At 72.8% G+C, this 56,513-nt stretch carries 53 protein-coding genes and 1 pseudogene (1 of these 54 running past the window's edge); 30 read left to right on the forward strand and 24 right to left on the reverse strand.

Annotation, left to right across the window (positions count from 1 at the left end; genetic code table 11):
- The 3 genes from F1721_RS34810 to F1721_RS21660 all read left to right on the forward strand — a co-directional run.
- A partial coding sequence (locus F1721_RS34810) for a hypothetical protein (RefSeq protein ID WP_211840560.1) occupies positions 1-194 on the forward strand: 194 nt, incomplete at its 5' end.
- A gap of 251 nt (positions 195-445) precedes the next feature.
- On the forward strand, positions 446-1,378 hold the full coding sequence (locus F1721_RS21655) for a sporulation protein (protein ID WP_150068589.1): 933 nt from the start codon (positions 446-448) through the stop codon (positions 1,376-1,378).
- A 148-nt stretch (positions 1,379-1,526) separates the two neighbouring features.
- Entirely contained in the window at positions 1,527-2,327 is an 801-nt protein-coding gene (locus F1721_RS21660) for an ion transporter (RefSeq protein WP_150068590.1), read from the forward strand.
- Positions 2,328-2,337: 10 nt separating this feature from the next.
- Here the strand turns inward: F1721_RS21660 and F1721_RS21665 are convergent, their stop codons facing one another.
- The 5 genes from F1721_RS21665 to F1721_RS21685 form a co-directional block, all read right to left on the reverse strand.
- Positions 2,338-3,993: a bifunctional metallophosphatase/5'-nucleotidase gene (locus F1721_RS21665; RefSeq protein ID WP_246155254.1), complete on the reverse strand. Its 1,656-nt coding sequence runs from the start codon at positions 3,991-3,993 to the stop codon at positions 2,338-2,340.
- Positions 3,994-4,141: 148 nt separating this feature from the next.
- Positions 4,142-5,998 (reverse strand): S9 family peptidase, encoded by a 1,857-nt coding sequence (locus F1721_RS21670; RefSeq protein WP_150068592.1) that lies wholly within the window; start codon positions 5,996-5,998, stop codon positions 4,142-4,144.
- A gap of 91 nt (positions 5,999-6,089) precedes the next feature.
- The gene (locus F1721_RS21675; RefSeq protein ID WP_170301563.1) at positions 6,090-7,367 is read right to left on the reverse strand and encodes a glycoside hydrolase family 183 protein; all 1,278 of its coding nucleotides are present in this window, start codon (positions 7,365-7,367) and stop codon (positions 6,090-6,092) included.
- A 150-nt stretch (positions 7,368-7,517) separates the two neighbouring features.
- Positions 7,518-8,561, reverse strand: a complete 1,044-nt coding sequence (locus F1721_RS21680; RefSeq protein ID WP_150068594.1) for an NAD(P)/FAD-dependent oxidoreductase — start codon at positions 8,559-8,561, stop codon at positions 7,518-7,520.
- A 585-nt stretch (positions 8,562-9,146) separates the two neighbouring features.
- On the reverse strand, positions 9,147-10,661 hold the full coding sequence (locus tag F1721_RS21685; RefSeq protein WP_170301564.1) for a UDP-N-acetylmuramoyl-L-alanyl-D-glutamate--2,6-diaminopimelate ligase: 1,515 nt from the start codon (positions 10,659-10,661) through the stop codon (positions 9,147-9,149).
- Between the two features lie 177 nt (positions 10,662-10,838).
- On the opposite strand from F1721_RS21685, the gene argG reads away from it, so the two are divergent.
- The 3 genes from argG to F1721_RS21705 all read left to right on the forward strand — a co-directional run bounded on the left by argG (position 10,839) and on the right by F1721_RS21705 (position 14,830).
- Positions 10,839-12,257, forward strand: coding sequence for an argininosuccinate synthase (gene argG, locus F1721_RS21690; RefSeq protein WP_150068596.1), 1,419 nt, complete (start codon positions 10,839-10,841; stop codon positions 12,255-12,257).
- A 137-nt stretch (positions 12,258-12,394) separates the two neighbouring features.
- Positions 12,395-12,862, forward strand: coding sequence for a PPOX class F420-dependent oxidoreductase (locus F1721_RS21695; RefSeq protein ID WP_150068597.1), 468 nt, complete (start codon positions 12,395-12,397; stop codon positions 12,860-12,862).
- 261 nt (positions 12,863-13,123) lie between these two features.
- Complete coding sequence (locus tag F1721_RS21705) at positions 13,124-14,830, forward strand: hypothetical protein (protein WP_150068598.1); 1,707 nt, start codon at positions 13,124-13,126, stop codon at positions 14,828-14,830.
- On the opposite strand, the gene F1721_RS21710 is transcribed toward F1721_RS21705, so the two are convergent.
- From F1721_RS21710 to F1721_RS21720, 3 genes are all read right to left on the reverse strand, one after another.
- Entirely contained in the window at positions 14,827-16,953 is a 2,127-nt protein-coding gene (locus F1721_RS21710; protein ID WP_150068599.1) for a tetratricopeptide repeat protein, read from the reverse strand. The two genes, F1721_RS21705 and F1721_RS21710, sit on opposite strands and share 4 nt — an antisense overlap.
- A gap of 80 nt (positions 16,954-17,033) precedes the next feature.
- A complete protein-coding gene (locus F1721_RS21715) occupies positions 17,034-17,321 on the reverse strand; it encodes a DUF1540 domain-containing protein (RefSeq protein WP_342782939.1) in 288 nt (95 codons plus the stop codon).
- Positions 17,322-17,456: 135 nt separating this feature from the next.
- Positions 17,457-17,681 carry a LapA family protein gene (locus tag F1721_RS21720; RefSeq protein WP_150068600.1) on the reverse strand — a complete coding sequence of 75 codons (225 nt, stop codon included), beginning with the start codon at positions 17,679-17,681 and terminating at the stop codon, positions 17,457-17,459.
- Positions 17,682-17,843: 162 nt separating this feature from the next.
- On the opposite strand from F1721_RS21720, the gene F1721_RS21725 reads away from it, so the two are divergent.
- Positions 17,844-18,548 carry a hypothetical protein gene (locus F1721_RS21725; protein WP_150068601.1) on the forward strand — a complete coding sequence of 235 codons (705 nt, stop codon included), beginning with the start codon at positions 17,844-17,846 and terminating at the stop codon, positions 18,546-18,548.
- Here F1721_RS21725 and F1721_RS21730 read toward each other — a convergent pair.
- The 3 genes from F1721_RS21730 to F1721_RS21740 form a co-directional block, all read right to left on the reverse strand.
- On the reverse strand, positions 18,511-20,016 hold the full coding sequence (locus tag F1721_RS21730) for an AMP-binding protein (RefSeq protein WP_150068602.1): 1,506 nt from the start codon (positions 20,014-20,016) through the stop codon (positions 18,511-18,513). The two genes, F1721_RS21725 and F1721_RS21730, sit on opposite strands and share 38 nt — an antisense overlap.
- A 306-nt stretch (positions 20,017-20,322) precedes the next feature.
- Positions 20,323-21,612 carry a DUF3100 domain-containing protein gene (locus F1721_RS21735; RefSeq protein ID WP_150068603.1) on the reverse strand — a complete coding sequence of 430 codons (1,290 nt, stop codon included), beginning with the start codon at positions 21,610-21,612 and terminating at the stop codon, positions 20,323-20,325.
- A gap of 32 nt (positions 21,613-21,644) precedes the next feature.
- The gene (locus tag F1721_RS21740) at positions 21,645-22,856 is read right to left on the reverse strand and encodes a M20 family metallopeptidase (RefSeq protein ID WP_150068604.1); all 1,212 of its coding nucleotides are present in this window, start codon (positions 22,854-22,856) and stop codon (positions 21,645-21,647) included.
- Between the two features lie 95 nt (positions 22,857-22,951).
- Between F1721_RS21740 and F1721_RS21745 the strand changes: the two genes are divergently transcribed.
- Positions 22,952-23,974, forward strand: a complete 1,023-nt coding sequence (locus tag F1721_RS21745) for an Lrp/AsnC family transcriptional regulator (RefSeq protein ID WP_170301565.1) — start codon at positions 22,952-22,954, stop codon at positions 23,972-23,974.
- Here the strand turns inward: F1721_RS21745 and F1721_RS21750 are convergent.
- Positions 23,963-24,454: a nucleotidyltransferase domain-containing protein gene (locus F1721_RS21750; protein ID WP_211840561.1), complete on the reverse strand. Its 492-nt coding sequence runs from the start codon at positions 24,452-24,454 to the stop codon at positions 23,963-23,965. The two genes, F1721_RS21745 and F1721_RS21750, sit on opposite strands and share 12 nt — an antisense overlap.
- Positions 24,455-24,487: 33 nt before the next feature.
- Here F1721_RS21750 and F1721_RS21755 point away from each other — a divergent pair, with 33 nt between their 5' ends.
- Genes F1721_RS21755 through F1721_RS21780 form a run of 6 tightly spaced genes read left to right on the forward strand, consistent with a single transcriptional unit; the run spans position 24,488 to position 29,691 of the window.
- A complete protein-coding gene (locus F1721_RS21755; protein ID WP_246155235.1) occupies positions 24,488-24,742 on the forward strand; it encodes a hypothetical protein in 255 nt (84 codons plus the stop codon).
- Positions 24,743-24,793: 51 nt separating this feature from the next.
- Positions 24,794-26,302, forward strand: coding sequence for an ABC transporter substrate-binding protein (locus tag F1721_RS21760; RefSeq protein WP_150068606.1), 1,509 nt, complete (start codon positions 24,794-24,796; stop codon positions 26,300-26,302).
- Positions 26,299-26,973, forward strand: a complete 675-nt coding sequence (locus F1721_RS21765; protein ID WP_150068607.1) for a class I SAM-dependent methyltransferase — start codon at positions 26,299-26,301, stop codon at positions 26,971-26,973. The genes F1721_RS21760 and F1721_RS21765 overlap by 4 nt, the downstream gene beginning before the upstream one ends.
- Positions 26,970-27,911, forward strand: coding sequence for an ABC transporter permease (locus F1721_RS21770; RefSeq protein ID WP_150068608.1), 942 nt, complete (start codon positions 26,970-26,972; stop codon positions 27,909-27,911). The genes F1721_RS21765 and F1721_RS21770 overlap by 4 nt, the downstream gene beginning before the upstream one ends.
- Positions 27,908-28,714, forward strand: a complete 807-nt coding sequence (locus F1721_RS21775; RefSeq protein WP_150068609.1) for an ABC transporter permease — start codon at positions 27,908-27,910, stop codon at positions 28,712-28,714. The genes F1721_RS21770 and F1721_RS21775 overlap by 4 nt, the downstream gene beginning before the upstream one ends.
- Positions 28,711-29,691: a M14 family metallopeptidase gene (locus tag F1721_RS21780; protein WP_150068610.1), complete on the forward strand. Its 981-nt coding sequence runs from the start codon at positions 28,711-28,713 to the stop codon at positions 29,689-29,691. Before F1721_RS21775 ends, F1721_RS21780 begins: the two co-directional genes overlap by 4 nt.
- 270 nt (positions 29,692-29,961) lie before the next feature.
- On the opposite strand, the gene F1721_RS21785 is transcribed toward F1721_RS21780, so the two are convergent.
- Positions 29,962-30,615 (reverse strand): GntR family transcriptional regulator, encoded by a 654-nt coding sequence (locus F1721_RS21785; protein ID WP_150068611.1) that lies wholly within the window; start codon positions 30,613-30,615, stop codon positions 29,962-29,964.
- Positions 30,616-30,725: 110 nt separating this feature from the next.
- Here F1721_RS21785 and F1721_RS21790 point away from each other — a divergent pair, with 110 nt between their 5' ends.
- The 5 genes and pseudogenes from F1721_RS21790 to F1721_RS21810 all read left to right on the forward strand — a co-directional run bounded on the left by F1721_RS21790 (position 30,726) and on the right by F1721_RS21810 (position 34,507).
- The gene (locus F1721_RS21790) at positions 30,726-31,862 is read left to right on the forward strand and encodes a mandelate racemase/muconate lactonizing enzyme family protein (RefSeq protein WP_150068612.1); all 1,137 of its coding nucleotides are present in this window, start codon (positions 30,726-30,728) and stop codon (positions 31,860-31,862) included.
- Positions 31,859-32,626 (forward strand): SDR family NAD(P)-dependent oxidoreductase, encoded by a 768-nt coding sequence (locus F1721_RS21795; RefSeq protein ID WP_150068613.1) that lies wholly within the window; start codon positions 31,859-31,861, stop codon positions 32,624-32,626. Before F1721_RS21790 ends, F1721_RS21795 begins: the two co-directional genes overlap by 4 nt.
- Before the next feature lie 82 nt (positions 32,627-32,708).
- Positions 32,709-32,849, forward strand: a pseudogene (locus F1721_RS35660) (alpha-amylase family glycosyl hydrolase); the annotation flags it as partial.
- Positions 32,850-32,971: 122 nt separating this feature from the next.
- Complete coding sequence (locus tag F1721_RS21805; RefSeq protein ID WP_246155236.1) at positions 32,972-33,550, forward strand: dienelactone hydrolase family protein; 579 nt, start codon at positions 32,972-32,974, stop codon at positions 33,548-33,550.
- 90 nt (positions 33,551-33,640) lie between these two features.
- Complete coding sequence (locus F1721_RS21810; RefSeq protein WP_150068614.1) at positions 33,641-34,507, forward strand: 3-hydroxyacyl-CoA dehydrogenase family protein; 867 nt, start codon at positions 33,641-33,643, stop codon at positions 34,505-34,507.
- 43 nt (positions 34,508-34,550) lie between these two features.
- On the opposite strand, the gene cynR is transcribed toward F1721_RS21810, so the two are convergent.
- Positions 34,551-35,444: a transcriptional regulator CynR gene (gene cynR / locus F1721_RS21815; protein ID WP_150068615.1), complete on the reverse strand. Its 894-nt coding sequence runs from the start codon at positions 35,442-35,444 to the stop codon at positions 34,551-34,553.
- Positions 35,445-35,558: 114 nt separating this feature from the next.
- On the opposite strand from cynR, the gene F1721_RS21820 reads away from it, so the two are divergent.
- The 4 genes from F1721_RS21820 (at position 35,559) to F1721_RS21835 (ending at position 37,886) form a co-directional block, all read left to right on the forward strand.
- Positions 35,559-36,158, forward strand: coding sequence for a carbonic anhydrase (locus F1721_RS21820; RefSeq protein ID WP_150068616.1), 600 nt, complete (start codon positions 35,559-35,561; stop codon positions 36,156-36,158).
- A gap of 43 nt (positions 36,159-36,201) precedes the next feature.
- On the forward strand, positions 36,202-36,672 hold the full coding sequence (gene cynS / locus F1721_RS21825; protein ID WP_150068617.1) for a cyanase: 471 nt from the start codon (positions 36,202-36,204) through the stop codon (positions 36,670-36,672).
- Between the two features lie 9 nt (positions 36,673-36,681).
- A complete protein-coding gene (locus tag F1721_RS21830; protein ID WP_150068618.1) occupies positions 36,682-37,179 on the forward strand; it encodes a nucleoside deaminase in 498 nt (165 codons plus the stop codon).
- Between the two features lie 119 nt (positions 37,180-37,298).
- A complete protein-coding gene (locus tag F1721_RS21835; RefSeq protein WP_170301566.1) occupies positions 37,299-37,886 on the forward strand; it encodes an ankyrin repeat domain-containing protein in 588 nt (195 codons plus the stop codon).
- 15 nt (positions 37,887-37,901) lie between these two features.
- Here F1721_RS21835 and F1721_RS21840 read toward each other — a convergent pair whose 3' ends face one another.
- Positions 37,902-38,732, reverse strand: a complete 831-nt coding sequence (locus F1721_RS21840) for a VOC family protein (protein WP_150068619.1) — start codon at positions 38,730-38,732, stop codon at positions 37,902-37,904.
- 747 nt (positions 38,733-39,479) lie between these two features.
- On the opposite strand from F1721_RS21840, the gene F1721_RS21850 reads away from it, so the two are divergent.
- Entirely contained in the window at positions 39,480-40,130 is a 651-nt protein-coding gene (locus F1721_RS21850) for a DedA family protein (protein ID WP_150068620.1), read from the forward strand.
- A gap of 7 nt (positions 40,131-40,137) precedes the next feature.
- Here the strand turns inward: F1721_RS21850 and F1721_RS21855 are convergent, their stop codons facing one another.
- Complete coding sequence (locus tag F1721_RS21855) at positions 40,138-41,412, reverse strand: amidohydrolase family protein (RefSeq protein WP_150068621.1); 1,275 nt, start codon at positions 41,410-41,412, stop codon at positions 40,138-40,140.
- Positions 41,413-42,015: 603 nt separating this feature from the next.
- Between F1721_RS21855 and F1721_RS21860 the strand changes: the two genes are divergently transcribed.
- From F1721_RS21860 to F1721_RS21870, 3 genes are all read left to right on the forward strand, one after another.
- Entirely contained in the window at positions 42,016-43,497 is a 1,482-nt protein-coding gene (locus F1721_RS21860) for an NCS1 family nucleobase:cation symporter-1 (protein WP_150068622.1), read from the forward strand.
- Positions 43,498-43,600: 103 nt separating this feature from the next.
- Positions 43,601-44,326 carry an aspartate/glutamate racemase family protein gene (locus F1721_RS21865; protein WP_150068623.1) on the forward strand — a complete coding sequence of 242 codons (726 nt, stop codon included), beginning with the start codon at positions 43,601-43,603 and terminating at the stop codon, positions 44,324-44,326.
- Positions 44,327-44,404: 78 nt separating this feature from the next.
- On the forward strand, positions 44,405-44,905 hold the full coding sequence (locus F1721_RS21870; protein WP_150068624.1) for a nucleoside deaminase: 501 nt from the start codon (positions 44,405-44,407) through the stop codon (positions 44,903-44,905).
- On the opposite strand, the gene F1721_RS21875 is transcribed toward F1721_RS21870, so the two are convergent.
- Positions 44,902-45,552: a GntR family transcriptional regulator gene (locus F1721_RS21875; RefSeq protein WP_150068625.1), complete on the reverse strand. Its 651-nt coding sequence runs from the start codon at positions 45,550-45,552 to the stop codon at positions 44,902-44,904. The two genes, F1721_RS21870 and F1721_RS21875, sit on opposite strands and share 4 nt — an antisense overlap.
- A 152-nt stretch (positions 45,553-45,704) precedes the next feature.
- Here F1721_RS21875 and F1721_RS21880 point away from each other — a divergent pair, with 152 nt between their 5' ends.
- Positions 45,705-47,498 (forward strand): thiamine pyrophosphate-requiring protein, encoded by a 1,794-nt coding sequence (locus F1721_RS21880; protein WP_150068804.1) that lies wholly within the window; start codon positions 45,705-45,707, stop codon positions 47,496-47,498.
- A gap of 385 nt (positions 47,499-47,883) precedes the next feature.
- Here F1721_RS21880 and F1721_RS21885 read toward each other — a convergent pair whose 3' ends face one another.
- The 4 genes from F1721_RS21885 to F1721_RS21900 all read right to left on the reverse strand — a co-directional run bounded on the left by F1721_RS21885 (position 47,884) and on the right by F1721_RS21900 (position 50,750).
- Entirely contained in the window at positions 47,884-48,075 is a 192-nt protein-coding gene (locus F1721_RS21885; protein WP_150068626.1) for a ubiquitin-like protein Pup, read from the reverse strand.
- Positions 48,076-48,268: 193 nt separating this feature from the next.
- Positions 48,269-48,604 carry a plasmid stabilization protein gene (locus tag F1721_RS21890; RefSeq protein WP_150068805.1) on the reverse strand — a complete coding sequence of 112 codons (336 nt, stop codon included), beginning with the start codon at positions 48,602-48,604 and terminating at the stop codon, positions 48,269-48,271.
- A gap of 69 nt (positions 48,605-48,673) precedes the next feature.
- Positions 48,674-50,086 carry an MFS transporter gene (locus tag F1721_RS21895; RefSeq protein WP_150068627.1) on the reverse strand — a complete coding sequence of 471 codons (1,413 nt, stop codon included), beginning with the start codon at positions 50,084-50,086 and terminating at the stop codon, positions 48,674-48,676.
- Positions 50,087-50,399: 313 nt separating this feature from the next.
- On the reverse strand, positions 50,400-50,750 hold the full coding sequence (locus F1721_RS21900) for a DUF8129 domain-containing protein (protein WP_150068628.1): 351 nt from the start codon (positions 50,748-50,750) through the stop codon (positions 50,400-50,402).
- 110 nt (positions 50,751-50,860) lie between these two features.
- Between F1721_RS21900 and F1721_RS21905 the strand changes: the two genes are divergently transcribed.
- Positions 50,861-51,838: a TIGR03557 family F420-dependent LLM class oxidoreductase gene (locus F1721_RS21905; RefSeq protein WP_150068629.1), complete on the forward strand. Its 978-nt coding sequence runs from the start codon at positions 50,861-50,863 to the stop codon at positions 51,836-51,838.
- 7 nt (positions 51,839-51,845) lie between these two features.
- On the opposite strand, the gene F1721_RS21910 is transcribed toward F1721_RS21905, so the two are convergent.
- The 3 genes from F1721_RS21910 to F1721_RS21920 all read right to left on the reverse strand — a co-directional run bounded on the left by F1721_RS21910 (position 51,846) and on the right by F1721_RS21920 (position 54,413).
- A complete protein-coding gene (locus tag F1721_RS21910; protein ID WP_150068630.1) occupies positions 51,846-52,712 on the reverse strand; it encodes an SAM-dependent methyltransferase in 867 nt (288 codons plus the stop codon).
- 385 nt (positions 52,713-53,097) lie between these two features.
- Positions 53,098-53,352, reverse strand: coding sequence for a PLD nuclease N-terminal domain-containing protein (locus tag F1721_RS21915; RefSeq protein WP_150068631.1), 255 nt, complete (start codon positions 53,350-53,352; stop codon positions 53,098-53,100).
- Positions 53,353-53,540: 188 nt separating this feature from the next.
- A complete protein-coding gene (locus tag F1721_RS21920; RefSeq protein WP_150068632.1) occupies positions 53,541-54,413 on the reverse strand; it encodes an alpha/beta fold hydrolase in 873 nt (290 codons plus the stop codon).
- Positions 54,414-54,567: 154 nt separating this feature from the next.
- Here F1721_RS21920 and F1721_RS21925 point away from each other — a divergent pair, with 154 nt between their 5' ends.
- A protein-coding gene (locus tag F1721_RS21925; protein WP_246155237.1) for an ATP-binding protein crosses the window boundary here: on the forward strand, positions 54,568-56,513 show its 5' portion. 1,282 nt of this gene lie beyond the right edge of the window; the window shows 1,946 of its 3,228 coding nt (coding positions 1-1,946); its start codon is at positions 54,568-54,570; the stop codon falls past the right edge of the window.

Raw genomic sequence — 56,513 nt, forward strand, 5'->3', positions numbered from 1 at the left:
CAACATCCATCACCGGCCACCCCACCGGCGACCGCACACCAACTCAAAAACGCCGGGAAAACACCCCGGCCCGGTACTTCCCCCATCAGGGGATGGTGCCGCAGGCACTGAAGCCGTCACTCCTCGAGACGAAATGGAGAAAAGGGACACGCAGTATAGCCCGGACGGGAGATCTCGGAGTCGAGCGAAGTTGATCCAGATCACACTTTCGGGCTATTCGGGCCCGCTCGGAACTGAACAGGCCCGTCGCGACGAGGCCCCAGATCGCCCCGATGGGTGATGTTGCGCTGATCACGATCTTCGTCGGGTTCGTCCGGAACTTGTCGATCGGGTGATCCGTTCCAGTGGTCACGGAGGTCCTGGCGCTGATCACCATCCGCTGTGGACCGTCCAATCCTTCCCACCGCACCGCACGACCACGAACCGCGAGAAAGGGACCGCAGGAATGGTCTTCAAGAAGCTCTTGGGCGCGCTCGGGATCGGCGCCCCGTCCGTCGACACCGTGCTCCAGCAGCCCTACGTGCACCCCGGCCAGAACCTCGCCGGGGAGGTCCGCATCGCCGCGGGCAAGCAGGACATCGCCGTCGAGCACGTCGCGCTGAGCTTCGCCGCGCACGTCGAGACCGGCTACGAGGATCCGGTCGCCGTCGAGCTCCACCGCGCCGAGATAGCCGGGGCCTTCCAGCTGCGCGGGGGCGAGCAGAAGGTCATCCCGTTCGAACTGCCCGTGCCGTGGGACGTGCCGATCACCAACGTGCGGGGGATGGTGCTGGACGGCATCGGTCTCGGCGTGCACACCGAGCTGCGCATCGCGGAGGTCGCCAGCAAGAGCGACCTCGACCCGATCGCGATCGAGCCGCTGCCCGCGCAGGCAGTGGTCCTGGACGCGATCGGACAGCTCGGCCTCCAGTTCCACGGCACCGGCCTGGGGCACGGCCGGGTTCCCGGCGTGCCGCGTGAGCTGCCGTTCGTCCAGGAGATCGAGTTCTTCCCACCGCCGCAGTACGCCGGGCGCCTCCACGACGTCTGGCTGACCTTCGTCGCGGACGCCGACGGCCTGACCGTGTGCCTCGACGCGGGCAAGCGCAGCGGGATCCCGACCCCGGGGGTCGAGGAGGACTTCGGCCGCTTCCGGGTCGGCCACGAGGAGGCGCTGACCACCGACTGGACCGGGCGGATCCAGACCTGGCTGGAGCAGGTCTCCCAGGCACGTGCCGGTCTGGCCGACCACGAGCACGGCCACCTCCAGCAACGGCGGGGTTCCGGGATCGGCGGCGCGGTCGCCGGTGCCGCGCTCGGCGCGGGTGCGGGCATCGTCGGCGGGATGGTCATCGGCGAGGTGCTGGACGAGGCCTTCGAGGACGACGAGGAGTTCTGATCCCGGGCTGCGGCGGGGCGCCGACCGCAGGTCCGGCGCCCCGCTGTGCGCTGCGCGACATTCCGGTCATCGCGCGCAACGGGCGTCGGGCCCGGCCGCTAAGTTGATCAACACCTTCCGTCGAGCACAGCCCTGCCAGGAGTTTCCGGTGAACACGCGTGAACGCGTCCGCACGCTGGTCGACGCACCGGCGTTCCAGCGAGTCATCATCGCGGTCATCCTCGTCAACGCCTTCACCCTCGGCTGCGAGACCTCGGCGGGGCTGATGGCCAGCTACGGCTGGCTGCTGCACGCGGTGGACCGGATCGCGCTCGCGGTGTTCACAGTGGAGCTCGCCGCCCGGCTCTACGCCCACGGCTGGCGGTTCTTCCGGGACCCGTGGAACTGCTTCGACGCCGTCGTCGTCGGCATCTCGCTGCTGCCCACGACGGGGACCTTCGGCGTCCTGCGGGCGCTGCGCGTCCTGCGCGTGCTGCGGTTGATCTCGGCGGTCCCGAACATGCGGCGGGTGGTCGGCGCCCTGCTGACGGCCGTGCCCGGGATGGCCTCGATCGCCGCGCTGCTCGTGCTGATCCTCTACGTGGGCTCGGTGATCGCCACCAAGCTGTTCAGCGCCATCGCCCCGGAGTACTTCGGCGACCTCGGCGACTCGCTGTTCACCCTGTTCCAGGTGATGACCGGCGAGGCCTGGTCGGAGGTGGCGCGCAGCGTCATGGAGGCCGAACCGCTGGCCTGGATCTTCTTCATCGGCTACATCGCGGTCACCACGTTCACCGTGCTCAACCTGTTCATCGCGGTCGCGGTGTCGGCGATGGAGTCGCAGGTCGGCAAGGAGCGGGACGACGACGGGGAGACCGTCCGCCAGCTGCTCGGCGAGGTGCGCGAGCTGCGGTCCGAGCTCCGCGAACTCCGCGCCGAGGCCGGGGGCGCGCCGACGGCGCGCCCCTGACCCGCGGGGACTACGGCACTGCGGTGATCCGGTCGGCCGGGGGCGGCGCGATGTCCGGGTGCGCGCCCAGGTAGTCGACGAGCGCGTCCAGGTCGACCGGGCCGCCGGTGAGGTCGGTGCCCTCGGTGAACCCGGTGAAGCCGTCCCCACCCGCGGCGAGGAAGTTGTTCACCGAGACCCGGTAGCTCGCGCCCGGGTCGACCGGTTGCCCGGCGACGGTGAGGTCGGAGACCTTCGACCCGACCGGCGCCGATGCCGAGTAGGTGTAGTGCAACGTGGACGACACCTGCAGGATGCGCGTGGCTTCCGGCTGCCACTGCTGCTCGAGCACGTTCTTCAGCTGCGCGCCGGTCAGCGTCAGGGTCTGCATGACGTTGCCGAACGGCTGGACCGCGTAGGCCTCGCCGTAGGTGACCACGCCGTCGCCCTCGCCCGCCGGTGAGGAGGCGTGCACCAGGTCGGTCCGGATGCCGCCGGGGTTGGTCATCGCGATCTGCGCGCCGTTGCCCTGGGTGGCCGCCAGCTGCGCGTCGGCGAGCACGTCGCCGAGCGGGGATTCACCGGACGGGGCGCCCGCGCGGAGCAGGTCGCCGGTGATCGTGCCGACCTTGCGGTTGGCGATCGGCGCGGCCTTGCCGGTGGCCTCGTCGATCAGCGCCTGCGCGGCGGGATCCGCGGGCACGTCGCGGGTGACGATCCGGTTGTGCGCCTTCGTCGCCGGGCGCACCACGTCGTTGCTGCGCCGGTCGATCGTCAGGTCGGCCACCGACAGCAGGCGGCCGAAGGACGCACCCTGCAGCACGGTCCGCGGGTTGCCCGCCGGGTCGTCGATCACGCAGTTGTACTGCTGGTGGCTGTGCCCGGTGAAGATGACGTCGACCGCGGGCGAGGCGTGCGCGGCGATCTCCGAGGCCGGGCCCGGTGTCACGCGGCAGTCGTCGGGTCCGCCGCCCTCGGTGTTGTCGCCCTGGTGCAGCAGCACGACCTGCGCGTTGACGCCGAGCCGCGTCAGCAGGTCGGCGGTGCGGTCGATGGCCTCGACCTCGTCGCCGAACTTCAGGCCCCGCACCGCTTCCGGGGTGACCATCGCGGGCAGGTCTTCCAGCGTCACGCCGATGATGCCGATCGGCACGCCTTGGACGCGCTCGACGCTGAACGGCATCAGCGCGGGGCGGCCGTCGTCGAAGGTGACGTTGGCGCCCAGCTGCGGAAAGTCCGCGCCGCCGTAGGACTCGCGGAACTGGCAGCCGTCCTCGGGGTGGCACCCGCCGGACTGCATGCGCCGCAGCTCGGCGTAGCCCTCGTCGAACTCGTGGTTGCCGACGACGGAGGCGGCGACGCCGAGCTGGTTGAGGAACTCGACGGTCGGCTCGTCGTGGAACAGCGCCGAGTTCACCGGCGAGGCACCGATGTTGTCCCCGGCGGACAGCACCAGCGAGTTGCGCACCTGACCGCGCAGGTCGGCCACGTGCGCGGCCAGGTAGGCCGCGCCACCGGCGTCGACCGTCCCGCCGTCGGGCAGCGTCACCCGCCCCGACGAGCCCGCGGGCGGGTCCAGGTTGCCGTGCAGATCGTTGAACGTGATCAGCCGGACGTCCACGGTGGCGGGTGCCGCGCTCACCGGTGCTCCCGACAGCGCGGCGGTGGCCAGCACCGCTGTCCCCAACGCCGCCGCGCGGCGGCCGAACCGACCTGGTCTCACAGCCTCTCCTCCCAAGGTCCTTTCCCGGTGGACGACAGCAGATCTTGCCCGCTGCGCGCGGCGGAGGCCAGGACTTCGGGCCGAATCGGACGCGGCGGTCCACCGAGGACGGTCAGCCGAGGTGCTCGGCCAGGTGCTTCTCGATCGCGCGGTGCAGCAGGACCTGGTGCTCGGGGCCGTCCTCGCCGAAGGCGACGACGTGCTCCACGGGCGCACCGCGTTCCCGCAACGGCCCGACGATGTCGTCGGACTCGTCCTGGACCGCGCGGACGTCGTCGGCGCTCTGGACGACCAGCAGCGGGGTGCGGATCCGGTCGACCATGGTGCTGGGCGAGCGCGCCAGCAGGTCCGCTTCCCGCGCGGGGTCCTCCGGGTCGCCGACGTAGCGGTACCAGCTGTTGGCCAGGGCGGGTCTGGCGAACGGCGGCAGCGTGCGCACGAAGTTCGCCAGGTTCGCGATGCCCGCGTGGTCCACCGCCGCGGCGAAGCGGTCCGGGGTGACCGCAGCACCGACGAGCGCCGCGTAGCCGCCGTAGGCGCTGCCGACGACGGCGATGCGGTCCGGGTCGGCGTAGCCCTGGGCCACCGCCCAGTCGGCGGCGTCGACGAGGTCGTCGTGCATCTTCCCGGCGAACTCGCCGACCGCCGCGGTGAGGTGCCGCTTGCCGTGTCCCGTGGAGCCGCGGAAGTTCACCTGCAGCACCGCGTACCCGCGGTTGGCCAGGAACTGCACCGTCGGGTGGTAGGTCCACGAGTCGTGGTACCACGGCCCGTCGTGCACGAGCAGCACCATCGGCAGCTTCTCGGCCGCGGCCCCGACCGGCAGCGTCAGGAACGCGTGCAGCGGAAGACCGTCGCGGGCCGGGAAGCGCACGGCGGTCATCGGGGCCAGATCGGTCGGATCCAGCTGGGGGTGCGCGCGGAACAGCAGTCGGCTCTCCCCCGTGCTGTGGTCGTAGAACCAGGTCGCACCGGGTTCGCGGTCGCCGACGAAGGTGGCGGTCCAGCGCTGCTCGGTCTCGTCCGACGACACCGAGTGCAGCACGCCGTCGGAGAGCTCCGACAGCGCGGCGTGCACCTCGGCGAAGTGCGGGTCCAGGACCTCGATCCGCGGGCGGTCGCCGGTGAAGCGGGCCGCGATGACCTCCCCGGTCCACCTGCTGGTGAGCACGGTCGGGCCCGCGGTGCACAGGCTGCGGCCGTCCACGGCGGCGACCGCGGTCTCCGCGCCGGTCTCCCGGTCGATGCGGACGAGGCGCAGGTCGTCGGAATCCTGGTAGCTGCCGACCAGCAGGCCGTTCCCGTCGGGCGTCACCTCCTGCAGCGGCGGCCCCAGCGGGTGCTCCGGCCCGCCCAGGCGGTGCAGGAGGCGCTTGCGCCCGGTGCGGCGGTCGATCGCGGAGAACTCGCAGGTGCCGTCGTCGGCCAGCACCGAGTGGAACGCCGCCTCGCCGTCCCGGTCGAGCAGGACGGTGACGCCCGGTTCGGGCTGCTCCAGGTGCAGGGCCGTCTCGCCGGTGGCGACGTCGACGCGGAACAGGTCGATGCTCGCCGGGCGCCGGTTCATCCAGACCAGCACGCTCCCCCGCGCCGGTTTGCCCGGATCGACGGCGAACACGCGCGAACCCGGCGGCAGCGGGGTCAGGTCGACCGCCGGGCAGCCCGGCGCGTCGAGGTCGACCCGGTGCAGGTGCCAGTCCTCGTTGCCGCCGGCGTCCTGCAGGTACAGCAGCCAGCGCGGATCGTCGGCCCACCAGTGGGACTTGATGCCGCGCCGGGCGTCGTTGGTCACGCAGACCGCGTCCTCGTGCTCCTCGTCGACGCGGCGCACCCACACGTTCATCCGGCCGTGCTTCGGCGCCGAGTAGGCGATCCGGGTGCCGTCCGGCGAGATCGACGCGTCGGCGAAGGCCGGATCGGCGAAGAACTCGGCGACCTCGATGGACCTCGGGCGGGCTCCGCCGCTCATCCGGCGCTCCTGGCGGGCGCCGACCGCGGGGCTGGTGCGGCCCGGTCGACTTTCGGCATGCCCGCTACACGGTCAGCAGGGCGGTCCGGGTTCACCGGCGTTCGCGGGGCCTCTCGGCCGGGAAGGCCTGGAACTGCCGCAGCGAGAAGCTGTAGTTCGGCAGCCCGCGGGCCACCCGCTGGAACCAGTTGGACTGCAACCACATCCGCGTCCCGTCGGGCGAGACGAACTTGGCGGGCACGGTGCAGGCGTAACCGCCGTTCTGCGGTTCCCCGGCCCCCGGCCGCGGGACGTCGTGGCCGCCGGGTGGTTCGAACCGGATCCGGCCGGGTCGGCCGGACCAGGGCTGGCACCCGAAGTCCTCGGACAGGAACAGCCGCCACGGTCCCCACGGTGCCGGTGCCTCGTAGAACTCGAAGGTGTACTCGGTCCAGGAGGTGTAGAGGAAGCGGCGCAGCGGGGCGTTGTAGAGCACGCCGCCCTGCGACAGCACGCTGAGGTCGCGCGGACCGGCCTCGGGCAGGTCCGAGTAGATCCGCCGCTCGTCGGTGAGCACCGGTGCCCGCTCCGCGACCCGATCAGTCCACTGAGGACCGTTCGGGCCGGTGCCCGCGTAGAACTGCCAGGTGTCGCGCTGCTGGATGCTGCCGCGCGGCACCCGCGCCAGGTGGAGGCTGGTCGGGGACGGGACGGTACCGCTGTAGGAGTCGCGCCAGTTGTGGTCCAGGCCGTAGGCGTAGACGTACCCGGCGTCCTGCGGGCCGAGCACGCGCGCGTGCTCCTGGCTGCGGCCGAAGTCCAGGAACATGATCGTGGTGAACACGTGGCCGGTGAACATCGGTTCGGCGGGCTGCCGCCAGGTGCGGCCGTAGTCCTCGGACTTGACGATGCTCGCGTTCGGGGCGTCGTCGGAGGCCGCTTCGACCGGTGCGCAGCGCAGGTCCTGAACGGCCAGGTACAGCTCGTCGCGGCCGTCGCCGTTGCCGTCGACGGCGACGATCCCGGTCGGTTTCGGGGCGTACCGCCCGGCGTCGGCGTGCACCTCGGCGATCGCCGCGCCCGCGGCGAGCCGTTCGCCGCGCAGAGCTGTCTCCGGTGTCCCGGCGATCCGGTTCGCCACGATCGGGGCCATCGGCCCGTCGCCGAAGCCCTGCCCGTCGCCGTTGGCCGTGTAGACGAAGTCGTCGTCCGCCCAGCACGTGGGCCACAGGTCGCCGGTGCTGCCGGTGCTGATCGTCGCGGCGCGGTCGGTGAACGCGGCGGCGAAGAAACCGTCCGGTTCGGCGGTCCGTTCCGCGCGCGGCACGTCGGCGAGCAGCACCGCCCCAGCACCGGAGAGGGCGAGCTTGCCGAACTGGCGCCGGGTCATGGCGCGCATCCGCCGAACCCCCGGCCCAGCCGCTCCGACCTCGCAGCAGGCATCGACCACCCCCAATGCGCCAACGGGCACGTCGAACGGGCGCCGCTCCTCCGGCGCCCGTCCCGCTCGTCATACCCCGCAGGTGGCTCCGCGATACCTTCACAAGCCGTGACGACGGTCCCCGGCGACCAGCTCGCAGAGCTTCGCCTCGGACGCCGCCGAGAACGGCTCGCGACGCGCGGCGACGGCCCGGTCGACCTCCTCGGCCACCAGTTCGGCGTTGATCTGGGCCGCGGCGGCGGCACCGGCCGCCGCCGCGTTGCCGACCTGGGCGGAAAGATCGGTGACGTTGCCCGCCACCCGCACACCGGGAACGGCGGTGCGGCCACCGGTGTCGGCCGGGATGTGCTCGCCCATCCCGCTGGGGTGCTCCTCCGGCAGCAGCCCGAGATCCGCCAGGAAACCGGCGCGCGCCACCATCCGGGGCGCCACCGCCAGCACCTGGCGCGCGACCGCGGTGCCGTCGGCCAGCCGCACACCGGTGATGCGGTCCTCGGCGACCTCCAGCCCGGCGACCTCGCCCGCCACCACCCGGATGCCCCGTGCGGCGAGCTTCTCCGCGTCCTCCGCGCCCAGCGGCGGAGCCGTGTGGGTGAAGAGCACGACGTCCTCGCTCCACTGGCGGAACAGCAGCGCCTGGTGCACCGACATCGGGCCGCTGGCCAGCACGCCGATGGCCCGGTCGCGGACCTCCCAGCCGTGGCAGTACGGGCAGTGCAGCACGTCGCGCCCCCACCGGTCGCGCAGTCCGGGAACGTCCGGCAGCTCGTCGACCAGCCCGGTGGTCACCAGCAGCCGCCGCGCGCGCGTCGAGCGGCCGTCGGCCAGCGCCACCGCGAACCCGCCGTCCGCACGGCCCACCTCGCGGACCTCGCCGGACACCACATCGGCGCCGTAGCCGCGCACTTCCGCCCGCCCGCGCGCCAGCAGCTCCGCCGGGCTGATCCCGTCGCGGCCCAGCAGACCGTGCGCCGCGCGCGCGGGTGCGTTGCGCGGCTCGCCCGCGTCGATCACCGCCACCGATCGCCGGGCCCTGGCCAGCACCAGCGCCCCGTTCAACCCGGCGGCACCACCGCCGACCACCACCACGTCGTAGTCCTCCGCCAACTGTTCGGCCACCTCGACCACCTCCGCGACCACCATGCGGACGCCTCGGCCGGTTCGGCAAATGTCTTTGCGGAAATCGCAAACAGGAGTCCGCAGTGGACACCCCGCGACAAGGGCATATGCACAGAGCAACCGGTTGCTACGCATCGTGTTCGGGGCGAAAGTCTCTCGTTTGTCGTGTTTGTCCGGCCCTACTGTGGTCAGTGCGCACGCACCAAGCGCATCCAGCTGGATCCAGAAGCACGCGATCTCGCTCTTCCGCCCGTCCAGCGGCGACGGCTCCGGGAGTGCACCGGTGCTGCAGGCTCCCATGCAGCACGCAACGTTCGACGGAATTCGACTGCACTGGACTCGTCCAGGATCGACGAGGGATCGAGATGAAAGTCAGCACAGTCTTCAGCAATCTGAGCCGACACGGTGATGGCGGCTGGGGTTGGGGCCACTGGGGTGGCTGGTGGGGCTGGGGCCACTGGGGTGGCTGGGGCTGGGGCCATTGGGGCCACTGGCACCGTCGCCACCACTGGTGATCCTCCACCGCGTTTCCCGACCTAGACCGGATCGCCTGCGCCGGCAGCGTTGACGAGGTGATCCTCCCGGGTAGCTCCCGCGTTCGCGCGGGAGCTACCCGCACGTCCGGCCGCGGCGCTGCACCGGCGGCCCCGCCCACCCGGCGGCGGCCAGCGCGGCCGTGACGACCTCGACGTCGTCGAACGGGCGCCGGACGCCGTTGATCGCCTGGTACCGCTCGTGCCCGCGGCCCGCGACCAGCACGACGTCCCCCGGCCCGGCCCGCTCGACGGCAGCGGCGATCGCCGCCCGCCGGTCGTGCTCCACCGCGAACTCCCCACCGCTGAACCCGATCGTGCCGGTGAGCACCTGCGCGGTGATCTCCGCCGGATCCTCCTCGCCCGGATCGTCGGCGGTGAAGACCGCGGTGTCGGCGGCCAGCGCGGCGCGGCCCACGTCCGGTCGGCTGAACCGGTCGCGGTGCCCGGCGCAGCCGACGACCAGGTGCACCCGCCCCCGGCTGATCCGGCGCGCGGTCGCGATCAGGTCGGCCACCGCCGTTGGCGTGTGCGCGAAGTCGACGACGGCCAGGAACGGCTGACCGACGTCCACGCGCTGGAACCGCCCGGGCGGCAGCGCGGCGCTCAGCCCGTCGACCGCCGCCGACTTGGGCGCACCCAGCACGCGAGCCGCCGCGTAGGCCGCGGCCAAGCCGGTGGCGTGGCGTCCGCCGATCGCCGCTGGCACGGTCAACGCCACCGGCGCACCGCCCTCGCGGAAGACCACGCGCAGCCCGTCGAACGTCGAACCGACCTCCTCGACGCGCACGTCCGCGCGCGGGCTGCGGCCGACCGTCACGGTGGGCACCCGCGCCTGGGCGGCCAGCCGCCGCCCCCACGGGTCGTCGATGTTGACCACGGCCCGGCGGCACCGCTCCGGGGTGAACAGCGCGGCCTTGGTCGCGAAGTACTGCTCCACGGTGCCGTGGTAGTCGAGGTGCTCCGGGCTGAGGTTGGTGAACACCGTGACCTCGGCGCGCACCGGGTCGATGCGGTGCTGGTCGATCGCGTGCGAGGACACCTCGAGCACGGCCGCCTGCACACCCGCGGTGCGCATCCGGCACAGCAACCGCTGCAGGTCCACCGCGTCCGGCGTGGTCAGCGACGCCGGGCTTCGCCAGCCCGGCAGGCGGGACTCGACCGTGGAGCTCAAGCCGGTGCGCAGGCCGCCGGCCGCGAGCGCCGCTTCGATCAGGTGCACCGCGGTCGTCTTGCCGTTGGTCCCGGTCACCGCGGCGATCGCGAGGTCACCGGCGGGGTTGCCGTGCAGCTCCGCAGCGACCGGCCCCACCGCGGGCCGCACGGCCGGTACCCGCACCTGGGCCACCGGCAGGTCGACGAACCGCTGCACCAGCAGCGCGCTGGCACCCGCCGCCACCGCCTCGGCTGCGTAACCGCGCCCGTCCCGCCGCGTGCCCGGCACGGCGCAGAACAGCGCGCCCGGCCGCACCCGCCTGCTGTCGGTGCAGACCTCCAGGATCCGGGCGTCGCCGAGCAGCTCGGCCTCCGGCAGGCCCCGCACCACTCCGGACAGGCCGATGGCGTGCTGACAGCCGCATTCCACGATCACCGTGCAGGTCCCCCAGCGACGACGGCGGTCCCGACACCAACCCGGCATACCCGCCACCGGGCCCCGCAACGCACGTCACGCACCTCGACGCCGGGAGAACGCGCGCATTCTCCCAGGTCACAGCCTCAACCGACCCCCGATTTCATAATCATGCAGTCCATCGCATAGTCTTAAGTCATGTCCAAGGTTCTGACGAGTCTCCCGGTCGGCCAGCGGGTCGGCGTCGCCTTCTCCGGAGGTCTCGACACCTCCGTCGCGGTGGCGTGGATGCGCGAGAAGGGCGCAGTCCCGTACACCTACACCGCCGACATCGGACAGTACGACGAGACCGACATCGCCTCCATCCCCGGCCGCGCCAAGTCCTACGGCGCCGAGGTGTCCCGCCTGGTGGACTGCCGGGAGGCGCTGGTCGAGGAAGGCCTGGCCGCGCTGACCTGCGGCGCGTTCCACATCCGCTCGGCCGGGCGCACCTACTTCAACACCACCCCGCTGGGCCGGGCCGTGACCGCCACCCTGCTGGTGCGCGCGATGCTCGAGGACGGCGTGGAGATCTGGGGCGACGGCTCCACCTTCAAGGGCAACGACATCGAGCGGTTCTACCGCTACGGGCTGCTGGCCAACCCGCGCCTGCGGATCTACAAGCCGTGGCTGGACACCGACTTCGTCGGCGAGCTCGGTGGCCGCCAGGAGATGTCGGAGTGGCTGCAGGAGCACGGCCTGCCCTACCGCGACAGCGCGGAGAAGGCCTACTCCACCGACGCCAACATCTGGGGCGCCACCCACGAGGCCAAGCAGCTCGAGCACCTCGACACCGGGGTGGAGATCGTCGAACCGATCATGGGCGTGCGGTTCTGGGACGAGTCGGTCGAGATCGCCACCGAGGACGTCACGATCTCCTTCGCGCAGGGCCGCCCGGTCGCCATCAACGGCAAGGAGTTCCCCTCCGCCGTCGACCTGGTGCACGAGGCCAACGCGATCGGCGGGCGGCACGGCCTCGGCATGAGCGACCAGATCGAGAACCGCATCATCGAGGCCAAGAGCCGCGGCATCTACGAGGCGCCGGGCATGGCCCTGCTGTTCATCGCCTACGAGCGGCTGGTCAACGCGATCCACAACGAGGACACCGTCGCCAACTACCACAACGAGGGCCGCAAGCTGGGCCGCCTGATGTACGAGGGCCGCTGGCTGGACCCGCAGTCGCTGATGCTGCGCGAGTCGCTGCAGCGGTGGGTCGGCTCGGCGGTCACCGGCGAGGTCACCCTGCGGCTGCGGCGCGGCGAGGACTACTCGATCCTGGACACCACCGGCCCGGCGTTCTCCTACCACCCGGACAAGCTGTCCATGGAGCGCACCGAGAACGCCGCCTTCGGCCCGGTCGACCGGATCGGCCAGCTGACCATGCGCAACCTGGACATCGCCGACTCCCGCGCCAAGCTGGAGACCTACGCCCAGCTCGGCCTGGTCGGACCGGCCCACACCGAGCTGGTCGGCACCCTGCAGTCCGGCGGCGCGGAGGCGATCGCCTCCGTCGGCGCCCAGGCCGACCCGGAATCCGGCTCCCTCGACCGAGCCGCCATGGAGTCCGGCACGGACTGACCCACCCGACGAGGCCGCTGCGGGAACCCTCCCGCGGCGGCCTTCCGGCGCGGTGCGGCTGATCCGGTGCGGCCTCCTCCGGTGGTGCGCGGCAAGATGGGCGCGTACCACCGGAGCCGCTCGAGGAAGGTCGCACGATGCCCCAGATCGCCACCAACACGACCGTGGAGCTGTCCGGGCTGCTGGACTTCGTCCGCCCGCGGCACCGCGCCATCCTGCTCACCACCAGGGCCGACGGCCGCCCGCAGGGCTCACCGCTGACCTGCGGCGTGGACGACTCCGGGCGGCTGGTGATGTCGACCTACCCGGAGCGCGCGAAGACCCGCAACGCCAAGCGCGACCCGCGGGTGAGCGTGATCGTGCTGTCCGACGACTGGAACGGCCCGTGGGTACAGATCGACGGCACGGCCGAGGTCGTCGACGCCCCGGACTCGGTGGAACCGCTGGTCGAGTACTTCCGCAACATCGCCGGTGAGCACCCGGACTGGGACGAGTACCGGGCGGCGATGCGCAAGCAGGGCAAGTCCCTGATCCGCGTCACCCCCGAGCGCTGGGGCCCGATCGCCACCGGCGGCTTCCCCGCCCGCCTGGTCGACCAGGACTGACCGGCGCCCCTCCCGGGGATTGAGATCAGACTCGTTCTACCAGCGAAAACGCACTTCCACTGCTATGATCTTCATGTCGAGGCCCGAGGCCCGAGGCCCGAGGCCCGAGGCCCGAGGCCCGAGGCCCGAGGCCCGAGGCCCGAGGCCCGAGGCCCGAGGCCCGAGGCCCGAGGCCCGAGGCCCGAGGCCCGAGGCCCGAGGCCCGAGGCCGTAGATCGTGTTCCGTAGGCGCGCCGCCCGCTGATCCGGCAGCATGGCGGGGTGCGTTGGCGATCGCAGGCGGCCGTCGTGCGCGGTGATGCGCACGGTCCGCTGCTCCCCGTGACGCCCGAGGAGCGGGTTCAGGGGACGTTCGACTGCGAGCGCACCGTGCTGGTGGTCGGTCGCACGGTCACCTCGACGGCTCGGCTGCTGGAGGCGATGCGGTTCTTCCGCAACGACTTCCGGGTCAAGCCCGTGTTCACCGTCAACGGCACCTCGAAGTACAGCGCGGGCGCTCGCCGGTTGCTGGAGTCCGCCGGGGTCGAGGAGGTCGTGCCCTGGTCCGAGGTCGGCGACCTGCACTACGCGCTCGCGCTGTCGGCCAGCGAGAACATCGACTTCGAGGACCTGCGCGGTCCCTCGGTCGTCCTCCCGCACGGGATCGGGTTCAACAAGTGGGTGCCGGACCCCGCGACCGGGAGCACCCGGTTGGCCGGGCTGCCCCCGGTGTCGGCGTTGCGCAGCGGTCGGGTCCGGCTCGTGCTCAGCCACCCCTCGCAGGAGCGGCAGCTGCGGGCGGTGTGCCCGGAGGTGGCCGGGCGCACCGCGGTCACCGGTGATCCGACCTACGACCAGCTGCTGGCCGCCCTCCCGCTCCGGGGGCGCTACCGCCGCGAGCTCGGGCTCGACGGCCGGAAGCTGGTCCTGCTGAGCTCGACCTGGCGCAGCGAGTCGGAGCTCGGCCGGTGGCGCACGCTGCCGCTGGAGCTGCTCGCCGCCCTGCCCGCCGACGAGTACCAGGTCGCGCTGGTCGTCCACCCCAACGTCTGGTCGTGGTACGGCTCCGGGGTCGTCCGCAACTGGTTCAGCGATGCATTGGACGCCGGTCTGCTGCTGGTGCCACCGCACCGCGGCTGGCACGCCGCGCTGGTGGCGGCCCACGTCGTCGTGGGCGACCACGGGTCGGTGAGCCTCTACGGCGCAGCGCTCGGCAAACCCCTGCTGCTGGCCGCATTCGGCGCGGAACACGTGGCAGGCAGCCCGATCGAGGCGCTGGGGCGGACCGCCGACCACCTCGATCCGCGCGGCGATCTGCTGGCGCAGGTGGAGCGCATCCTCGACGATCACGATCCGGACCGGTTCGCCGGGCTGGCGGCCGAGGTGTTCGCGCACGTCGGGGAGGCCGAAACCCGGTTGCGGGACCTGCTCTACCGGGAGTTGGAGCTGGCCCCGCCGCCGGGCGCGGTACCGCTGCTGCGGCCGCCCGACGTCGAGGTGTCCCCGCAGCGGGTGACCGCCTTCGACACCTTCACCGCGTTCACCGCACCGGACGAGCTCAGGATCTGGCGATACCCGGCAGCCGCGAGGCCGCGCCGGGACACCGACGACCAGACCCACCCGGCGGCGATCAGACACCTCGCGGTGGACGAGGACGAGCAGAACCTGCACCGCCCGCACCAGGCCGCTGTTTTCGCGCGGTGCAAGCCCGCAGAGCACCCGACCGCGGTCGCCTGGACCACCGATGCGCTGGAGGCGCTTCCCGGTGCTCGCGTGACCGCGGCCGCCACTTCGACGGGATGCGTCGTCAGGCTCCGGAACGGTCCGCGCATCGACGTGACCGCGGACCCGGCGACCTCGGACGCGCTGGTGGTGGCCTCCGCCGTTTACGCGTGCGCTCTCGACCGGAGCATCGCCGATCGCACCTTGACGGTCCGCGCTGGTGCGGGTTCGGTGTCCGTTCGGTTGGAGGTCGCCCGCGACGGCTAGGCGAGTTCGGCGAGGGCGTCGCGCAGTTCCGCGGTGCGCGGGCTGCCGAAGGTGGCGTGGATCTCCAGGGCTCGCTGCAGGTTCTCGCGCTGGAGGTCGCGGTTCCCCTGGCGGGCGGCCACTTCGGCGAGCGCTTCGCGGGCTTGCGCTTCGTAGAACTGGTCCTCGCCCGCCGACAGCTGCTCGATCGCTCTCCCCAGCGTCGCAACGGCTTTCGCGCTGTCGCCGAGCGCGTCGTGCGCGGTTCCGATCGCCGCCATCGCCCGTCCTGCCATCCGCTGGTCGGGGACCGCTCGGATGAGTTCCAGCGCGCGTTCCAACGTCGCCAGCCCTTCTCGCGCTCTCCCCCGCGCGAGCTGGCTCCGGCCGAGGAAGAACGTCACGAACGCGACGCCTCGGGAATCGTCGGCGGCCGTGAACAGCGCCAGTGCGCGCTGGTACGCCGAGATCGCCTCCTCGCTGGTGCGCTCGTCGTGCAGGCGGCCGATGAGCTCCCACACCGATGCCACCAGGCGCCGACTGCCGGTCGCCTCGGCCACGGGCAGCGATTCGTCCAGCGCCGCTTGCGCTTCCGGCAGATCGCCCAGGTCCGCGTAAGCGCGGGAGACGAAGCTGCGCAACCTGGCCACCGCCGCCGGGTTCTCGTCGAGGCGTGCGGCCCAGACGCCGAGGCGGGTCGATTCGACCCAGTCCTCCAGGTAGCGGCGGTTGACGAACAGCGCGGTCATCGCCTCGGCCAGCTGCCACCCCTCCCGGCACCAGCCCTGGTCGACCGCGGCGCGCTGGACCGCCACGAGGTTCGGCCGCTCCAGGTCCATCCAGCGGAGGGCCTGCTGCTTCGCCGAATCCCCCTGGAAGGGGCCGGGTTCGGTGCCCAGCAGCTCCTGGTGCGGGGTGATCCGGAGGCGTTGCGGGCCCATCACCGCCAGGTCGGCGAACGCCGAACGCCGCAGGTAGAAGTCCACCGCGCGGCGCAGCACGGCTTCCCTGGCCCGGCCGGTGGGATCCTCCTGCGCCGCGCGTTCGCGCGCGTGGCGGCGGACGAGGTTGTGCAGGCGGTACCGGCCGTTGCCCCAGTCCGCGACCAGGTTCGCCTCGACCAGCACGCTCAGCGCTCGCCGCTGTTCGGCCGGTGGGCCGTCCCCGAGCGCGGCGACCAGCTGCGAGTCGAAGTCGGCGCCGGGCAGCTGCCCCAGGTCGCGGTAGAGGCGGGCGGCGGATTCGGGCAGGTCGCGGTAGCAGGCGGTGAACACCGCGGCCACCCGCGAGGCTCCCGGGAACTCGAACGGGGCCAGACCGGTGTCCTCGGCGGTGATCTCGGCGACCAGGTCGGCCACCGCCAGGCTCGGCTGGCTGCGCAGCCGGGCCGCCGCGATGCGCAGCGCGATCGGCAGGCCGCCGCACAGCGCGGCCAGCTGCCGCGTCGCCGCCGGGTCCGGGTCGGCGTTCGCCCCGCGCCACGCGTCGAGCAGTTCCACGCCCGACTCGTCGGACAGCGGCTCCACCGGCACGACCGCGGCGTCGTCCAGCACCAGTTCGCTGAGCTTGCGGTTGCTGGTGACCAGCACGGTGCTGCCGGTCGAGGACGGCACGAACGGGGCCACCTCCGCGGGTTCGACCACGTCGTCGAGCACCACCAGCACCGGCCGGTCCCGGGTCCGCGTCCGGTACAGGCTGGCCCGGCCCGCCAGGGTCGAGGGCATGACCTTGTCGTGCACCCCGAGCGCGCGCAGGCAGTCGGCCAGCCCGTCGTTGACGGCCGTGCCGCCGCCGTCGCGCAACTGCGCGAAGTCGACGTAGAGCTCACCGCCCGGGAACGCGCGCTCGGTGCGGGCCACGGCCTGCTGGACCACCGCGGTCTTGCCCACCCCGGGCAGGCCGGTGAACACCGCGATGCGCACCGATCCGGCCGTCGGGTCGAGCAGCTCGCCCGCCCGGCCCAGCTCGCGGGTCCGGTTGACGAACTCGCCGGTCAGCACCGGCACCTGGTGCGGCACCACCTCGGGCTCACCGGTGTTGACCGATCCGTTCCAGGTGCCGACCTGGAAGACCGCACCGTGCACCGAGCCCGACAGTTCGTTGCGCACCTCGGGACCGTCGTCGCCGGGTCGCAGTCCGCTCATCCAAGCCCCCGCCGCGCATCGCCAACCGCACCGTGATCAAGCGTCCACACTACGCGACGACGGGCTCCGGCACCGGCGGTTCAGGCGGGTTGGTAGGTCAGGCAGTCCACGATGTTCTGGTCGTGGCCCACCGAGATCCCCGGCGCCTGGCACTCGAGGTGCGAGTTGTAGCGGCAGTCCGCCATCTTGCAGGCGCCGACGTGCGCGACGGAGTCCGGGTCGCCGCCCGCGATCGGGGCGGTGGAGTAGGTGTCGCACTGCGCGTGCCGCGGCTCGCCGATGGTGATCGCGAGCGCGTGGCAGTTCTCGTGGTCGTTGAACGCGCACTCCGTCGCGGTGCAGTTGTTGACCAGCGGCATCTCCATCATGGTGTTCCCCCCACCTCGTGCGATGTCGTGCCACCACGGTCCCGCTCGCCGATGCCGGTCACCAGGCGGCGTGCGCCAGCATCACCTGATGAGGTTCTCCGGCGGTTCGCGCGTAATGGCCGCGCGCTCGGGGCGTCATTTCCGGGGGCGGCCGACCAGGAGCCCGATGACGACGCCGATGACCAGCATCCCGGCCAGCGCGGTCCACAGCGGCAGGGTCACCACCGGGACCAGCAGCCGGACCTCGACGAGCGCGCGGTTCTCGACGGCGAGCACCACGGCCAGCACGACCAGCGCCAGCCCGACCACCACCCGCGCCGGTACCCGGCGCGTCACCGCTGATCCCTGCCGCTTCACCACGTGCTGCTCCCTCACCGCTCTGCCAGTACCAGCGTGCGCAGCGCGCGGGCGCGGCCCTAGGGCACAACGTCCGCGATTGAGGACTTTCGCCCCGGTGACAACCCGGTGGCCGGTCGCGATCGTCGAGGCATTCTCCGCACGCCGAGCCCGTTGGAGGAGACGATGAGCAACGGCCACGAGATGCGCTGGGGCGGGCTGGCGGGCCTGGCTTCGCTGGTGCTCGCCCTCGTCGCGAGCATCCTGCTCCGCGGTGCCCCGCGGGTCACCGAGTCCACCGACCAGATCGCCAGCTACCTGTTCTTCTCCCGCGGCCTGGTCATGACCGCGGTGCTGCTCGCGGCCGCGGCCGTGGTGCTGTTCATGTGGTTCGGCGCGACGCTGGCCACCGCGTTCCGGCTGGCCGACCCGGACAGCGACGCGTCCGCGGTGGTGCTGGGCGGGTTCGCCATCACCGCCACCGCCGGTTTCCTCGCCACCGCGATCTTCGGCGGCATGGTCCAGGCGCTGACCACCCACCCGATGCTGCTCGCGCTGTCCTCGGTGCCCTACACCGCGCTCGTCGTGGTGCGGGCGATCGCCGGGCTGGCCCTGGCGCTGCCGCTGGCCGCCTGCGCGGTGGCCATCGCGCGCACCGACGTGTTCCCGCAGTGGGCCGGGTGGTTCACCGGGTTCGTCGCGCTGATCCGGGTCCTGGGCGCGATCACCGTGATCGGCGGGGGCGGGGTGCTGGCGCCGGACGGCGTGCTCGCCTCCTACGTCCCCAACGCGCTGACCGCGCTGTGGTTGCTGGTCATGAGCGGACTGCTGGTCCGCGAGCACCTGCCCAGCATCAGCCCGCAGCGGAGGGGTGCGGTCGGTCCCGCGTGAGGCGGTCCAGGCGCGCCGCGCGCAGTTCGCTGCGGCGGACCTTGCCCGCGTCGTCGCGCAGCGGTTCGGCGGTGAACTCGAAGGACCGCGGGATCTTGTACGGGGCCAGGCGGGCGCGCAGGTGGTCCAGCAGCTCCTCGTCGGACAGCGGCCGGGTGGTCTGCAGGATCGCGTGCACCACGTTGCCGAGGTCCTCGTCGGGCAGGCCGATCACCGCGCTCGAGGTGACGTGCGGGTGTTCGGCCAGGGCGTTCTCGACCTCCGCCGGGTAGACGTTCGCGCCGCCGACCAGGACGACGTCGGTGCTCCGGTCGGCGAGGTAGAGGTAGCCGTCGGCGTCGAAGCGGCCCATGTCGCCCAGCGACTGCCAGCCGTCGCGCTCCCGGGGCTCGGCGCCGACGTAGCGGTAGGTCGGCGGGGTTCCCGGGCTGGGGCGCAGCCACAGCTCGCCGACCTCGCCCGGCGGCAGCTCGCGGAACTGCTCGTCGCGGGCGGTGATCTCACCGGCGACGACCTGGCCGACCGAGCCGGGCCGCTGCAGCCACCCGACCCCGTCGATCATCGTGCTGGCCAGCGATTCGGTGCCCGCGTAGACCTCGATGACCTTCTCCGGGCCGACCCAGTCGATCCAGCCGCGCTTGACGTGCTGCGGGCACGGTGCCCCGACGTGGAACACCGTCCGCAGCGAGGAGACGTCCACCGCCGCCCGGCGCTCGGCGGGCAGCCGGAGCATCCGCCCCATCATGGTGGGGACCACGTAGAGCCAGGTGACCGCGTGCTGCTCGATCAGGCCGAGCGCGCGGTCGGCGTCGAACCGCGACATCAGGACCACGTGGCTGCCCTGGAGCAGCCCGATCAGCGAGAACATGAAGGGCGCGTTGTGGTAGAGCGGCGCGGTGGTGAGCACCACGCCGTCGCGCTCCAGGCGCAGGTGGTCGATCCCGGAGAGGACGGCCTCGGCGCTGGCCTCGCGGCCGGACACGATCAGCTTGGGCCGCCCCGTACTACCGCCCGAGGTCGGGGCCTTCCACGCCGGTCCGACGACGTCGGGCAGCGCGGCGTCGGACTCGGCCGAGACGTCCTCGTCCCCGCGCAGCCACGGACGGCCGTCCGGCGGCTGGAGCCCGACCACGAGCGCCGGGTCGGCGACCTCCAGCAGCGCCGCCAGCTCGGCGGGCGGGAGGCGGTGCGACAGCGGTTGCGGGATCGCGCCGAGCTTCCACGCCGCGATCGAGCACTCCACGTGCCGCACCTGGTTGACCAGCGCGATCGACACCATCGAGCCGCGGGTGACGCCGAGCGCGGCGAACCGGCGCGCGAGCTGGTTGGTGCGGCGGTCGAGCTCGGCCCGGGTGACCGTCACGCGGTCGTCGGTGACCGCAGGGCGGTCGGGAGCCTGCGCCACCAGTTCCCGCAAGCGCGCGGCCAGCGCCGTCGGTCCGGGGCCGCCCGTCGAGTCGGTGGTCATTCGCTCCTCCGTCGGTGATCTGCGGTGCCGAGATCCGAACGTATGCGCGCCCCCGCCGTGCGTCGAGGAGCTGTAAGCGGTCACACCTCGCTCACCAGCCCCAGGACCAGCGGCGCCAGCCCGGGCTCGTGGTTGTCGAAAGCGCGGCACTGCCGCTGGTAGTCCAGCAGGTCCACGGCTGTCCCCTCCGGTGTCGGGTACCGGCTGTCCACTCTGCTCGCCCGCGCGAGCGCCGCGTACCCGCGAACCGGTGAAAACGTCGTGAGCGGCGGTGGTCGTTCTTGCGGCCACCGCCGCTCACGATCGTCACAGCAGCACGTGCGCGATCAGCGCGGAGATGAGGAACGACGCGGCGAACGAGGTCAGCCCGACCGGGACGATCCGCCAGCCGATGCGCTTGAGCGCGGGCACGTCCTTGCCGACGCTGAGCCCGGCGAAGACCAGGATCGGGGTCGCCAGGGCGAGGAACTCGATCGGGTCGACCAGAGACAGCACCGCGTCGGCGACCGGCGAGATCGGCGAGGTGAGCGCGATGGCCAGCACCGAGGTACCGGCGACCGCCGGGAGCCGGGTGAGCTTCTTGAGCCCGAGCCCGGCCAGCACCACGGCGGCGATCAGGGCGAAGCCGAGCAGCGACGGCGGCTGGAGGCCGCCGGTGTGCACGACGTTGGAGACGATCATCGCCAGCAGCGCGATCCCGATCGCGGCCAGCGGCCGCAGCCGGGCGGGAGCACCGGTTTCGGCCGCCGGGGCGACCTCGGGTGCGGTCGGGGGCGCGATCGTGCGGCCGCGGGTGAGCAGCCGGTAGAAGCGGTCGGCCAGCGGGAGCGCGACGAACATGCCGACGTAGAGCCCGAGCAGCGTGGTGACCAGGTTGCTCACCGCGGCCACCGCCACGATCTGCTCGGCCATCTCCGGGTGCTGCGCGGCGATCGCGGCCGACGAGGCGGCCATCACCGAGCCGGAGCCGACCCCGGTGCCCATCGCCAGCGCCAGCGGGTCGAGGAACCCGATGCCCGCCAGGAAGCTCGCCAGCAGCGTCACGTACAGCGCACCGACGACGCTGCCGAAGATGTACATGCTCAGCACGCCCCGGTACTCCTCGGAGTCGGGGCCGAACCGCTCGGAGACCATCGCGAAGGACGCCTCGCGGTCGATGGAGAAGCAGGCCCCCACCGCCGAGCGCCCCATCCGCAGCAGCACCGCCAGCGGCAGCGACAGCACGACCGTGCCGAAGAGGTGGCCGAGCTCCTGCAGCAGCAGCGCGGCGCTGGCCTGCTTGAGCACCGGGAGCTCGTGCCCCACCACGAACGCCAGGCGCACGCCGAGCAGCAGCACGCCCGCCTCCACGACGTAGGTCGCCGCCTTCTGCAACCCCACCGGGACCGGGCGGAACCGCTGGACGCTGACCACGGCGCCGAGCAGCAGGCCCCAGATGATCGGGAACAGGGTGATCGCGCCCGGCCCGAGCGGGACCTTGTGGCTTCCGATGGCCTCGGCAGCAGCGGCCAGGACGAGCGCGAGCACGACGAGCAGGCTCAGTCGGCCGCGCGAGGTGGTGCGCGCCGTCTCCTGCGCAACCGTGGTGCCGGACATGGTTTCCTCCAGGGGAATGAGATCGCGGTGGCTCAGCCCGCCGCGGCGTCGCGGGCCCGCGCACGTCGATCGGCGTGCTTGTCCAGGAACTTCTGCCGCAGCACCGGGTCGGCGGCGACGTCCACCGCGGTCAGCGCCATCGCGGCGGCCCCGTCCAGGACGGCGTCGTCGGCGGCCGGGGTCGCCGCGGCGGCGGCGAACCCGCGGGTGTGCGGCGGGTGCTCGCAGCCGACGATCGCGATGGACGGGTGGATGCTGGGCACGACGTGCGAGACGTTGCCCATGTCCGTCGAGCCGCCGGGCCTGTGGTCGGTCTCGCGCAGTTCCCGGCCCAGCGCCTCGACGTGCGCGGCGAACCGGTCGGCCATCGCCGGTTCCTGCACCAGCTCGGCGTAGAGCGGTTCGGTGGGCTCGACGAACATCGTGGCGCCGCTGGCCCGCGCCCCGGCGTCGAAGCAGGCCATGACCCGCTCCTGCAGGGCCGACATCGACTCGACGTCGAAGGCCCGCACCTCGCAGTCCACGACGGACCTCTCCGGGATGATGTTGGTGACCGCGCCGCCCTCCCGCACGAACAGGCCGATCCGGCAATCGCCGGTGATCTGCTGGCGCAGCAACCCGATCGCCACCTGGGCGACGACCGCGGCGTCTGCGGCGTTGATGCCCTGGTGCGGCGCGGCGGCGGCGTGCGAGGCCCGGCCCTCGTAGGTCACGGCGAACCGGCTCACCGCCTGGCTGGCGAAGGCGGCGGGGTGCACGTCGGCCTGCCCGGGGTGCACCATCATCGCCACCGTGACGTCGTCGAAGACGCCGCGCTCCAGCAGCAGGACCTTCCCGCCCCCGTGCTCCTCGGCGGGCGTGCCGACCACCTTGACCCGGATCCCGAGCTCGTCGGCGACGGCGGCCAGCCCGATGGCGGCGCCGACCGCGGCCGCGGCGATGACGTTGTGCCCGCAGGCGTGCCCGATCTCGGGCAGCGCGTCGTACTCGGCGCAGATGCCGACGGTGAACTCCCCGCTGCCGCGCACCGCGGTGAAGGCCGTCGGCACGTCCTCCGGGCCAGGCTCGACCGCGAAGCCCGCCTCGGCCAGCAGCTCGGTCACCTTCGCCACCGAGCGGTGCTCGGCGAAGGCGAGCTCGGGTTCGGCGTGCAGGCTGCGGCTGAGCCGCACCAGCTGCTCCTGCCAGCGCTGCTGCTCCTCGCGCACCGAATCCCGCAGCGCAGTGACGTCCTGACCGCTCACGTCCGCTCCTCCCTGGTCCGTCCTGGACAGGAAGGGTCAGCGATGAGACGCTCGCGTTCGCCCGAATGCAGGATTGCGGCAGGAACTCAGCTCACATGCACGATCGCGCCAATCTCGACGAAGTCGATCTTGCACTGGTCAACGCGCTGCAGATCCACCCCCGCGCGCCCTGGTCGCTGATCGGCTCCGTGCTCGGCATCGACCCGGTCACCGCCGCCCGCAGGTGGGCGCGGTTGGAGCGCGCCGGGCTGGCCTGGATCTCCGCCTACCCGCCGACCACGCCCACCCAGGCCACCGCCTTCGTCGAGCTCAGCTGCGCGCCGGGGCGCGGGGTGGACGTGGCGCGCGAGCTGGCCGCCGACCCGCAGGCCATGACCGTCGACGTGACCGCGGGCGGGCGCGACGTGCTGGTCACCGTCAGCACCCCGGACCCGCAGGTGCTGTCCCGCTACCTGCTGGAGCGGATGAGCCGGGTCGAGCACCTCCAGCAGGTGCGCAGCCACCCGGCCGTCCGGATCTACACCGAGGCCAGCCGGTGGCGGCTGCGCGCCCTCGACCACGACCAGGCCGCGCGGATGGCCTGGGACCCCGGCAGCGCGACCGGTCCGGTCTCGCTGACCGACCAGGACTGGGCGATCGCGGTGGCGCTGGCCGCGGACGGCCGGGCCCCGGTCGCAGCGCTGGCCGAGGCGGCGGGCACCAGCACCAGCACGGTCCGGCGGCGGATGGCCCGGATGCTGGCCAGCAGGCAGCTGCGGCTGCGCTGCGAGCTGGCCCGCACGCAGTCCGGCTGGCCGGTCTACGCGTGGTTCTTCGCCCGGGTGCCCCCGGCGCACCTCGACGACACCGCGCGGGCGCTGGCCCGCATCCCGGAGGTCCGCGCGGTGACCTCGACGGCCGGGCCGCAGAACCTGATCCTCGCGGTCTGGCAGCGGTCGCTGGCCGACGTCCAGGACCTGGAGACGCACATGAGCCGCCGGTTGCCGGACCTGGACATCGTCGACCGCAGCATCGTCGTGCGGCCGGTCAAGCTGGTCGGTCGGCTGCTGGACGAGCGCGGCCACGCGACGGGCTCCGTCCCGCTCGACACCCGCCGCAGCCCCGGGTCACCGTCGTGAGCGATCGCCGCGCACGACGTCGATCAACCTGGCCAGGAGCCCTTCCGGGTCCCGGAGCACGCGGATCCCGTCGCCGACCACCCGGCGCGTGCCGCTGTCGACCTCCGGGTCCGTCGCGGCCCAGACCGGGGTCGTGATGTTGAGCTCCACCACCAGGCCGGTCGCCGCGTGGCGCAACCTCCGCTCGGCCACCGGACCCCACTGCTCCGCGCGCAGCAGCGGGAGTTCCAGCACCGGCGGCAGGTTCTCGGTGCTTCCGGTGTAGCGGTCCGGGTCCGCGGTCACCACGACGATGTCCACATCGGACTCGTCGGTCTCCGCTCCCGGCGGGCGCGCGTAGGAACCGACCAGGGCGAGCGCTTCGACGTCCGGGCAGGTGTCCGCCCACTCGAGCAGCTCGGCCACCACCCGGTCCGCCCGTGCGCGCCGCGTTGCGCTGTCCGCCACCGAATCCTCCTGGGAGATGCGGTTCTCGCTCACCGGGCACGATATCCGGCGCGATCACCCAGCACCGTGCGCCAGAGCGCGGTCATGGTCAGCGCGGACCACGCGCACACCAGCCAGATCATCCCGGACGACGCCGGGAGCACGCTGATCACCAACGACGGCGTGCCGATGACCATCAACTACGCCACCAGCACGCCCGGTGAGTCCCAGGAGCACACCGGCACCCAGGTGCGCGTGGCCGGGATGGGCCCTCCGCGCCGGGGTCCGTCGCGTTTCCGGGCGGAGTGCCCGTCCTCACAGGACGCCCCTGGACCGGCTTGATCGAACCGCCGGTATGCGAGAATCATTTTCAGTTCTGCAAGGAGGTGGCAATTGCCACGAGTTCGACGCTGGCGCACCGCCTTGGCGCTGACCGCCACCGCCGCGCTGCTGTCCGGGTGCGGCTTCACCGGCGGGGACCCCGGAGCGGACTCGCTCCAGGTCGCGATCGGCATCCCGCCGCGGTCGGGCTGGTCACCGGCCTCCGACGACGCGCTGATCCTGCACCGGCTCGGCGTCACCGAAACCCTCACCGACGTCGGCGCGGACGGCGCCATCCGGCCCGAGCTCGCCGAGTCCTGGTCGCAGGTGTCCCCGCTGGAGTGGCGGTTCACCCTCGCCGACGGCGTGCGGTTCCACTCCGGTGAGCCGGTGACCGCCCAGGCCGCCGCCGACTCGATCAACCGCGTGCTCGCCGACCCCGCTCCCCCGCGCGCGCTGCGCGGCGCGGTCGACCGGGCCGAGGCCGTCGACCAGCGCACCCTGCTGGTCCGCAGCACCACCCCCGATCCGATCCTCCCGCTGCGGTTGAGCACCGCCAACGCCGCCGTGCTGGCACCGGCCGCGGTGCTCGGCGACGGCCGCGTGGACCCCGCCAAGGGCATCGGCACCGGGCCGTTCCGGGTCGAGGCCGCCGACGGCGCGCAGAGCGTCCGGCTGGTCCGCGACGACGGCTACCGGGGCGCGGCGGCGCAGCTGCCCGCCGCCGACGTGCGGTTCGTCGAGGACCCGGCGGCGCGGGTGAACGGGCTGCGCAGCGGCGAGTTCGACCTGATCGACAAGGTTCCGGCGGGCAAGCTGGCGGAGATCTCCGGGCAGGACGGGCTGCGGGTGTCCACCGTGGACGTCCCGCGCACCACCGCCCTGCACCTCAACACCGCCCGCGGCCCGTTCGCCGATCCGCAGGTCCGCCGCGCCGCCGCGCTGGCCGTGGACCGCGCGGGCATCGTCGACGGCGTGCTGCACGGCCACGCCGTGCCCGCCGAGCGCTACTTCGGCCCCACCGTGCCCTACGGCTCGAAGAACCCACCGCCCGCAGCCGACCCGGACGCCGCCGAGCGGCTGCTCGCGGCCAGGCCCGCGGACATCACGCTCGGCACCTACCCGGACCGCCCGGACCTGCCCGCGGTCGCCGCGGTGGTCGCCGACGAGCTGACCCGCGCCGGGTTCTCCGTCCGGATCGTCCAGCAGCCCGCCGACCAGCTCGAACCGCGGATCCTGTCCGGCGAGCTGGACGCGGTGGTCTACTCGCGCAGCCACCTGGTCGACGTGCCCGACGCCGGCGGCTACCTCACCAGCGACTTCAGCTGCCGGGGCGGGTTCAACCTGGACCACTACTGCGATCCGCGGCTCGACGCGCTGATCGGCTCGCTGGGCAGCACCGGCGACAGCGCGCGCCGCGCGGAGATCTTCCGCCAGGCCGACGACCTGCTCGCCGCGCAGACCGTCGGTGTCCCGCTGTTCCACGAGCAGCAGCACATGGGGCACCGCGACGGGGTGCGCGGCGTGCCCGCCGATCCGCTCGAGCGCGAGCTGCTGACCGAGGAGGTGTCGCTGGGATGACGGCCCCGCAGGAGGTGGTCTCCTACTGGAACGACCGCGCCCGCAGCGGTTACGACCAGCAACCCGGCCAGGACCGCGCGGCCGCGCGCTGGTCCGCGCGGATCGCGCCGCTGGTGGCCGACGCGGTCGGCGCGCAGGCGCGCGTGCTCGACTCCGGTTGCGGCACCGGGTTCCTGGCCCGCCTGCTGGCCGCCGAGGGGCACCGGGTCACCGGGCAGGACGTCTCCGCCGGGATGCTGGCCGTGGCCGCGGAGCGGGCGGAGCAGCAGGGCCTGGGCGTCGACTGGATCACCGGTGAAGCCCACACGCCGCCGCCCGGCCCGTTCGACGTCGTGGTGAGCCGGAACGTGCTGTGGACGCTGCCGAATCCGGGCAAGGCCGTGGAATCCTGGCGCTCGGTGCTGCGCCCCGGCGGGTTGCTGCTGGTGACCGACGCGAAGTGGGGCGCGGCGGAGATCGGTGACGACGCGACCGAACAGCGCTTCTCCGCCTCCTACGCCGGTGCCGAGGAATTCCTGCCGATGGCCTCCGGCCTGGACTTCGCCGACTGCGCGGAGCTGGTCCGGGAAGCCGGGTTCGTCGAGGTCGCCGACCGCACCGGGGTCTTCGACGAGGTGCCCTACCCCAGCGCGCCGGGGTTCTTCGTGCTGACCGCCCGCGCTCCCCGGTGAGGTCGGGTGCGCTGCTGCGGCTGGCGCTGCTGCCGGTCGTGCTGATCGGCGTCGTGCTGGTCGCCATGCTGCTGCCGGAGCTGACCGGGGTGGACTCGGCCCGCAGCGTGCTCGCCGTGCGCTACGCCGACGCCGATCCGGACCCGCAGGTGCTGGCCGCGATCCGCGCCGATCTCGGGCTCGACCAGCCCCTGCTGCAGCGGTTGGGCGAGCGGATCGCCCGCTTGTGCACCGGTCAGCTCGGCCGCTCCTGGGTGTCCGACGTCCCGGTCGCCGACCTCCTGGGCCGCGCGCTCCCGGTCTCGCTGAGCCTCATGCTCGGCGCGCTGGTCCTGTCGTTCGTGGTCGGGTGCGCGGCCGGGCTGGTCGCCGCCCGCCGACCGGAGTCGCCGGTGGGGTGCGCGGTCGACCTGGGCACCCGCGTCGGGGCGGCGGTGCCGGAGTTCGCGCTCGCGCCGCTGCTGGTCGCGGTGTTCGCGGTCGGCCTGCACGTGCTGCCCAGTTCCGGGTGGAGCGGCCCGCAGAACATGGTGCTGCCGCTGGCCGCCCTGGTACCGGGCCTGGCCGCCCTCATCGCCGCGACGACGAAGGCCCGCGCGCAGGAGGTGCGCGACGAGCGGTTCACCACCGCAGCCCGTGCGCGCGGCATCGGCGGGATCCGGTTGTGGGTGCTGCACATCGGGCGTCCGGTGCTGCCCGCGGCGCTGTCGCTGTCGACGTTCAACGCGGCGGGTCTGCTCGCCGGGACGGCGACCGTGGAGGTCGTCTTCGACGTCCCGGGGCTGGGCCGGTTGCTGGTCGACGCGGTCCGCGCCCAGGACATCCCGGTGGTGCAGGTCGGCCTGATCACCGTCGTGACCGCTGCCCTGGTGATCGGCGCGGTGGGTGACGCGCTGCAGCTCGCGGTGGATCCCCGAACCCGGGTGGAGGCGTCGTGATCCGACGCTTCGTGCGGTGGGCGCTCGTGGTGGCGCTGCTGGTCCTGCTGGTCGTCGGGTTCGTCCGCGATCCGCTGGCCACCGACATGACCGGGGTGCTGCGAGCACCGTCGTTCGCCCACCCGCTCGGCACCGATGAGCTCGGGCGCGACGTGCTCGCCCGCCTCGCGCACGGCGTGCCGACGACGTTGGGTTCCGCCGGGATCGCGCTCGTGCTGTCGGCGCTGCTCGGGCTGGCCGCGGGCGCGGCCACCGGCTGGGGCGGCGGCCGGATCGCCGTGCTGGTGCGGGCGTTCGTCGACGTCCTGGTCGCGCTGCCGCCGCTGATCGTCGCGATGGTCGTCAGCCTGGTCGCCGGGCCCGGGAACGCGACGGTGCTGCTGGCGCTGGTCGCCGTGGGCTGGCTTCCGTTCGCCCGGCAGGCGGATTCGCTGGCCGCACCGCTGCAGCGCCAGCAGTGGATGCTCGCGCACCGCGCGCTGGGCGCGAGCTCGCCCTGGGTCTGGCGGCACGCCGTGCTTCCCGCGCTCGCGCAGCCGACGGCCGCGCTGGCCGTGGTCCGGTTTCCGGCGATGGTCAACACCGTTGCCGCGCTGGGCTTCCTGGGCCTCGGGCCACCACCGCCGAGCCCCGAGTGGGGCGCCATGCTCGCCGACTCGGTGAACCACCTCGGCACCGCTCCGTGGCTGCTGCTGGCCCCGGTCGGCGCGCTCATCGCGGTGCAGGCCGTCGCCGCCCGGCTGGCCCGCCCCGACCAGTCCAGTCCACTTCGGACACGAGATCCCCGGGAGGCACGAGGATGACGGCGCACGACCTGGTGATCGGCCCCCTGCGCGCCCGGCGCGGGCGGACCGCGCGCGGCAGCATCCGGGCGGACCTGGGGACGACCACCGCGGACATCCCGGTCGTGCTGGTGAACGGGGCGCGGCCGGGGCCGCGGCTGGTGCTCACCGCCGGGGTGCACGGCGGCGAGTTCGTCGGCATCGACGCCGCCAACCGGCTGCACGCCGAACTCCGCCCGGCCGAGCTGCGCGGCCAGGTGGTGATCTGCCCGGTCGCCAACCCGCTGGCCAGCTACGCGGGCCGACTCGGCACCACAGCGCTGGACGGTGTGAACATCAACCGCGTCTTCCCCGGCGATCCGCACGGCACCCCGACGGAGCGGATGGCGGACTGGCTGTTCGGCAACGTGATCGCGGGCGCGGACGCCTACGCGGACCTGCACAGCGGCGGGATCGACGAAACCCTGCGCGACTTCGTGGGCTACCGGCGCACCGGCGACGACGCCCTGGACGAGCGGTCGCGCCGGATGGCCGACGCGATCGGCTTCGCCGACGTGATCGTCGGGGACACCGCCGAGGGCGGCAACAGCCACGCGGCCGCCGCCCGCCGCGGCATCCCGGCGGTGCTCGTGGAGTGCGGCCAGCTCGGCGAACGCTCGGCTGCCACCACCGACCGCCTGCTCCACCACCTCGGCCGACTGCTCGACCACCTGGGCATCACCGAGAACGGCACCCCCGCTGCGCGGCCCGAGACCATCCGCCGCTGGCGCTGGGCGGCGGGCGAGAAGGCCGATGCGACCGGTCTGTGGTACCCGGAGTTCGCCGCGGGCGACGACGTCGAAGCGGGCCAAGCGATCGGCCGCATCGTCGACCCGGCCAACGGCGACGAGCGGAAGGTCCTGGCCAGCGCGACCGGCCGCATCTTCTACGCGATGCACGGCCTCACGGTCACCCCCGGCGCGGAACTGGCCGCCATCGCCGCCCCGGGCCAGCACTAGGCCGCTGCTCCTCCAGCCCTGGCTCCTGCTTCGGTCCGCGCTGTCCCGTGCGTACTTTCTGGTGTCATAGCACCAGGAAGTACGCACGGGAGCGACCGCCTACGGAGCCCGGACCAGCTGCACCGGGTCCTCCCCCGCGAACAGCTCGAAAGCGCTCTCCGCGGAGCGGCACGACCCGCGAACCCGTGAAAACCGTTGTGCGCGTGGGCAACTCGCCGGACGGAGGGCAGCAACGCCCAGCAAGACCTGCCTGTCCGATCACGGTCGGCCCTAGGCGCTGGTGGTCGGGATGTCGTGGATGTGGGCCGCTACCGCTTCGGTGGCGGCTTCGACGTCTCCGGAGCGGAGGGCTTCCAGGAGGCGGGCGTGCTGGTCGGCGATGTTCTTCGGGGACGGGTGGGCCGGGGCGTCGCGGCGGAACTGGGCCACCACTCGGGGCCGGATCACGTTCCACAGCTGGCGGCAGTGCGGGAGGCCGGACCTGGTGATCAGGAACTCGTGGAACTCCGCGTCGGCGTCGGCCAGGCCCGCGTGGTCCTCGGCCGCCGCCAGCTCCGACATGCGGTCGACCAGGCCCGACAGGTGCGCGAAGTCGTCCTCGCCGAGCAGCGGGAGCACCGTGCGGACCGCGAAGCGCTCCAGGGTCAGGCGGATCGGCACCAGGATCTCGGTGACCTCCTCCTGGGAGATGCCCAGGACCTCGGTGCCGCGGTACGGGTAGGAGACCACCAGGCCTTCCTGCTCCAGCTGGCGCAGCGCTTCGCGGATCGGGGCGCGGCTGGTGCCCAGCTCCTCGGCGAGGTCTCGCTCGGTGAGCTTGTCGCCCGGTTGCAGCGTGCCGTCCACGATCGCCGCGCGGAGCACGTCGGCGACCTGGTGGCGGCGCGAGGTCGAGGGCAGGGCGGGCAGGGCGTTTCTGGCCATCGAGGAAGCAGGCCCCTTCGGTCGGCTGGGATGCGCGCAGAACTATATCCCGCCGCGCGATCGTGGTTAAATGGTCGACCATCGACCATCGGCCAGAACGGAGGTTGCCGGTGAAGATCCGTGAGATCCGCGTCGCCGGGCTGCGGGGCGCCACGCCGGAGGGCGGGTGGAGCGTCGAACTGCGCCCGGACGACGTGGTGCACACGCTGGTCGCGGTGCACTCCGACTCCGGGCTCGTCGGCGTGGGCAGCGCCTTCACCAGCGAGAACCTGGTGCGCGCCGCGCTCGAAGTGCTCGCTCCCCTGTGCGTCGGCGACACCGCGCTGGAGCCCGAGCGAGTGTCGGAGAACCTGCACCAGCACACCTTCTGGCTCGGGCGCGGCGGCGCGCTCACGCACACCATCAGCGCGATCGACATCGCGCTGTGGGACCTGCTCGGTCAGGCCACCGGGCAGCCCGTGGGGCGGCTGCTGGGCGGGCGCCACCGGGAGCGGGTCCGCCCCTACGCCTCGGTGCTGATGGACGAGCCCGAAAGGCTGGCCGCGAACCTCGCCGAGCTCACCGAGCAGGGCTTCCGGGCGTTCAAGATCGGCTGGGGGCCGTTCGGCCGGGTGAGCGCCGCGGTCGACGAGGCGATCGTGCGCTCCGCGCGGGAGGCCGTCGGACCCGATGCGCTGCTGGCCGTCGACGCGGGCGGCAGCGACGCCCACTGGCGCGGCGATCTCAAGTGGGCGCTGCGCACCGCGGCGATGCTGGAGGACCACCAGGTCGCGTGGTTCGAGGAACCGCTGCGCCCCGATGCGATCGAGGACTTCGCCGCGCTGCGCAGCCGCGCGCTGGTGCCGATCTCCGGCGGGGAGGTGCTGACGCGGCGCCAGTCGTTCCGCCCCTGCCTGGAGCAGCGCGCGTTCGACATCGTCCAGCCCGACACCACCAAGGTCGGCGGGCTCAGCGAGAGCCGCCGGATCGGCTGGCTGGCGCAGGAGCACGGCGTCCGGCTGATCCCGCACGGCTGGAACACCGCGGTCGGGCTGCTCGCCGACCTGCACCTGGCCTCAGCGCTGCCCGACACCGACCTGGTGGAGTACAAGACCGGCTCGCCCTACATCGACGGCATCACCGAGCAGCCGTTCCAGCTCGACGCCGACGGGATGCTGCCGATCCCGACCGGCCCGGGGCTCGGTCGGCAGCTCGACCCGGACCGGCTGGCCCGGTTCGCCGACGCCGAGGAGCTGCTGCGCCCATGACCCGGCGACTGACGCTGATCTCGGGCGGCGGATCGGGCATCGGCCGCCGCACGGCGCTGCTGCTCGCCGAGGCGGGCGAGTCGGTGGCGGTCCTGGACGCCGACGGATCCGCTGCGCAGGAGACGGCCGCGCAGGCGCGAAGCGCCGGAGCCGCGTCGGCGGTCGGGATGCGCTGCGACGTCACCGACGAAGCCGCGGTGCACGCCGCGGTCGGCGGGATCGGCACACCCACCGGCCTGGTCTGCGCCGCTGGCGTCGACATCGGCGGGGTGGCGCACGAGCTCCCGGTCGGCGACTGGCGGCGGGTGCTGGAGGTCAACCTCACCGGCTCCTTCCTGACCGCGCGCGCCGTGCTCGGGCGCATGCGGGAGTCGGGCACCGGCGGCTCGATCGTCCTGTGCTCCTCCCCCGCCGCCTTCGTCGGCTTCGCCGCGGGCGGGACCAGCGCCTACGCGGCGAGCAAGGGCGGTGTGTCCGCGCTGGTCCGCGCGCTCGCGGTCGACTACGCGCCGCACGGGATCCGCGTCAACGCAGTCGTTCCCGGCCCGACCGAGACCCCGCTGATGTGGGCCGCCGTGCCCGCCGAGGAGCGCGCGGCGATGCGCGAGCAGGTGTGCGCGGAGGTTCCGCTCGGCCGCCTCGCCGACCCGGCGGAGCCCGCGCGGGCGGTCCGCTGGCTGCTCGGCCCGGAATCCAGCTACGTCACGGGCACCCACCTCGTCTGCGACGGCGGGGTGCTCGCCAAGGCATCGATCAGCGCGTGACACCCCCGGGAAGGAGACGCCGACCGTGATCGAGCAGCGCGACCCCGACGTGGACGACGGCGGGCGGTGGTGGCACCGGGCCGTGATCTACCAGATCTGCCCGCGCAGCTTCGCCGACAGCAATTCCGACGGCGTCGGCGACCTGCGCGGCATCCTCGGCAAGCTCGACTACCTGGCGGGCACGCTGGGCGTCGACGCGATCTGGTGCGGTCCGCTCTACCGCTCCCCGCAGGTCGACTTCGGCTACGACGTCAGCGACCACACCGACGTCGACCCGGCCTTCGCCTTCGGCGCCCTGGCAGCCCTGATGGGGCCGCCTGAGCCGCCGCACCCCGAGCTGATTGGATGTCCGCTGTGGACATCCTGCTGCTTCATTCCGCGTTCGGGCTGCGGCCCGCGGTGCACGCCGCCGCCGACCGGCTGCGCGAAGCCGGTCACGAGGTGCACGTCCCCGACCTGTTCGGCGGGCGCACCGCGGAGACCGTCGAGGAGGGTTCGCGCATCAGCGACGAGATCGGCCGCGACGAGCTGCTGCGCCGCGCGGTGCAGGTAGCCGCGCCGCTCAGCGAGCGGGGTCTGGTGTACGCCGGTTTCTCGCTGGGTGCTGCGCTGGCCCAGAACCTCGCGCTGGCCGACGAGAAAGCCCGCGGTCTGCTGCTCCTGCACGGCACCTCGGACATCGCCGAGGGGGCGAGCGTCGACGACCTGCCGGTGCAGCTGCACGTCGCCGAGCCCGACCCGTTCGAGACCGACGACTGGCTGAACTCCTGGTACCTGCAGATGCAGCGGGCCGGGGCGGACGTGGAGATCTACCGCTACCCCGGTGCCGGGCACCTCTACACCGACCCGGAGCTGCCCGACCACGACGCCGAGGCCGCCGAGGCGACCTGGGCCGCCGCGCTCGGCTTCCTCGAAGACCTCTGAGCGCCGGACGCGGGCGGCTCGCGTTGCGAAAGTCCGGGGATCGGCGAAGCTGAACGCGCCCCCGGCCCCGGACCCACGAGGACGTTCGCCATGGCCTTCACGCTGCCCACCGGCATCGACCAGCGCCCGGTCGCCGTCATCGGCGCGGGCACCCTCGGTCGGCGCATCGCGATGATGTTCGCCACGCGGGGCGGTCAGGTCCGCATCTCCGACCCCTCGCCCTGGTCCCGCGAGGACGCGCTCGCCTTCATCGGTGAGCACCTGCCCGAGGTCGCCGGGCAGGTGGACGGCGGCACCCCGGGCGGGGTGAGCGCGACCGACGACGTGGCCGCGGCCGTCGACGGGTGCTGGCTGGTCGTGGAGGCAGTGCCCGAGCGGCTGGAGCTCAAGAAGCAGGTCTTCGGGCAGCTGGACCGGCTCGCCCCGGCCGACGCCGTGCTGGCCAGCAACTCCTCGTCCTACGCCACCGGCCGGTTCGTCGACCGGGTCGGCCACCCGGAGCGGGTGGTCAACGTGCACTTCTACATGCCGCCCCAGCAACCGGCGGTGGACCTGATGTCCAGCGGCAGCACCGATCGCGCCGTGCTCGACCTCCTGCTGCGGGAGCTGCCGCGCTACGGGGTCTTCCCGTTCGAGGCGCACCGGGAGAGCACCGGGTTCATCTTCAACCGCATCTGGGCGGCCATCAAGCGCGAGTCGCTGGCCGTGGTGGCCGAGGGCGTGTCCACCCCGCAGGACGTGGACCGGATGTGGCAGCTGAACATGGGCACGGCGGCCGGTCCGTTCCGGATGATGGCCCACGTCGGCCTGGACGTCGTCCTGGACATCGAGAACCACTACGCCGCCGAACGTCCCGGCCTGCCGACCGGACCGCGCGAACTCCTGCAGCGCTACGTGGACGCGGGCCACCTCGGTGCCAAGACCGGCCGCGGCTTCTACGACGACTACACCACCTAGGGACCGATCGCCGCCGACGGAACGTCCACATCGGATCTCGCGGTCAGCCTCCCGTGCTCTGCGCCTCCCGGGCGATGCGGGCGAACGCGCGGGAAGCCGCGCTCTGGTAGGCGCTTTCGCGGCGCAGCAGGCACGCGGTGCGGGTCGGCAGACCGGGGTCCAGCGGGACCGGGTGCAGCTCCGGGTGCTCCCGGGTGATGGCGTCGGGCAGGACGGTGGCCAGGTCGGCCCGCCGGACGATCTCGATCAGCGCGGTGACCGAGTTCGCCTCCACCGCGACCTGCACCGGCGCCCGGTGCTCGGCGAAGTAGGCGTCGATGTGGCCGCGGGTGGCGAAATCCGCGCTGAGCAGCGCCATCGGCTGCTCGGCCAGATCCGCCACCGGCAGCGGGCGCCGTCGGCGGGCCAGCCGGTGGCGCTGGCCGACGACGAGGCTGAGGGACTCGGTCAGCAGCGGGGCGCTGTCGATGCCCGGCAGGTGCCCGCCGCGGAAGGCCACCCCCAGGTCGAGCTCGTCGGCGAGCAGGGCGGCTTCGATCCGGTCCTGGGTCATCTCCCGCACGTCCAGGCTGATCCCCGGGTGGGCGGCCCGGAACGCGCCGGTCAGCGGACCGACCAGGTAGGCGGTGAAGGTCGGCGTCACCGCCAGCCGCAGGTGGCCGCGGGTCAGGTCCTGAACGTCGAGGACCGCGCGCTGACCGGCCGCGAGGTCGCGCAGCACCTCGCGCGCGTGGCGGACGTAGGTCGCACCGGCGTCGGTCAGCCGCACCGAGCGGCCGGTCCGGTCGAGCAGCTGCGCGCCCAGCGCCTTCTCCAGCTGCTTGACCTGCTGCGACAGCGTCGGCTGCGAGATGTGCAGCTCCTCGGCCGCGCGGGTGAAATTCGCGTGCTCGGCGACGGCGAGCAGGTAGCGGAGGTGGCGCAGTTCCACGGTCACGACAGCAATCATAGATGACAGCGATCGTCTCGATGGGAACTGCGCCTTGGACGCTATAGCTCCAGTTCAGGCATGGTCGTGGTGTCGATCCAGTACCTGCGACGAGGAGGGTTCATGCAGCACCTCGCGGACGGCATCCGCCGGTTCCAGCAGGGCGTCTTCCCCACCAAGGCCGAGCTGTTCGCCCGGCTGGCCACCGCGCACCGGCCCCGCACGCTGTTCATCAGCTGCTCCGACGCCCGCGTGGTCCCCGAGCTGATCACCCAGCAGGAGCCCGGCGAGCTGTTCGTCATCCGCACCGCGGGCAACCTCGTGCCCGCGCACTCGGGCGGCGCGGACGGCATCGCCGCGAGCATCGAGTACGCGCTCGACGTGCTCGGGGTGACCGATGTCGTGGTCTGCGGCCATTCCGCCTGCGGCGCGATGACGGCCCTCGCCGAGCGCCAGGACTTGTCCGGGCTGCCCACCACCGCAGGCTGGTTGCGCCACGCCGACGCCTCGCTGGCCCGAGCCGCGGCAGCGGGCTGGCACCGGGAGGTCGACGTGCTCGTGCGGCACAACGTGCTCGCGCAACTGGCCAACCTGGCGCCCCACCCCGCTGTTGCGCGCGCCGTCGCCAGCGGCCGCGTCGCCCTCCACGGCTGGGTCTTCGACATCGCCACCGGCGAAGTCGACGAGCTCAGCGACGACACCGCTCCCGCCCCGGCCGCCTGACGGCCGCGACGAGATCTCCGCACCGGAAGAGAGGAAAGAGAACGTGGCACACGCCCAGTTCGACCCGACCGCCCGCCAGCAGCTCGCCGTCGCGGCGGTCGAGGCCAAGACCCGCAAGGACCTGAGCTGGCAGCAGATCGCCGAGACCGCCGGTCACTCGGAGGCCTTCGTCACCGCCGCGGTGCTGGGCCAGCACGCGCTGCCCGCCCCCGCCGCCGAGGCCGTGGCCGAGCTGCTGGGACTCGGCGAGGACGCGGCACTGCTGCTGCAGACCATCCCGACCCGCGGCTCCATCCCCGGTGGCGTGCCCACCGACCCGACCATCTACCGGTTCTACGAGATGCTCCAGGTCTACGGCACGACGCTCAAGGCGCTGGTGCACGAGAAGTTCGGCGACGGCATCATCAGCGCGATCAACTTCCGGCTGGACGTGCAGAAGGTGGCCGACCCCGAAGGCGGCGAGCGCGCCGTGATCACCCTCGACGGCAAGTACCTGCCGACCAAGCCCTTCTGAGGAGGCGACGTGGACTTCATCCAGCGCACCATCGACCTGGCCCGGCGCAACGTCGCCGAGGGCGGCCGCCCGTTCGCGACCGTCATCGCCAAGGACGGCGAACTCCTGGCCGAGAGCCCCAACCGGGTGGCGCAGACCGGGGATCCGACCGCGCACGCGGAGATCCTGGCCATCCGGGAGGCCTGCACCAAGCTCGGCACCGAGCACCTCACCGGCACCACGATCCACGTGCTGGCCCACCCCTGCCCGATGTGCCTGGGCTCGCTGTACTACTGCAGCCCGGACGAGGTCGTCTTCCTGACCACGCGCGAGGCCTACGAGCCGCACTACGTGGACGACCGCAAGTACTTCGAGCTGGACACCTTCTACGCCGAGTTCGCCAAGGACTGGCGCGACCGGCGGCTGCCGATGCGCCACGAGCCCCGCGACGCCGCGGTGGAGGTCTACCGGGAGTGGCAGCGGCGCAACGGCGGTGAGCGCCGGGTCGCCGGAGCCCCGACCGCCTGATCCCGGTGGGAAACCGCGCTCGGCTGCGCGATTCCCCACCGCTCCGGTACCGTCCGCGCAGCCGTCGGCCCTCCCCCGTCGCCGACGGCTGCGCGGACCGCTCAGGAAAGGACTCCCCGATGCCCGACCGACGACTCCTGCGAGCGGCCACCACCGGCGACCTCGACGAGGTCCGCGCCGCGCTGGCGGCCGGGGCCGACGTCGGAGCCCGCGACGCCCACCAGCGCACCCCGCTGCTGCTGGCCGCGCTCAGCGACCACGTCGAGGTCGCCCGCGAGCTCGTCGCGGCCGGTGCCGACCCCGACGCGCAGGACGACCGCCGCGACAGCGCGTTCCTCGCCACCGGGGTCACCGGCAGCGTCGAGATGCTCCGGGCGCTGCTGCCCGCCGACCCCGACTTCACCGTGACCAACCGGTTCGGCGGCACCGCGCTCATCCCCGCCTGCGAGCGCGGCCACGTCGACTACGTCCGGGAGGCGGTGCGCACCGGGATCGACGTCGACCACGTCAACGACCTCGGCTGGACCGGCCTGCTGGAGGCGGTCATCCTCGGCGACGGCACCCGGCCCTACCAGCAGATCGTGCAGATCTTGCTCGACGCCGGGGCGGACCCGGCCATCCCGGACCGCGACGGGGTCACCGCCCTGCGCCACGCGCAGGACGGCGGGCAGACCGTGATCGCGGACCTGCTGCGCAACGCCTCCTGACCCGGCGGGCCGCGGTCAGTCGTCGTAGGGGTCGTCGTTGCCCGCCGAGCCGTAGTCGGTGGCCTGGGACGGGTCCACCAGCGCGAAGCGCGCGCCCAGCGGGTCGCGCAGCACCGCGCACCGGCCGAGGCTCGAATCGTAGGGGTCCACGCGGATGCGGCCGTGGTGGGCGACCGCGACCCGCACCATCTCGTCGGTGCCCACCTCCTCGTCCACCCCGAGGTAGAGCAGCCAGTGCGCGTGGGCGCCCGGGCTGATGTGGTCGCGGATCATGCAGACCCGGGCGAGCACCGAATCCCCGCCCAGGTACCAGACCTCGTAGTCGGAGAGGTGCTCGGTGCCGAACTGCTCGCCGGTGTAGCCGAACAGGCCGCCGTAGAAGTGGTCGGCCGCCTGCGCCTTGATGGTGACCAGCTCCGCCCACACCAGGGTGCCCGGCAGGCCGACGTCGAACTGCCACGCCGCGTCCGGCTCCAGCAGGCCGAACTCGTCGTCGGCCGGGCTGGCCAGCACCAGCTTGACGCCCAGGCCCGGCACCCGGCTGCGGGGCACCGTGATGCGCCCGCCCAGCTTGCCCGCCGCGGCCGCGGTGGCCGCGCTGTCCGGAGTGGCCAGGAACAACCGCCACCGCGACCGGCCGTCCGCGGACTCGCGGATGCTGGCCACCGGGAACCCGTCCCGGTGGGCGATCACGTGCCGCCCCTCCCGCGGGTCGTCGTGCTCCTCGAACTCCCAGCCGAACAGGTTCCCGTAGAACCCGCAGGCCACCGGGATGTCGGTGGTCACCAGCTCGATCCAGCAGGGCATCCCGGCGGGGATGTCCCAGCGCACCCTCTCGGCGGACATGTCCGGCCCCCAGCGCTTCCGGTCAAGATCACCTGTCGGGTTCATTATGCGCCCGGCGCCCGGGGCGTCATCCCGCCATCGGGGGTCACGATCCGGTCAAACACCCGGACAGAGCAGTGGTTTCGGGGAGGAAGGCGGCGAAGCGGGTGGCCGGGGTGATTGGTCCACAGTGGATGTTCGAGCGGGGTGCGGTGATCGCCGTGCGAGGAGTGCCGGGTTCGCCCGCCGGGTGATCGGTGGTGATGGCTACGCGGGTTGGCGAGGAGGGGTGCCGTTTGGGTTCGGGGCTGGGTTTGGGTTCGAAGCGGCGGGTGGTCGACTTGGGGGTGTTGCAATTTCAATCGAAATTACGTCGTTCTCGACGGAACCTGCGGTGGCGACGTGGGCAATTTCAATCGAAATTGCAATCGTCACCACCCCTCCGACGGCCGTGGTCGTAGTCGCGGTCCGGGAGCGCGGCCGTGGTCGCGGTCGCAGTCGTGGTCGCGGTCGCAGTCGTGGTCGCAGTCGTGGTCGCGGTCGCAGTCGTGGTCGCAGTCGTGGTCGCGGTCGCAGTCGTGGTCGTGGTCGTGGCCTGAGTGTGGGCCTGTCTTTTCGGGATGAGTGGGCGACTGGGGGCTGGGCAGGTTCGGGGGGTGGTGTCATGCGATCGGGTGGGGTTGGGGTGCGTTGTTCCGGGTGGGGCGCAGTTATCGTGGCGGGGGCGTTTTGGGTGAAACGGTTTTTTGGAGCGGTTCGGGGGGTTCGGTGGGGTTCGGAGAGCTGTTGTCGGCGTTGGCCGAGCTGCCTTTGCCGCTGGTCATCGCTGCGGCCGGGGCGCTCGCGCTGGCCGAGTGCACCATCGGGCTCGGGTTCGTCGTGCCCGGGGAGACCGGTTTGCTGATCGCCGCTTCCGCCATCACCGATGTCGGCGGGTTCCTGGCGATGGTCCTGGTCGTCACCGTTTGCGCCACCGCGGGTGACAGCTTCGGGTTCTGGTTGGGGCACCGGTACGGGCACCGGTTGCGCGAGACCAAGCTGGTCGGGCGGCTCGGGCGGCAGCACTGGGACCGGGCCGCCGAGCAGCTGCGCAGGCACGGCGCTGGCGCAGTGTTCGTCGGCCGGTTCCTGCCGGTGCTGCGCACCCTCACCCCGGCCGCGTCGGGCGCCTCCGACCTGCGCTTCCGCCGCTTCCTGCCCGCGTCGGCCGCCGGGGCCCTGTGCTGGTCCACGCTGCACGTGGGCATCGGGACCGGGGCTGGCGCCTCGGCCCGCTACGTCGAGGACGTCCTGGGGCAGGCCAGCTGGTTCGTGCTGCTCGCCGTGATCGCGGTGGCCGTCGGCGTGGTGGTGTGGCGGAAGGTCCGAGCTCGCCGCAGCGCGGCGAAGGAGACGGCCCGGACCTCCCGCGCGGAGTGACGCGGGCTCAGCCGAGGTCCACGACCTGGCCCGCACGCACGACGTGCACCGGGGCGGACAGCACGGACAGGTCCTGCAGCGGGTCGCCGGAGAGCACGACCGCGTCGCCGCTGAAGCCCGGGGCCAGACGCCCCACCTCTCGCTCCACGCCCAGCAGGCTCGCGGCGGAGGTCGTCGCGGTGCGGATGGCGTCCAGCGCGGGCAGGCCCGCTTCGTGCATCAGCTGCACCTCGCGGCCGATCGGGTCGACCTCGCCGCCGGAGGAATCGGTCCCGGCCGCCAGCGGCACGCCCAGCTCGTGGGCGGCCCGCACGGCGTCCTTGAGGATCGGCAGGTAGGTGCGCCCGCGTTCGGCGAGCACCGGGTTCGGCGAATCGATCATCCCGGCGATCGCGGACAGCGTCGGGGTGAAGAAGGTGTTCCGACGCCGCATCTCGTGCAGGGTGCGCTCGCCGACGAAGACCCCGTGCTCCAGCGAGCGGATGCCGGCGGTGACCGCGTCGTGGCAGCCCCGCTCGCTGTAGCTGTGGCACAGGACGCCCTTGCCGCGCCGACCCGCCGCGGCGACGATCTCAGACAGCTGCTCGTGCGAGTACACCTGGGTCAGCGGGTCCTGCTCCGGCAGCCCGGCCCGCTCGTTGACGCGGGTCTTGATCACGTCGGCGCCCCGCGCCAGGTTCACCTCGACGACGCGGCGCAGCGCCTCCGGGGAGCGGACGCCGTCGGCCAGGCGGGCCAGCGGGGTGAGCTCGGGGTCGGCGAGGACGGTGTCGCCGAGGTCCGGGGTGACGAACACGCCCGCCGCCTTCAGCCGCGGTGCCCGCCCGGGCACCTGGCGGGCCAGCTCGCGCACGGCGATGTCCTGGTAGAAGTTCGTGGACCCGCTGCGGGCGCTGGTGGCTCCCTTGCGGACCGCGTCGCGCGCCTCGGCCGCTGTGTTGAGGTGGATGTGCGCGTCGACCAGCCCCGGCAGCACCCAACGACCGCGGGCGTCCAGGCGGGCCGCACCGGCGGGCACCTCGACGCGGCCGCGGGCTCCGGCCGCGCGCACGACACCGTCGCGGATCACGACCACGCCGTCCTCGACGACCTCACCGGCCGCCGGGTCGAGCAGGGTGCCTCCGTCGATGACCAGGTCCCCGGCCGGAGGGGCGGGGCGCGGGGCGGCTTCCGCCCGGGGCGCGGTCGCCAGCGCGGTGGTTCCGGCCAGCACCGCGGCCGCGGTGAGCACGCCCCGGCGGGTCAGGTGACTTGCGGGCGGCGGGGCGGGGTCAACGCACATCGCGTGCTCCTTGCTGTTCGATCGTCGGGCTGATCTGTATACCAAAACGGGTGGCCGAAGCCCACAGGCGCGACGGGATCCAGGATCACACCGTCGACCTGAGGAATATTTGGTATACCGCGACGCGGCGCGCTCCCCACCTGGAACGGGCGGCACACCCGACGACACCTGCCCCGAACTGTGGACACCCGGGCGCGCAGCCGTCACCATTCGGAACCGGTCGTCGCCCGCACACTGCCCGGATCGCCCACTCCGAAGGTCGCGAGCTGCTGCTCGCAGGTTCCGGGCCGAACCCTTGACGAGCCTGGGGAAGCGGTCTAGCGTTTTCGAATCATAAACGTATACTTCCGCATTACGAAATAGAAGTTTCATTCGGTCGCCCCGGCGACTCCGCCGCTCCCCCGCACACCGCTGGGCGCCGCGGAGCACCGGCAAGCACCCGTCCACCGGAGAACCCCATGTCCTCATCGAGCACGACCCGGCGCCGCTCGCGCACGAGGACTCAGTCAGAGCACTGAGCGGGCTCCGCACGCTGCCCCATCCGATGCCCGGCACGAGACAAGGAAGTCGACAGTTGCGCACAGGACACCTGGAGGCCGCCAGATGACCGCCACGGACAACGGGTCCACCGTGGACGCCTCCACCACGACGAGCTCCCGGCTCTACACCTACGACCTGGCCCCGACGAAGAAGGAAGGGCGCCGGTGGGGCGCCTACAACGTCTTCACGCTGTGGGGCAACGACGTGCACAGCCTCGGCAACTACGCCTTCGCGATCGGGCTGTTCGCGCTCGGGTTGAACGTGTGGGGCATCCTGGCCGCCTTCGTGCTCGCCTCGCTGCTGCTGTTCCTGCTGCTGACGCTGTCCGGGTACATGGGGCACAAGACGGGCGTGCCGTTCCCGGTCATGAGCCGGATCGCGTTCGGCACCAAGGGCGCGCAGATCCCCGCCGCCGTCCGCGGCGTGGTCGCCATCGCCTGGTTCGGCATCCAGACCTACCTCGCCTCCGAGGTGCTGAGCACCTTGCTGGTGGCCATGTTCCCGTCGCTGCAGGTGCTGGAGGGACAGTCCGCGCTCGGGTTGTCGCTGCTCGGCTGGATCACGTTCCTGGCGCTGTGGGTGGTCCAGGTGCTCATCGCCAGCTACGGCATGCACGTCATCCGCAAGTACATGGCGATCGCCGCGCCGACCATCCTGATCACGATGTGCGCGCTGGCGATCTGGATGTTCATCCGCGCCGACGGCTCGATCGCGCTGTCCAACGCGCAGCCGTTCACCGGCGGTGAGATGTGGCTGCAGATCCTGCAGGCAGCCGCGCTCTGGGTGGTCATCTACGGGACGTTCGTGCTGAACTTCTGCGACTTCACCCGGTCCGCCAAGAGCCGCCAGTCGATCATCCGCGGCAACCTGATCGGCATCCCGGTGAACATGCTGTTCTTCGCCGTCATCGTGGTGGTGCTCAGCGGCGCGCAGTTCAAGCTCGACGGCAGGGTGATCACCAGCCCGACCGACATCGTGCAGACCATCCCGAACATGGTGCTGCTGGCCGCCGCGTCGATCGCGCTCATCGTGCTGACCATCGCGGTGAACCTGCTGGCCAACTTCGTGGCCCCGATCTACGTGCTGGTCAACCTGTTCCCGCGGCAGCTGAACTTCCGGAAGGCCGCGCTGGTCAGCGCCGTCATCGGGCTGGTCATCCTGCCGTGGAACCTCTACAACAACCCGGTCGTGGTGAACTACTTCCTGGGCGGTCTCGGCGCGCTGCTCGGCCCGCTGTTCGGCGTGATCATGGCCGACTACTGGCTGATCCGGCGGACCCGGGTGAACGTCCCGGCGCTCTACAGCGAGGACGCGCACGGCGAGTACCACTACACCCGCGGGTACAACCCGAAGGCGATCGCGGCGTTCATCCCGGCCGCGGCGATCGCGGTCGTCGTGGCGCTGGTGCCGGTGTTCAGCGCGGCCGCCGGGTTCTCCTGGTTCATCGGCGCGGCCCTGGGCGCGGTCATCTACGCGGTGATCGCCGACCGCAAGCCCGACGCGGCCGATGTGGACGGCGAGTCGATCGCCGTGGCCGCCGAGTGACACCTGCGGCCGGGCCCGCCGCTCGCGGGCCCGGCCGCGGCCCCGCGAGCCGGGGCACCAGCAACGCGAACTCGGCGACGAGTTCCCCGGAGAAGGTTGGACAATGCGCATTCTGGTCGTGAACGTCAACACCACCGCCGCCATCACCGACGCCATCGGTGCGCAGGCCGCCGGTGCGGCGTCTCCCGGCACCGAGATCGTTCCCCTCACCCCGTCCTTCGGCGCGGAGTCGGTGGAGGGCAACTACGAGAGCTACCTCGCCGCGATCGCGGTGATGGAGACCGTGCGGGCCTACCCGGAGCCGTTCGACGCCATCATCCAGGCCGGTTACGGCGAGCACGGCCGGGAGGGGCTGCAGGAGCTGTTCGACGTCCCGGTCGTCGACATCACCGAGGCCGCCGCCAGCACCGCGCAGTTCCTCGGCCGCACCTACTCGGTGGTGACCAGCCTGGACCGCACCGTCCCGCTGATCGAGGAGCGGCTGCACGTCGCCGGGCTCAGCGCGCGGTGCGCGTCGGTGCGCGCCAGCGGGATGGCCGTCCTGGACCTCGAACGCGATCCGGACGCCGCGGTGGACGCCATCGTCGAGCAGGCGGTGCGCGCCGTGGAGGACGACCGCGCGGAGGTCATCTGCCTGGGCTGCGGCGGCATGTCCGGTCTCGACGAGCGGGTGGTCGAGCGCACCGGGGTGCCCGTCGTGGACGGCGTGGCCGCCGCGGTGACCATCGCCGAGTCGCTCGTCCGCCTGGGCCTGACCACGTCCAAGGTCCGCACCTACGCCGCGCCGCGGCCGAAGCGGATGCTGAACTGGCCGCCGAAGCTGGGCTGAGGAGCCCGGTGGCGGCGGACCGCGCCACCACCGGCTCTCGACCCAGAAATGGTATACCAAAGGTGCTAGGGTTGGCGCATGGACGAACCGCAGACCATCGGCGAGCAGGACCGGCTGCACCTGCGGCGCTGCGTCGAACTCGCCCGCGAAGCGCTGGAGGACGGTGACGAGCCGTTCGGCTCCGTGCTCGTGGACGGGCGCGGCACCGTGCGCTTCGAAGACCGCAACCGCGTCAAGGGCGGCGACGCCACCCGCCACCCCGAGTTCGAGATCGCGCGCTGGGCCGCCGCGCACCTCTCCCCCGCCGAACGCAGCGAGAGCACCGTCTACACCTCCGGCGAGCACTGCCCGATGTGCAGCGCCGCGCACGCCTGGGTCGGGCTCGGGCGCATCGTCTACGCGACGAGCACCGAGCAGCTGACCGGGTGGCACCGCGAGTGGGGGCTCCCCGCGGGGCCGGTCGCCGCGCTGCCCGTCAACGCCGTCGCACCGGGTGTTCCGGTGTCCGGGCCCGATCCGGAACTGGCCGACGAGGTTCGCGGGCTGCACGCCCGCCTGCACGGCGTGGACGCGCGCTAGGACTCCGTCGCGCGCTGACGCGCTGCGGCCATGCCCTGGCCCGCGGCGAGGTGCTCGGCGATCAGCCGCTCCACCCGCGCCACGTCCCGGTCGGCGATGGCCGCGTAGAGGCCTTCGTGCTGCTCGGCGATCGCGGTCAGGTCGTCGTGCTGGCCCAGCAGCCAGCGCATCCGCCCGCTCATGACCCGCTCCAGCTCGCTGAGCAGCTCGTTGGCCGCCAGCGAGGTCACCACCTCGTGGAAGTCGGCCGCCGCGCGCCGCGCCCGCACCTCGTCACCGGCGCGCGCCGCGGCCAGCTCGACGTCCAGCACCTCCCGGAGCCGGGCCAGACCTTCGCGGGTGCGCCGCTGCGCGGCCAGCTTGAAGGTGAGCGCTTCGAACGCCCCGCGCACCTCGTTGAGGTCCGCGACGTCGGAGGCGGTGAACTCCCGCACCACCGCCCAGCTGCGCGGCCGGGGCGTCACCAGGCCCTCGGCCACCAGCGAGCGCAGCGCATCGCGCACCGGGAGGCGGCTCACCCCCAGCTCCGCCGCGAGGTCGCGCTCCACGAGCCTGCTGCCCGGGGCCCGGACCCCGTCGAGGATCTCGTCGCGGAGCTGGCGCATCACCCGCTCCGACTCCGGCTCGAAGCTCGCTGCCTGTGTCATCGGTTCACGTCCCCATCGCGGTCTGGACCGCCATCGTATCGGCGCAGCCCGCGGCCGCGCCCCACCACCTCGATCCACAGTGGACCGAACCGGCTGCGGTGGTTGACCCCGGCGGCTTCCGGGTAGCGCTGGGGTGCCGCAACAGCGAGGAGGTGGCCGAAGTGCTGGTAGCCGATCACATCCTGGCCCGGCTGCGCGAGTGGGGCGTCGAGCACGTCTTCGCCTACGCCGGGGACGGGATCAACGGCCTGCTCGCCGCGTGGGAGCGCGCCGGGGACCGGCCCCGGTTCGTGCAGTCCCGCCACGAGGAGCTGTCCGCCTTCGAGGCGGTCGGGTACGCGAAGTTCTCCGGGCGGGTGGGGGTGTGCGCCGCGACCTCGGGACCGGGGGCGATACACCTGCTCAACGGCCTCTACGACGCCAAGCTCGACCGGGTCCCGGTGGTCGCGCTGATCGGCCAGACCGCGCGCACCGCGCTGGGCGGCTCCTACCAGCAGGAAGTGGACCTGATGGCGCTGTACAAGGACGTCGCCGCGGACTACCTGGAGACGGTGACCGTGCCCGAGCAGCTGCCGAACGTGCTGGACCGGGCGGTGCGCACCGCGCAGGCCCGCAGCACGGTGACCGCGCTGATCATCCCGGGGGACGTGCAGACCCTGGAGTACGAGCCGCCGACGCACGAGTTCAAGATGGTGCCCTCCAGCCTGGGCATGTCCGGCGCCTCGGTGCTGCCCGACCAGGCGAGCCTGCAGCGCGCGGCCGACGTGCTGAACGCGGGTGAGCGGGTGGCGATCATGATCGGGCAGGGCGCCCGCGGCGCCGCCGAGGAGGTCGAGCAGGTCGCCGACGTGCTCGGCGCGGGCGTGGCCAAGGCCCTGCTCGGCAAGGACGTGCTGCCCGACGACCTGCCGTTCGTCACCGGCGCGGCCGGGCTGCTGGGCACCAAGCCCTCCTACCAGCTCATGCGCGACTGCGACACGTTGCTGATGGTCGGCTCCAGCTTCCCGTACAGCCAGTTCCTGCCCGAGTACGGCCAGGCGCGCGGGGTGCAGATCGACATCGACCCGAACCGCATCGGGATGCGCTACCCGTTCGAGGTCAACCTGCTCGGGGACGCGCAGCGGACGCTCAGCGCGCTGCTGCCGATGCTGCACCGCAAGGCGGACCGGTCGTGGCGGCGGAGCGTCGAGGAGGGCGTGCGCGCCTGGTGGGAGGTGATGGACCGCCGCGCCCACGTCGACGCGCGGCCGGTGAACCCGGAGCTGGTGTTCCACGAGCTGTCCCCGCTGCTGCCCGACGACGTCATCCTGACCTCGGACTCCGGTTCGGCGGCGAACTGGTACGCGCGGCACCTGAAGGTCCGGCGCGGGATGCGCGCCTCGCTGTCCGGGACGCTGGCCACGATGGGGCCCGGTGCGCCCTACGCGACGGGGGCGAAGTTCGCGCACCCCGACCGCCCGGTGATCGCCCTGGTCGGGGACGGCGCGATGCAGATGAACGGGCTGAACGAGCTGATCACCATGGCGCACTACTGGCGGGAGTGGTCGGACCCGCGGGTGGTCGTCGCGGTGCTGAACAACGGCGACCTCAACCAGGTGACCTGGGAGCTGCGCGCGATGAGCGGTGCCCCGCAGTTCATCCCGTCGCAGCGCATCCCGGACGTCGGGTACGCGGCGCTGGCCCAGCAGCTGGGGCTGCGGGCGACCAGGGTCGACGATCCCGGCCAGGTGGGTGCGGCCTGGCAGCAGGCGCTGTCCGCGGACCGGCCGTGCGTGCTGGAGTTCGTCACCGATCCGACGGTGCCGCCGATCCCGCCGCGCGCCGACCTCGACCAGCTGGAGAAGGTGGCCAGCTCGCTGCTCAAGGGCGATCCCGAGGCGTGGTCGGTGGTCCGGGAGGGCGTGAAGGCCAAGGTCCAGGAGTTCCTGCCGGGCAGCCGGGACTGATGCGTCGGCAGCGAGGGCACGCTGGCCACCGAGGCGACGCTCGTGCTTGGCCGCTGCTGGCTGGTGATCCAGTTCGGCGCGCTGGGCAAGTCCACATCGGACGATGATGTCGCAGCGTCCGACGACCCGTGCGGGGGTTCGACTCGACGCGCCGCTGATGTTTGGTGTCGGGTTGGCCGGTGACTCCGGTTTCGAGCGGGGCCAGTGCGAGGTGTCGATGGCGTGCGCGGAGCGGGTTCTGCTCCCCCCGCTGTGCGCTCAGCGCCCCCGAGCACGGCGGTGGTCGCCTACGAGTTCAGCTGCCGCGAGCAGATCCGGCACGCCGAACCGGGGCGCACCCCGTCCACGTGGCGGAGCTGCTCGCGGCGCCACTGCTGGGCCGCGGTCACTGACCGCCCTTCTGCACGTACGAGCGCACGAAGTCCTCTGCGTTCTCCTCCAGGATGTCGTCGATCTCGTCCAGGGTGGCCTCGGTGTCGTCGTTGAGCTTCTCCCGCCGCTCGCTGCCGGTCGGCACGGGCTCGTCGGCCGGGGTGTCCTCCTCGTCCGGCCGCTGCCGGTTCTTCTCCTGTCGCATCAGCAACTCCCTGGTCGGCGTGTCGTCCTCATCGCTGTACCCGTTGCCGCGCCGGGAGAATCCGCGCGCGGACTGCTTCGGTGCACGTGTTCGGGGCCAGCGGCCCCGCGATTCGCCGGGCAGCACGGCGCCGACGTCCTGCACGAGCTGCTCCAGGACGTCGGCGCGTGGCCGCCCTCGTCGCGGTGCCGGGCTAGCTGCGGTTCAGCGCCTGCTCCAGCTGGGCCTTGGTCATCTTGGACCGGCCCTTGATGCCCTCCCGGCGGGCGTCGTCGTAGAGCTGTTGCTTGGTCCGGCCGCCCGGGCCCTGGCGCTTGCCCGACCGCAGGCCGCCGCGCCGCTGCGGCGGGATGTCCCGGGTCGAGGTCCGGCTCCGCTGCTCGGCCTGCCCCTGCTGGGCACGGTCCTTGTTCACCGTGCGGGCGGCGATCTCGCTCGCCCGGTCCTCGCTCGAACCGCGTTCCCGAGCCTGCTGCTTGATGTGCTCGTACTGCCGTTCCTGCTTCTGGGTCCAGCTGCGCTGCGGCATCTCCCTCACGTCCCTCCAGCGGGTTTCGCAGCCTGTGGCTACCCGTGCTGCCGAGGAGTACACCGGGGTTCACTCCGATTCGCGCTCCTCCTCGACGCGCTCGCGGGCCTCCTCCCGGTCGGTGGCGGTGGGCTTCGACCCGGGCAGCGCCCGCCCGGCGGGCTCCCGCGTGGCCCACACCGCGACCAGGCCCACCACGCCCGCCACCACCAGCAGGAACGCGGGCACCGGTCGCATGCCGGTCGCCGCCACGAGCGCCTCGGCGATCAGCGGCGTCGTCCCGCCGAAGAGCGCGACCGAGATGTTGAACCCCACCGACACCGCGCCGTAGCGGACCTCGGTGGGGAACAGCGCGGGCAGCGTCGAGGGCATGGTGCTGCTGAAGCAGATCAGGGTCAGGCCGATGACCAGCAGGCCTCCGACGACCGCCGCGGTGCTGCCCACGCCGATCAGCAGGAACGCCGGGAACGACAGCACGACCAGGGCGGCGCTGCCCAGCCCGGCGATCGGCAGCCGCCCGATCCGGTCGGAGAACCGGCCGAGCACCACGATCAGGCCCATCACCAGCACCATCGTCGCCAGCACCAGGGACAGCGCGCTGGTGTGCTGGAAGCCCAGCACCGCGGTCAGGTACGTGGGCATGTACGCGGTGAGCATGTAGTTGGTCACGTTGAACACCAGCACCAGCCCGATGCACTTGAGCATCGGGCGCCAGTGCTCGCCGAAGATCGTGCGCAGGCCGCGCCAAGTGGCCGAGGGTTGCTGCGCACCGGAGCTCGCCCGGTAGGCCGGGCTCTCCTCCAGCCGGAACCGCAGGTAGAGGCCGATGATGCCGAGCGGTCCGGCCAGCAGGAACGGGATCCGCCACCCCCAGGTCAGCAGGTCCTGCGGGGACATCGCCACGGTCAGCAGGGTGACCAGCCCCGCGCCCAGCGAGTAGCCGGTCAGGGTGCCGAACTCCAGCCACGACGCCATGAAACCGCGGCGCCGGTCCGGGGCGTACTCCGAGACGAAGGTCGCCGCGCCGCCGTACTCCCCGCCCGTGGAGAACCCCTGCACCAGCCGTGCCACCAGCAGCAGCACCGGTGCCCAGATGCCGATGGTCGCGTAGCTGGGGATCAGCCCGATCGACAGCGTACCCAGCGCCATCGTCACCATCGTGGTGGCCAGCACGGTCCGCCGACCGATGCGGTCGCCCAGCGGCCCGAAGAAGAACCCGCCGAGCGGGCGCACCAGGAACGCCACCGCGAACGTGGCGAAGGTGGACAGCAGTTGCGCGGTCGGGTTCGCGGCCGGGAAGAACACCTGGCTGATGACCACCGCGATGTAGCTGTAGACGCCGAAGTCGAACCACTCCACGGTGTTGCCGATCGCGGCGGCCGCGACGGCGCGCTTGACCTGGCCTTCGTCCACAATGGTCGCGTCGGGTTCGGCGCCGCCCCGCCGGCCCTCCCGGCGGCGCCGCTTCCCGGCCGACGGCATCGCACCCCACCCCCGTCACACTGGCCCCGCCCGCCCCGGCAGCCGGGTCGGACGACCTCGCCAACGAGGTACCCGCCGGTGTGGCGGCGAAACGGCGGTGCGGGTTCGAGCGCCCGGGACGCTGATCACCCCGGGGATGTCCGGCAACCGGTGGAGCGGGGTGCCCTGCCGCTACCGCGCTTCCCGCGAATCCGCGGTGCGCTGCGCGGGTTCCGTCGTTCGAGATCCGGCCCGGGCACCCCCGGCCGGGAGCCGGATGCGCTGCTGCGCACCGGCCCGCGGGTACCGCCCGGCAGAAACGAGGTCGCGGCGCTCACTGCTGTCGCGGCCGGTCGGCCTTGGGTTTGCCGGGCTGACCGGCCATCCCGTGCCGGGGCGGGTGCATCGGTTCGGGCGAGCCGCTGGGGTCCACCGGCGAACCGGCCGGGGTGTCCTCGGCCTCCACCGGCGCGGTGTCCTGCGCCCCGCCGGACGGCTGCGCGCCGGACTTCAGCTCGGCCAACCGGTTCTCCAGGATCTCGCACACCTGGACGCGGTCGTTGTGCGCTCGCTCGTGGTCGAGCAGCTGCTGGATCTCGTCGGCGTCGAGCGACCGGATGCGGTGCTGCAACGAACCGACCGGGATGCTGTCGTAGTCGATGATGGGGAGTTCCCGCGGGGACATCTCGCCTCCTGTTCGCGTTCGCCACCTCCCGGCATTCCCCGCGCGGCGCAAGAACATGCGGGCCGACGCGCCGACGGGCGAGCACCGGCGACGCGTGCCAGCCTGGGGGCATGGTCCGATTCGGGTGCACGCTGATGACCGAGCAGTCCGGCCCCCGGGAGCTGGTGGCGCAGGCCGCGGCCGCCGAGCGGGCCGGGTTCGACTTCGAGGTGATCAGCGACCACTACTTCCCGTGGCTGGAGGAGCAGGGGCACGCGCCGTACGCCTGGAGCGTGCTCGGCGCGGTCACCCAGGTCACCGAGCGGGTCGAGCTGATGACCTACGTCACCGCGCCGATCATCCGCTACCACCCGGCGGTGGTGGCGCAGAAGGCCGCCACGGTCGGCCTGCTCTCCGGCGACCGCTTCGTGCTGGGCGTCGGTTCCGGCGAGAACCTCAACGAGCACGTCGTCGGCCGCGGTTGGCCACCGGTCAACGTGCGGCACGAGATGCTCGTCGAGGCGCTGCACATCATCGGTGCGCTCTTCGACGGCGGTCACGTCGACTACACCGGGCGGCACTACCGGGTCGACTCGGCGAAGCTGTGGGACCTGCCCGCGCGGCGCGTCCCGGTGGCCACCGCCGTTTCCGGTGCGCAGTCGGTCCGGCTGTTCGCCGAGCTGTCCGATGCGATGATCGCGGTCGAACCCAGCAGCCAGCTCTGCCAGGGCTGGGATTCGGCTGCGGGGAACGGGGATTCGCGCAAGATCGGGCAGCTGCCGATCGCCTGGTCGACCGACCGGGAGGCGGCCGTCGAGCGCGCCTGGCAGCAGTTCCGGTGGTTCGCCGGCGGCTGGAAGGTCAACTCCGAGCTGCCCGGCCCGGCGTCGTTCGCCGCGGCGACCCGGTTCGCGCGCACCGAGGACATCACGGCGTCGATCCCCTGCGGCCCGGAGGTCGCCCCGATCGTCGAAGCGGCGGCGAACTTCTGGAAGGCCGGGTTCACCGATCTCGCGGTCGTCCAGATCGACGTGGACGCGAACCGGCGGGGCTTCTTCGACTTCGCGCACCGCGAACTGCTCCCCGCGCTGCGCGAAGCCGCGCCCTGAGCGCGGGTCAGACCTTCTCGGCCAGCACCGACAGCTCCACTTCGGACGCGATCGGCGGCCTCCCGGCGGGCTTGAGGTAGCGGGCGGCGAACTCCGGCGGGCCGACCTGCTCGACCTGCCGCCAGCCGTGCTCGGCGAGGAACCCGGCGACCTCCTCCGGCGCCCAGCCGAACTTCCACAACCCGCGCTTGACCACGTACTCCCGGTGCAGCGCTTCGGCACCTCGCACGGCCGTGCCGTCCAGGAAGTCCGCGCGCACGAAGGTGAACGCCAACCGGCTGCCGGTCCGCGCACCGGCCAGGAAGTCGAACGTCCGGCGCACCGCGGACTCCGTCAGGTACTGCGTCACGCCCTCCCAGACGAAGAACGGCCGCCGGTCGGCGGTGCAGCCGTGCGCCGCCAGCACCTCGCCGAGGTCCTCGGCCTCGAAGTCTACCGGCACCAGCCGGACGTGGTCGGGGACCTTGCCGCAGAGCTTCTGCACGGCCGCGCGCTTGCGGGCGGTGTTCTTCGGCAGGTCGACCTCGTAGCAGGGCATCGCGGCCAGCTGCGGCAGCCGGTAGGCGCGGGTGTCCAGCCCCGCGCCGAGCAGGACCACCGCGTCGATGCCGTCGTCCGCGGCGGTGCGCAGCTGGTCGTCGATGTAGCGCTTGCGGCACAGCAGGCTCGACCACAACCCCGGGACCTTCTTCTCCGCCGCGCGGACCACCGCCCAGCGCACCGGCCGCAGTGCGCTCAGCCCGGCGACGACCTTCGCGCCGGGCGGCAGCATCCGGTGGGCGAGCTTGTCGCGGACCAGCGGGATCTCCTCGTGCTGGTCGATGGCGACGAGCGCCGTCGGCCCGACGGCGGTGCGAGCGGCCGCGTTGCCCATGCTTGCGAGTCCTCCTCCACCAAGACCTCGCCGCAGCGGTCGATCGAGCGCACCGGGATGACCTGGAGTGCGCCGAACCGGGACGTCGCGGCGATCCCGGCGCTTCGAAACGCCGCCCTGCTACCGAGAGAACGTCCCCGGACCGGCGCCGATGTCGGGTGTGCGCACGTTCCGCGGCATGACAGGTCCTCCCAGAACAGCTTCCTCCGCCACGCCGACCAGGCTTCCCGGCACACCATCGACACCGCACCGGGCGCGATGCCGCCACCGTACCGCACGATCGCGGCCCGGCGAGTTCGTCTTCCGCCGAGCAGGCGAACGCCCCGGCAGGCGGTCGCGATGATCGTCATCGTGCCAACCGCCCGCCGGGGCGCGGTGCTTCGGGTCACGCGGTCCTGCGGGCGTTCGAACGCCCCACCAGGAACCACAGGATGCTGCCGAGGAACGGGGCCACGCACACGAAGATGATCCAGACGACCTTCATGCCGAATGTGTGCTCCGAACCGAGGACGCTGATCACCGCACCGATGACCAGCGCCGCGTAGGCCAGCAGCGGGATGGCGGCCAACAAGAGGAACATCCCGCTCTCGAATCCCCCGGTCTCGGCGGCGAGGGAGGCCTGCTGGACCAATGCGTGCATCTTGCGCGCTCTCCTGTCCGCGCCCGCGGCGCGTGTCGTACCCGGTCGCGGTTCCTTCGCCCACGACCACCTTCGAGCACGAAGGTAGTGCCGCGCCGCGTACCCCCACATCATCCCCGGCACTGGTTCCCCGGTGGTCCGCGAGTCGTACTCCGGGTCGGCCCCCGGTCGTAGGCGGGTGCCGCGGCCTACCGCGCGATCAGGTCGCGCAGCGCCTTGACCACCTCCGACGGCGATTCCTCGGCCATGAAGTGCCCGCAGGACACCGTGCGGTGGTCCAGATCGCTGGCCCACCCGCCCCAGAGCGCCTCGGCGTCGTACCCCAGCGCCGCGCCCCAGTCCTGCTGCAGCACGGTCACCGGCATCCGCAGCCGGTTCCCGGCTTCGCGGTCCTGCGCATCGTGCTCCACGTCGATGTGCGCCGACGCCCGGTAGTCCGCGACGATCGACGGGATCGCCGCGCGGGAGGCCGCGAGGTAGGCCTCCCGCACCTCGGCGGGGATCGCGCCCGGGTCCTTGACCCAGATGTCCAGGAAGTGCCCGAAGAACGCGTCCGCGCTACCCGCGATCAGCTGCTCGGGCAGGCCCGGCGGCTGGGCCATCAGGTAGAGGTGGAAGCCGACCGCCGCGGAGGTCCCGTGCAGCACGTCCCACATGTCCAGCGTGGGCAGGACGTCCAGAACCGCCAGGTGGCTGATCCGCTCCGGGTGGTCGAGTCCCGCCCGGATCGCCACCAGCGCGCCCCGGTCGTGCCCGGCGAGCGCGAAGCGCTCGTGGCCGAAGGCGCGGGCGAGGGCGACCACGTCGGCCGCCGCGGTGCGCTTGGCGTAGGTCGTGCCGTCGGTGTCCGCGGGCTTGTCGCTGTCTCCGTAGCCGCGCAGGTCGGGGACGATCACGGTGTGGTCTGCCGCCAGGTCGGCGGCCACGTGCCGCCACATCAGGTGGGTCTGCGGGAACCCGTGCAGCAGCACGACCGGGCTGCCGGAGCCGCCGACCGCCGCGTTGAGCGCCACCCCCTCCGCGACGGTGACCCGCTGGTAGTCGAAGCCGTTGATCCGCACGTCGTCCTCCTCGATCCGGACCGCCTCCGCAGGCGGTCACCTCCCCGCAGCCTGCGCACCGCCGATCAGCAACCGATCAGCAGCCGCTGACCAGCACCTCCACCGGCGGATCGGGGCCGGTTGTCTAGGGTTGGTGCGGAGGTGAGCCGTCGCAGTGGTGTGGTTCGGGGTGCTCGGCCCGGTGGTGGCCGAGGACGGCGGTCGCGCGGTCGACCTGCGCGGCCCGCGGCACCGCGCGGTGCTGGCCCGGCTGCTGGTCGCCCGGGGCCGCGTGGTCCCGGTCGGGATGCTCGTCGACGACCTGTGGGACGACCCGCCCGCCGGTGCGGTGGGGGCGGTCCAGTCGTTCGTCGCGACGCTGCGCCGCGCGCTCGAACCCGACCGGCCGCCCCGGACCCCGGCGCGGCTGCTGGTCACCGAATCCCCCGGCTACGCACTGCGGGCCGACGCCGTGGACGCCTGGCGGTTCGAGGACGCGGTGGCCGAGTCCGGTGAGCTGCTGGCCAGCGGCCGGGCCGAGGCCGCCCTGGCCCGCGTCGAGGCGGCTTTGTCCGCGTGGCGCGGACCTGCCTACTCCGAGTTCGCCGAGCAGCACTGGGCCCGCGCGGAGGTGACCCGGCTCGACGAACTGCGGCTCCTCGCCGTGGAGCGGCGTGCCGAGGCCGCGCTCGCCCTCGGTCGCGCTCCCGATGTTGCCGCCGACATGCGTGCGCACGTCTCCGAGCACCCGTGGCGCGAGCACGCCTGGCACCTGCTGGCCGTCGCCCTGTACCAGGCGGGCCGCCAGCGCGATGCGCTCGAAGCGCTGCGCACCGCCAGGACCGCGCTGGTCACCGAACTCGGCGTGGATCCGGGCCCGGAGCTGCGCAAGCTCGAAACCGACATCCTCGCCCAAGCCCCGCAGCTCAGCACCGCGCTCCCCGCCGCGCCGGTGCTCGAACCGGCACCGGTGGTCGTCGAGCAGCGCTTGGTCGGACGTGCGCGGGAGCTCGGCCAGCTGACCTCTGCCGCGTCCGAAGCCGTCGAGCGGCGCGGCCTGCGCCTGGCGCTGGTCGCCGGGGAGCCGGGTGCGGGCAAGACCGCCCTGGTCGAAGCCCTGCTCCGGGAACCAACCGTCGCCGGGTGGACCACCGCGTGGGGTCGCAACCCCGAGCACGAGGGCGCACCGGCCACCTGGCCGTGGATCCAACTGCTCGACGGTCTCGCGGCGTCCTCGCAGGTGCCCGCCCCTGAGTTGTTCGCCGGGGCCGACGACGCCGTCGCGGCCCGCTTCCACGCCCGGCGCAGCGTGGTGTCCTACATCGCCGCGGTCGCGGCCGAGCGGCCGGTGCTGCTGGTCCTCGACGACCTGCACCGCGCCGACGAGGAAACGCTGGCCCAGCTCACGGCGCTGATCACCGAGCCCGTGGACCAGCCGGTGCTGGTGGTGGGGACCTACCGCAGCACGGAGCTCTCCCCCGGTCTCGCCGAGGTGCTGGGGCGCAGCGCCGGGTCCGAGCCCGCCCGGATCTACCTCGGCGGCCTGTCCCGGCAGGCCGTGGGCGAGCTCGCCCGCGCCACCGCGCAGCGCAGCGTCCCCGCGGAGGTCGCGCGGGTCATCCACGACCGCAGCGGCGGCAACCCGTTCTTCGCGCGGGAGCTGGCCAGGCTGTTCGACACCGACGGGGACGCCGCGCTGCACGCGGTGCCCGCCGGGGTCCGCGACGTCGTGCGGCACCGCCTCAACGCGCTGCCCGGCACCGCCCGCGCGGTCCTGCGGCAGGCCGCGGTCATCGGCGACGAGGTCGACATCGACCTGCTGGTCGCGCTGTCCGGTGACGAGGAACTCGTGCTGGACGCCGTCGATTCCGCCGTGCTCCTGGGGTTCCTGGTCGAGACCGGCGCCGAGCAGCTCCGGTTCGCGCACGCCCTGGTCCGCGACACGGTCCACGACGAGGTGTCGGGGCCGCGGCGGAGCCGCTGGCACGCCAAGGTCGCGGAGACCCTCGAACGCATCCGCCCCGAGGACGTCGAGGCGATCGCCCACCACTTCCTCCTCGCCGGGAGCACCGCGACGGCGGCCGGGGCAGCGCACTACGCGGCGCTGGCGGCCCGGCGGGC

The sequence above is a fragment of the Saccharopolyspora hirsuta genome (genome assembly GCF_008630535.1).
Lineage (GTDB): Bacteria > Actinomycetota > Actinomycetes > Mycobacteriales > Pseudonocardiaceae > Saccharopolyspora > Saccharopolyspora hirsuta.

Coding starts and splice junctions, on each gene's coding strand:
- F1721_RS21655 (WP_150068589.1), top strand. CDS start 446: ATGGTCTTCAAGAAGCTCTTGGGCGCGCTCGGGATCGGCGCCCCGTCC.
- F1721_RS21670 (WP_150068592.1), bottom strand. CDS start 5,998: ATGAGCGGCGGAGCCCGCCCGAGGTCCATCGAGGTCGCCGAGTTCTTC.
- F1721_RS21675 (WP_170301563.1), bottom strand. CDS start 7,367: ATGACCCGGCGCCAGTTCGGCAAGCTCGCCCTCTCCGGTGCTGGGGCG.
- F1721_RS21680 (WP_150068594.1), bottom strand. CDS start 8,561: ATGGTGGTCGCGGAGGTGGTCGAGGTGGCCGAACAGTTGGCGGAGGAC.
- argG (WP_150068596.1), top strand. CDS start 10,839: ATGTCCAAGGTTCTGACGAGTCTCCCGGTCGGCCAGCGGGTCGGCGTC.
- F1721_RS21695 (WP_150068597.1), top strand. CDS start 12,395: ATGCCCCAGATCGCCACCAACACGACCGTGGAGCTGTCCGGGCTGCTG.
- F1721_RS21710 (WP_150068599.1), bottom strand. CDS start 16,953: ATGAGCGGACTGCGACCCGGCGACGACGGTCCCGAGGTGCGCAACGAA.
- F1721_RS21715 (WP_342782939.1), bottom strand. CDS start 17,321: ATGATGGAGATGCCGCTGGTCAACAACTGCACCGCGACGGAGTGCGCG.
- F1721_RS21725 (WP_150068601.1), top strand. CDS start 17,844: ATGAGCAACGGCCACGAGATGCGCTGGGGCGGGCTGGCGGGCCTGGCT.
- F1721_RS21730 (WP_150068602.1), bottom strand. CDS start 20,016: ATGACCACCGACTCGACGGGCGGCCCCGGACCGACGGCGCTGGCCGCG.
- F1721_RS21735 (WP_150068603.1), bottom strand. CDS start 21,612: ATGTCCGGCACCACGGTTGCGCAGGAGACGGCGCGCACCACCTCGCGC.
- F1721_RS21745 (WP_170301565.1), top strand. CDS start 22,952: ATGCACGATCGCGCCAATCTCGACGAAGTCGATCTTGCACTGGTCAAC.
- F1721_RS21765 (WP_150068607.1), top strand. CDS start 26,299: ATGACGGCCCCGCAGGAGGTGGTCTCCTACTGGAACGACCGCGCCCGC.
- F1721_RS21780 (WP_150068610.1), top strand. CDS start 28,711: ATGACGGCGCACGACCTGGTGATCGGCCCCCTGCGCGCCCGGCGCGGG.
- F1721_RS21785 (WP_150068611.1), bottom strand. CDS start 30,615: ATGGCCAGAAACGCCCTGCCCGCCCTGCCCTCGACCTCGCGCCGCCAC.
- F1721_RS21795 (WP_150068613.1), top strand. CDS start 31,859: ATGACCCGGCGACTGACGCTGATCTCGGGCGGCGGATCGGGCATCGGC.
- F1721_RS21805 (WP_246155236.1), top strand. CDS start 32,972: ATGTCCGCTGTGGACATCCTGCTGCTTCATTCCGCGTTCGGGCTGCGG.
- F1721_RS21810 (WP_150068614.1), top strand. CDS start 33,641: ATGGCCTTCACGCTGCCCACCGGCATCGACCAGCGCCCGGTCGCCGTC.
- F1721_RS21820 (WP_150068616.1), top strand. CDS start 35,559: ATGCAGCACCTCGCGGACGGCATCCGCCGGTTCCAGCAGGGCGTCTTC.
- F1721_RS21835 (WP_170301566.1), top strand. CDS start 37,299: ATGCCCGACCGACGACTCCTGCGAGCGGCCACCACCGGCGACCTCGAC.
- F1721_RS21840 (WP_150068619.1), bottom strand. CDS start 38,732: ATGTCCGCCGAGAGGGTGCGCTGGGACATCCCCGCCGGGATGCCCTGC.
- F1721_RS21855 (WP_150068621.1), bottom strand. CDS start 41,412: ATGTGCGTTGACCCCGCCCCGCCGCCCGCAAGTCACCTGACCCGCCGG.
- F1721_RS21860 (WP_150068622.1), top strand. CDS start 42,016: ATGACCGCCACGGACAACGGGTCCACCGTGGACGCCTCCACCACGACG.
- F1721_RS21865 (WP_150068623.1), top strand. CDS start 43,601: ATGCGCATTCTGGTCGTGAACGTCAACACCACCGCCGCCATCACCGAC.
- F1721_RS21870 (WP_150068624.1), top strand. CDS start 44,405: ATGGACGAACCGCAGACCATCGGCGAGCAGGACCGGCTGCACCTGCGG.
- F1721_RS21875 (WP_150068625.1), bottom strand. CDS start 45,552: ATGACACAGGCAGCGAGCTTCGAGCCGGAGTCGGAGCGGGTGATGCGC.
- F1721_RS21885 (WP_150068626.1), bottom strand. CDS start 48,075: ATGCGACAGGAGAAGAACCGGCAGCGGCCGGACGAGGAGGACACCCCG.
- F1721_RS21890 (WP_150068805.1), bottom strand. CDS start 48,604: ATGCCGCAGCGCAGCTGGACCCAGAAGCAGGAACGGCAGTACGAGCAC.
- F1721_RS21895 (WP_150068627.1), bottom strand. CDS start 50,086: ATGCCGTCGGCCGGGAAGCGGCGCCGCCGGGAGGGCCGGCGGGGCGGC.
- F1721_RS21900 (WP_150068628.1), bottom strand. CDS start 50,750: ATGTCCCCGCGGGAACTCCCCATCATCGACTACGACAGCATCCCGGTC.
- F1721_RS21905 (WP_150068629.1), top strand. CDS start 50,861: ATGGTCCGATTCGGGTGCACGCTGATGACCGAGCAGTCCGGCCCCCGG.
- F1721_RS21910 (WP_150068630.1), bottom strand. CDS start 52,712: ATGGGCAACGCGGCCGCTCGCACCGCCGTCGGGCCGACGGCGCTCGTC.
- F1721_RS21915 (WP_150068631.1), bottom strand. CDS start 53,352: ATGCACGCATTGGTCCAGCAGGCCTCCCTCGCCGCCGAGACCGGGGGA.